This is a genomic window from Neisseria sp. Marseille-Q1983, from assembly GCF_018224585.1.
GTDB lineage: Bacteria > Pseudomonadota > Gammaproteobacteria > Burkholderiales > Neisseriaceae > Neisseria > Neisseria polysaccharea.
The window spans coordinates 1-47,328 of sequence record NZ_JAGTUI010000017.1 but is presented as its reverse complement, the minus strand read 5'-3'; the positions used below and the strand labels follow the sequence as shown (position 1 = coordinate 47,328).

47 protein-coding genes are annotated in these 47,328 nt (G+C 53.6%); 25 read left to right on the top strand and 22 right to left on the bottom strand.

Features of this window, described 5'->3' with window-relative positions:
* Window positions 1–309 precede the first annotated feature (309 nt).
* On the bottom strand, window positions 310–513 hold the full coding sequence (locus tag KEM39_RS05750; protein WP_002217533.1) for a cold-shock protein: 204 nt from the start codon (window positions 511–513) through the stop codon (window positions 310–312).
* Between the two features lie 249 nt (window positions 514–762).
* Here KEM39_RS05750 and clpS point away from each other — a divergent pair, with 249 nt between their 5' ends.
* Window positions 763–1,065, top strand: coding sequence for an ATP-dependent Clp protease adapter ClpS (clpS, locus tag KEM39_RS05745; RefSeq protein WP_003754853.1), 303 nt, complete (start codon window positions 763–765; stop codon window positions 1,063–1,065).
* A gap of 1 nt (window position 1,066) precedes the next feature.
* Window positions 1,067–3,358: an ATP-dependent Clp protease ATP-binding subunit ClpA gene (clpA, locus tag KEM39_RS05740; protein WP_118997447.1), complete on the top strand. Its 2,292-nt coding sequence runs from the start codon at window positions 1,067–1,069 to the stop codon at window positions 3,356–3,358.
* 64 nt (window positions 3,359–3,422) lie between these two features.
* Here the strand turns inward: clpA and rfaD are convergent, their stop codons facing one another.
* From rfaD to adk, 5 genes are all read right to left on the bottom strand, one after another.
* Entirely contained in the window at window positions 3,423–4,427 is a 1,005-nt protein-coding gene (gene rfaD / locus KEM39_RS05735) for an ADP-glyceromanno-heptose 6-epimerase (RefSeq protein ID WP_096123192.1), read from the bottom strand.
* A gap of 63 nt (window positions 4,428–4,490) precedes the next feature.
* Complete coding sequence (hldA, locus tag KEM39_RS05730; protein ID WP_118997448.1) at window positions 4,491–5,453, bottom strand: ADP-heptose synthase; 963 nt, start codon at window positions 5,451–5,453, stop codon at window positions 4,491–4,493.
* Window positions 5,454–5,557: 104 nt separating this feature from the next.
* Complete coding sequence (locus KEM39_RS05725) at window positions 5,558–5,950, bottom strand: immunity protein Imm33 domain-containing protein (RefSeq protein WP_118997449.1); 393 nt, start codon at window positions 5,948–5,950, stop codon at window positions 5,558–5,560.
* 96 nt (window positions 5,951–6,046) lie between these two features.
* Window positions 6,047–6,778: an orotidine-5'-phosphate decarboxylase gene (gene pyrF, locus KEM39_RS05720; protein WP_118997450.1), complete on the bottom strand. Its 732-nt coding sequence runs from the start codon at window positions 6,776–6,778 to the stop codon at window positions 6,047–6,049.
* Between the two features lie 367 nt (window positions 6,779–7,145).
* Window positions 7,146–7,793, bottom strand: coding sequence for an adenylate kinase (gene adk, locus KEM39_RS05715; protein ID WP_118997554.1), 648 nt, complete (start codon window positions 7,791–7,793; stop codon window positions 7,146–7,148).
* A 218-nt stretch (window positions 7,794–8,011) separates the two neighbouring features.
* Between adk and htpX the strand changes: the two genes are divergently transcribed.
* Window positions 8,012–8,851 (top strand): protease HtpX, encoded by an 840-nt coding sequence (gene htpX / locus KEM39_RS05710; protein WP_118997451.1) that lies wholly within the window; start codon window positions 8,012–8,014, stop codon window positions 8,849–8,851.
* A 236-nt stretch (window positions 8,852–9,087) separates the two neighbouring features.
* Here the strand turns inward: htpX and KEM39_RS05705 are convergent, their stop codons facing one another.
* A complete protein-coding gene (locus KEM39_RS05705) occupies window positions 9,088–10,386 on the bottom strand; it encodes an adenylosuccinate synthase (RefSeq protein ID WP_192886314.1) in 1,299 nt (432 codons plus the stop codon).
* A gap of 104 nt (window positions 10,387–10,490) precedes the next feature.
* Window positions 10,491–11,642, bottom strand: a complete 1,152-nt coding sequence (locus KEM39_RS05700) for an ATP phosphoribosyltransferase regulatory subunit (protein ID WP_025457213.1) — start codon at window positions 11,640–11,642, stop codon at window positions 10,491–10,493.
* A 335-nt stretch (window positions 11,643–11,977) separates the two neighbouring features.
* On the opposite strand from KEM39_RS05700, the gene norM reads away from it, so the two are divergent.
* The 7 genes from norM to KEM39_RS05665 all read left to right on the top strand — a co-directional run bounded on the left by norM (window position 11,978) and on the right by KEM39_RS05665 (window position 18,309).
* Window positions 11,978–13,357 (top strand): multidrug efflux MATE transporter NorM, encoded by a 1,380-nt coding sequence (norM, locus tag KEM39_RS05695; protein WP_025457214.1) that lies wholly within the window; start codon window positions 11,978–11,980, stop codon window positions 13,355–13,357.
* 76 nt (window positions 13,358–13,433) lie between these two features.
* Window positions 13,434–14,474: a UDP-N-acetylmuramate dehydrogenase gene (gene murB / locus KEM39_RS05690; protein ID WP_025457215.1), complete on the top strand. Its 1,041-nt coding sequence runs from the start codon at window positions 13,434–13,436 to the stop codon at window positions 14,472–14,474.
* Between the two features lie 11 nt (window positions 14,475–14,485).
* A complete protein-coding gene (locus tag KEM39_RS05685; protein WP_042508422.1) occupies window positions 14,486–15,136 on the top strand; it encodes a TetR/AcrR family transcriptional regulator in 651 nt (216 codons plus the stop codon).
* Between the two features lie 47 nt (window positions 15,137–15,183).
* The gene (locus KEM39_RS05680; RefSeq protein ID WP_025457217.1) at window positions 15,184–15,990 is read left to right on the top strand and encodes an SDR family oxidoreductase; all 807 of its coding nucleotides are present in this window, start codon (window positions 15,184–15,186) and stop codon (window positions 15,988–15,990) included.
* A gap of 53 nt (window positions 15,991–16,043) precedes the next feature.
* On the top strand, window positions 16,044–16,616 hold the full coding sequence (locus KEM39_RS05675; RefSeq protein WP_124215576.1) for a ubiquinone biosynthesis accessory factor UbiJ: 573 nt from the start codon (window positions 16,044–16,046) through the stop codon (window positions 16,614–16,616).
* A gap of 19 nt (window positions 16,617–16,635) precedes the next feature.
* Window positions 16,636–17,526 (top strand): NAD(+) kinase, encoded by an 891-nt coding sequence (locus KEM39_RS05670; protein WP_025457218.1) that lies wholly within the window; start codon window positions 16,636–16,638, stop codon window positions 17,524–17,526.
* Window positions 17,527–17,550: 24 nt separating this feature from the next.
* On the top strand, window positions 17,551–18,309 hold the full coding sequence (locus KEM39_RS05665) for a pseudouridine synthase (protein ID WP_124215577.1): 759 nt from the start codon (window positions 17,551–17,553) through the stop codon (window positions 18,307–18,309).
* A gap of 54 nt (window positions 18,310–18,363) precedes the next feature.
* Here KEM39_RS05665 and KEM39_RS05660 read toward each other — a convergent pair whose 3' ends face one another.
* On the bottom strand, window positions 18,364–19,029 hold the full coding sequence (locus KEM39_RS05660; RefSeq protein ID WP_025457220.1) for an NAD(P)H-dependent oxidoreductase: 666 nt from the start codon (window positions 19,027–19,029) through the stop codon (window positions 18,364–18,366).
* Window positions 19,030–19,141: 112 nt separating this feature from the next.
* A complete protein-coding gene (gene folE2, locus KEM39_RS05655) occupies window positions 19,142–19,915 on the bottom strand; it encodes a GTP cyclohydrolase FolE2 (protein WP_025457221.1) in 774 nt (257 codons plus the stop codon).
* A gap of 190 nt (window positions 19,916–20,105) precedes the next feature.
* Here folE2 and KEM39_RS05650 point away from each other — a divergent pair, with 190 nt between their 5' ends.
* Window positions 20,106–21,263: a trans-sulfuration enzyme family protein gene (locus KEM39_RS05650; RefSeq protein WP_025457222.1), complete on the top strand. Its 1,158-nt coding sequence runs from the start codon at window positions 20,106–20,108 to the stop codon at window positions 21,261–21,263.
* Between the two features lie 59 nt (window positions 21,264–21,322).
* Here KEM39_RS05650 and hemB read toward each other — a convergent pair whose 3' ends face one another.
* Both hemB and yhbY read right to left on the bottom strand, forming a co-directional pair.
* Window positions 21,323–22,324: a porphobilinogen synthase gene (gene hemB / locus KEM39_RS05645; RefSeq protein WP_211709689.1), complete on the bottom strand. Its 1,002-nt coding sequence runs from the start codon at window positions 22,322–22,324 to the stop codon at window positions 21,323–21,325.
* 144 nt (window positions 22,325–22,468) lie between these two features.
* The gene (gene yhbY, locus KEM39_RS05640) at window positions 22,469–22,753 is read right to left on the bottom strand and encodes a ribosome assembly RNA-binding protein YhbY (protein ID WP_118997462.1); all 285 of its coding nucleotides are present in this window, start codon (window positions 22,751–22,753) and stop codon (window positions 22,469–22,471) included.
* A gap of 109 nt (window positions 22,754–22,862) precedes the next feature.
* On the opposite strand from yhbY, the gene KEM39_RS05635 reads away from it, so the two are divergent.
* The 10 genes from KEM39_RS05635 to KEM39_RS05590 all read left to right on the top strand — a co-directional run bounded on the left by KEM39_RS05635 (window position 22,863) and on the right by KEM39_RS05590 (window position 31,499).
* Window positions 22,863–23,483 carry an RlmE family RNA methyltransferase gene (locus KEM39_RS05635; RefSeq protein WP_118997463.1) on the top strand — a complete coding sequence of 207 codons (621 nt, stop codon included), beginning with the start codon at window positions 22,863–22,865 and terminating at the stop codon, window positions 23,481–23,483.
* A gap of 63 nt (window positions 23,484–23,546) precedes the next feature.
* A complete protein-coding gene (gene ftsH / locus KEM39_RS05630) occupies window positions 23,547–25,514 on the top strand; it encodes an ATP-dependent zinc metalloprotease FtsH (protein ID WP_118997464.1) in 1,968 nt (655 codons plus the stop codon).
* 221 nt (window positions 25,515–25,735) lie between these two features.
* On the top strand, window positions 25,736–26,167 hold the full coding sequence (locus tag KEM39_RS05625) for a type II toxin-antitoxin system RatA family toxin (RefSeq protein WP_211709688.1): 432 nt from the start codon (window positions 25,736–25,738) through the stop codon (window positions 26,165–26,167).
* Window positions 26,160–26,438 (top strand): RnfH family protein, encoded by a 279-nt coding sequence (locus KEM39_RS05620; RefSeq protein ID WP_114935128.1) that lies wholly within the window; start codon window positions 26,160–26,162, stop codon window positions 26,436–26,438. Before KEM39_RS05625 ends, KEM39_RS05620 begins: the two co-directional genes overlap by 8 nt.
* A 52-nt stretch (window positions 26,439–26,490) precedes the next feature.
* A complete protein-coding gene (gene pth / locus KEM39_RS05615; protein ID WP_118997466.1) occupies window positions 26,491–27,069 on the top strand; it encodes an aminoacyl-tRNA hydrolase in 579 nt (192 codons plus the stop codon).
* 59 nt (window positions 27,070–27,128) lie between these two features.
* The gene (locus KEM39_RS05610) at window positions 27,129–27,335 is read left to right on the top strand and encodes a hypothetical protein (RefSeq protein ID WP_002237831.1); all 207 of its coding nucleotides are present in this window, start codon (window positions 27,129–27,131) and stop codon (window positions 27,333–27,335) included.
* Window positions 27,332–27,691, top strand: a complete 360-nt coding sequence (locus KEM39_RS05605) for a VanZ family protein (RefSeq protein WP_101122157.1) — start codon at window positions 27,332–27,334, stop codon at window positions 27,689–27,691. Before KEM39_RS05610 ends, KEM39_RS05605 begins: the two co-directional genes overlap by 4 nt.
* A 228-nt stretch (window positions 27,692–27,919) precedes the next feature.
* On the top strand, window positions 27,920–29,335 hold the full coding sequence (locus KEM39_RS05600) for a DASS family sodium-coupled anion symporter (RefSeq protein WP_118997467.1): 1,416 nt from the start codon (window positions 27,920–27,922) through the stop codon (window positions 29,333–29,335).
* Between the two features lie 105 nt (window positions 29,336–29,440).
* Complete coding sequence (locus KEM39_RS05595; RefSeq protein WP_118997468.1) at window positions 29,441–29,950, top strand: peptidylprolyl isomerase; 510 nt, start codon at window positions 29,441–29,443, stop codon at window positions 29,948–29,950.
* Between the two features lie 166 nt (window positions 29,951–30,116).
* On the top strand, window positions 30,117–31,499 hold the full coding sequence (locus KEM39_RS05590; protein WP_211709687.1) for a phosphomannomutase/phosphoglucomutase: 1,383 nt from the start codon (window positions 30,117–30,119) through the stop codon (window positions 31,497–31,499).
* Between the two features lie 55 nt (window positions 31,500–31,554).
* Here the strand turns inward: KEM39_RS05590 and KEM39_RS05585 are convergent, their stop codons facing one another.
* Genes KEM39_RS05585 through KEM39_RS05575 form a run of 3 tightly spaced genes read right to left on the bottom strand, consistent with a single transcriptional unit; the run spans window position 31,555 to window position 33,853 of the window.
* Window positions 31,555–32,310 (bottom strand): amino acid ABC transporter ATP-binding protein, encoded by a 756-nt coding sequence (locus KEM39_RS05585; protein WP_211709686.1) that lies wholly within the window; start codon window positions 32,308–32,310, stop codon window positions 31,555–31,557.
* Between the two features lie 9 nt (window positions 32,311–32,319).
* Entirely contained in the window at window positions 32,320–33,036 is a 717-nt protein-coding gene (locus tag KEM39_RS05580; RefSeq protein ID WP_192886315.1) for an amino acid ABC transporter permease, read from the bottom strand.
* Window positions 33,026–33,853 carry an amino acid ABC transporter substrate-binding protein gene (locus KEM39_RS05575; protein WP_118997471.1) on the bottom strand — a complete coding sequence of 276 codons (828 nt, stop codon included), beginning with the start codon at window positions 33,851–33,853 and terminating at the stop codon, window positions 33,026–33,028. The genes KEM39_RS05580 and KEM39_RS05575 overlap by 11 nt, the downstream gene beginning before the upstream one ends.
* A gap of 269 nt (window positions 33,854–34,122) precedes the next feature.
* Here KEM39_RS05575 and KEM39_RS05570 point away from each other — a divergent pair, with 269 nt between their 5' ends.
* The 4 genes from KEM39_RS05570 to KEM39_RS05555 all read left to right on the top strand — a co-directional run bounded on the left by KEM39_RS05570 (window position 34,123) and on the right by KEM39_RS05555 (window position 39,880).
* On the top strand, window positions 34,123–35,031 hold the full coding sequence (locus tag KEM39_RS05570) for a Dyp-type peroxidase (RefSeq protein WP_211709685.1): 909 nt from the start codon (window positions 34,123–34,125) through the stop codon (window positions 35,029–35,031).
* A 232-nt stretch (window positions 35,032–35,263) separates the two neighbouring features.
* Window positions 35,264–38,878 (top strand): exodeoxyribonuclease V subunit beta, encoded by a 3,615-nt coding sequence (gene recB, locus KEM39_RS05565; RefSeq protein ID WP_118997473.1) that lies wholly within the window; start codon window positions 35,264–35,266, stop codon window positions 38,876–38,878.
* 38 nt (window positions 38,879–38,916) lie between these two features.
* Window positions 38,917–39,276 (top strand): rhodanese-like domain-containing protein, encoded by a 360-nt coding sequence (locus tag KEM39_RS05560; protein WP_002244926.1) that lies wholly within the window; start codon window positions 38,917–38,919, stop codon window positions 39,274–39,276.
* Between the two features lie 124 nt (window positions 39,277–39,400).
* Window positions 39,401–39,880 carry a DUF302 domain-containing protein gene (locus KEM39_RS05555; protein ID WP_003680761.1) on the top strand — a complete coding sequence of 160 codons (480 nt, stop codon included), beginning with the start codon at window positions 39,401–39,403 and terminating at the stop codon, window positions 39,878–39,880.
* A 270-nt stretch (window positions 39,881–40,150) separates the two neighbouring features.
* Here KEM39_RS05555 and radA read toward each other — a convergent pair whose 3' ends face one another.
* From radA to KEM39_RS05520, 7 genes are all read right to left on the bottom strand, one after another.
* On the bottom strand, window positions 40,151–41,530 hold the full coding sequence (gene radA, locus KEM39_RS05550; protein ID WP_118997474.1) for a DNA repair protein RadA: 1,380 nt from the start codon (window positions 41,528–41,530) through the stop codon (window positions 40,151–40,153).
* 161 nt (window positions 41,531–41,691) lie between these two features.
* Window positions 41,692–42,756 carry a uroporphyrinogen decarboxylase gene (gene hemE, locus KEM39_RS05545; RefSeq protein ID WP_118997475.1) on the bottom strand — a complete coding sequence of 355 codons (1,065 nt, stop codon included), beginning with the start codon at window positions 42,754–42,756 and terminating at the stop codon, window positions 41,692–41,694.
* A gap of 153 nt (window positions 42,757–42,909) precedes the next feature.
* Window positions 42,910–43,350 carry a hypothetical protein gene (locus KEM39_RS05540; RefSeq protein WP_002241347.1) on the bottom strand — a complete coding sequence of 147 codons (441 nt, stop codon included), beginning with the start codon at window positions 43,348–43,350 and terminating at the stop codon, window positions 42,910–42,912.
* A gap of 32 nt (window positions 43,351–43,382) precedes the next feature.
* Window positions 43,383–44,606: a heme biosynthesis protein HemY gene (locus KEM39_RS05535; protein ID WP_118997476.1), complete on the bottom strand. Its 1,224-nt coding sequence runs from the start codon at window positions 44,604–44,606 to the stop codon at window positions 43,383–43,385.
* Window positions 44,603–45,937: a uroporphyrinogen-III C-methyltransferase gene (locus KEM39_RS05530; protein ID WP_192886316.1), complete on the bottom strand. Its 1,335-nt coding sequence runs from the start codon at window positions 45,935–45,937 to the stop codon at window positions 44,603–44,605. Before KEM39_RS05530 ends, KEM39_RS05535 begins: the two co-directional genes overlap by 4 nt.
* Complete coding sequence (locus KEM39_RS05525) at window positions 45,924–46,712, bottom strand: uroporphyrinogen-III synthase (protein ID WP_192886317.1); 789 nt, start codon at window positions 46,710–46,712, stop codon at window positions 45,924–45,926. The genes KEM39_RS05530 and KEM39_RS05525 overlap by 14 nt, the downstream gene beginning before the upstream one ends.
* A 17-nt stretch (window positions 46,713–46,729) precedes the next feature.
* Complete coding sequence (locus KEM39_RS05520; protein ID WP_118997477.1) at window positions 46,730–47,152, bottom strand: protein Gly1ORF1; 423 nt, start codon at window positions 47,150–47,152, stop codon at window positions 46,730–46,732.
* Window positions 47,153–47,328 lie beyond the last annotated feature (176 nt).

Here is a 47,328-nt window from a genome sequence, read left to right as displayed (position 1 = left end):
TGTACTGTCTGCGGCTTCGTCGCCTTGTCCTGATTTTTGTTAATCCACTATACATAATTTCTTTTAGATTTCCGCAAAAATCCCTGACAAACAATCTGCACATTTTTTAATCATATAAGATTTCCCCTTATTCCTCAGCATACTATCAAACATATCCACAACAGGATTCACACAGGCTAAGGATAAAGCAGATAAAAAGACACCTGTTCTTTTCAGACGGCATTCCCTGTTTCTGCAAACGGCAAAACAAAACGGCAGGACATCGTCTGTCCTGCCGTTTCACATATACGGTTTCCCGTACACTCGGGATTAAGCAGCCTGAATGTTAGCAGCTTGTTTGCCTTTAGGGCCGGTGGTTACGTCGAAAGACACGCGTTGGCCTTCTTTCAGGGTTTTGAAACCTTCCATATTGATCGCTGAGAAGTGAGCGAACAAATCTTCGCCGCCTTCGTCAGGAGTGATGAAACCAAAACCTTTAGCGTCGTTAAACCATTTTACGATACCGGTTGCCATTAGAAACTTCCTATACTTAAAAATTAACAAAATCAGCAAAATAAGGCATACAGCAAACTTAAACGTTCAGCGTTTCTCCCCAGCTTTATATACTTGGTCGAGTGCCGGCTTCTGCTTAACCGTCTTTTTACATTTGTTAAGCCGAAACGTCAAGCTATGTTTCCAAAAAAGTGAGAAAATAAGCGGAAAAACCGAAAATACAACAGAAATGCCGTCTGAAAACGGCTTCTTCCCGATAGAAAACAACTTATGACGACACACTGCCAATCCGATACGCTTTTAAGCGACCTGAAAACCCTGCCGCCAAAACGTTACGGCGTTTTCCTATTGAACGACGATTACACCACGATGGAATTTGTCGTTGAAATCCTGACCGAAATCTTTATGCTCGGGCAAGAACAGGCGGTAGCGGTAATGCTCTTGGTTCATCACGAAGGCAAAGGCCTGTGCGGCACTTACACGCGCGATATTGCCCAAACCAAACAGCAACAAGTCATGCAGCGGGCAAAAGCCGAAGGGCATCCGCTGCAATGTATTGTCGAGGAGATTTAATATGCTTGCCCCTGAATTAGAACAGATTTTGCAGCAGCTTTACCGCGAGGCGCGCAACGCCCATTATGAATTTATCAGCCTCGAGCATCTGCTTTTGGTACTCATCGAAGAAGATGCCGCCGTCCCCAACGTCCTCAAGCTCTGCGGCACGGATTTGAAAGTGGTGTCCGAACAGCTCGCCGCCAGCGTTGCCGAAAACACCCCCCTGATTCCCGAACACCTTTTAGACACGGTCGAAACCCGGCTCACGCTCGGCTTCCAACGCGTGATGCAACGGGCGATGGTACATACCCAATCCGCAGGCAAAGCCGCAGTCGAACCGTTGGACGTTTTGGTCGCGCTGATGAGCGAAACCGACAGCCACGCCGTTTATTTTTTGGGTTTGCAATCGGTTACGCGTTTTGAAGTTTTGCGCTGCATCGCCCACGGCTCTCCCGATGAAGATGAAGACGATGGCAACTATTCTTCAGATGGCATGGACGACGATAATGAGAACCGCGCCAACCCGGGCAAAAACCCTTTATCGGCGTACACCGTCAACCTCAACACCGAAGTCAAAGTCGGCCGTATCGACCCTTTGATTGGTCGCAAACACGAAATGGAACGGCTGGTGCAAATCCTGTGCCGCCGCCGCAAAAACAATCCGCTTTTGGTCGGCGAAACAGGCGTGGGCAAAACCGCGCTGGCGGAAGGTTTGGCACATCAAATCGTCAACGGCGACATTCCCGACGCGCTCAAAGATGCCGAAGTATACGCGCTGGATATGGGTTCGCTTTTGGCGGGCACAAAATACCGCGGCGATTTTGAAGCGCGGATCAAATCTATATTGAAACAGCTCGAAAAAATCCCGCGCGCCATTTTGTTTATCGACGAAATCCACACCATCATCGGCGCAGGCAGCACCAGCGGCGGCACGATGGACGCGTCCAATCTGCTCAAACCCGCATTGGCGAAAGGCTCGCTGCGCTGCATCGGTGCAACCACCTACGACGAATACCGCACCATTTTCGACAAAGACCACGCCTTAAGCCGCCGCTTCCAAAAAATCGATGTGGTCGAGCCTACCGTCGCCGAAACCGTACAAATCCTGCGCGGCTTGAAACCGATGTTTGAAGGCTTCCACCAAGTGCGCTACACGCAAGGCGCACTCGAAGCCGCCGCCGAACTTTCCGCACGCTACATCAACGAACGCTTCCTGCCCGACAAAGCCATCGACGTGATGGACGAAGCAGGCGCGGCGCAACGGATTCTGCCCAAATCCAAACAGAAAAAAGTCATCGGCAAAGCGCAAATCGAAACCGTCATCGCCAAAGTCGCGCGGATTCCTGAAAAAACCGTGTCGCACGACGACAAACAAGTGTTGCAATTCCTCGGCCGCGATTTGAACAATATGGTTTACGGGCAGGAAAACGCCATCGACGCACTGGTTGCCGCCGTCAAAATGTCGCGCTCGGGCTTGGGGCTGCCCGACAAACCGATAGGCAGCTTCCTCTTCTCCGGCCCGACCGGCGTGGGCAAAACCGAAGCCGCCAAACAGCTTGCCTACTCGATGGGCGTACCGCTGCAACGCTTCGACATGTCCGAATACATGGAACGCCACGCCGTATCGCGCCTCATCGGCGCACCACCGGGCTACGTCGGCTTTGAACAAGGCGGCCTTTTAACCGAAGCCGTCAACAAACAGCCGCATTGCGTGCTGCTCTTGGACGAAATCGAAAAAGCCCACCCCGACATTTTCAACGTCCTCCTGCAAGTCATGGACGCAGGCAAACTGACCGACAACAACGGCAAGAGTGCCGATTTCCGCAACGTCATCCTGATTATGACCACCAACGCAGGCGCGGAAAGCCTCAGCCGCCCCAGCCTCGGCTTTACCGCCAAGCGCGAGCGCGGCGACGAAATGCAGGCCATCAACAAACTCTTCACGCCCGAGTTCCGCAACCGCTTGGACGCGATTATCCCGTTTGCACCTTTGTCCGAACCCATCATCGTCAAAGTCGTGGACAAATTCCTGCTCCAGCTCGAACACCAGCTCCTCGACAAAAAAGTCGAAGCCGAATTCACACCGGCATTGCGCAAATATCTGGCGGAAAAAGGTTTCGACCCGCAAATGGGCGCGCGCCCGATGCACCGCCTGATTCAGGAAAAAATCCGCAAACCGCTCGCCGACGAACTCCTGTTCGGCAAACTATCCGACGGCGGCTTTGTGCGGATAGACTGGGATGCAGCAAAAGAAGAAGCCGTGTTGAAGTTTAAGAAAAGCAAGGTCAAAATAAAAACCGCCCCCGCATAAAATCAAAAATGCCGTCTGAAAGGTTCAGACGGCATTTTCTTTCAAACAAAATTACCAATCGTGTTTAAGCCAAATTTTCCAGCATCCATTTGACGTAGCGGTCAACGCCTGATTTGACATCGAAAAATTCTTCCTTATATCCGGCTTCGCGCAATTTGGTGATGTCGGCTTGGGTGAAGCTTTGGTATTTGCCTTTGAGCGCGTCGGGAAATGGAATGTAGCGGATAAGTTCTTCTTCTACCAGCTCTTTCAAGCTCATTTCAGGTTTGCCTTCGGCGGCGCGGCAGGCGTTGACGGTGGCGGCGGCGAGTTCGTTGAACTGTTGGCTGCGGCCGGTGCCGAGGTTGTAGATGCCGGAAAGTTCGGGATGGTCGAAGAAGTAAAGGTTGACTTTGGCAACGTCTTCGACGCTGACGAAGTCGCGGGTTTGTTCACCGTTGCCGTAGCCGTCGTTTGAACCGAACAGGTTGACGTAACCGTGTTCGCGGTATTGGTGAAAGTGGTGGAAGGCGACGGATGCCATGCGACCTTTGTGTTGTTCGTGTTGTCCGTAAACGTTGAAGTAGCGGAAGCCGACGACTTGGGCGGTGAGACCTTCTTTCATGCGGCGGCGCAATACTTGGTCAAACAGGAATTTGGAGTAGCCGTACACGTTGAGCGGTTTTTCCAATTCGCGCTCTTCGCGGAAGATTTCGCCTTTGCCGTAAACCGCCGCACTGGAGGCATAAAGGAAGGGAATGCGTTCGTCCTGACACCAGTCCAGCAAATCCAGCGTGTACTGGTAGTTGTTTTCCATCATATACAAACCGTCGTGGTTCATCGTATCGGAACACGCGCCTTGATGGAAAACGGCTTCGATGTTTTGATAAGGTAAAATGTGTTCCCTCACTTGGCGGATGAATTCGTGTTTATCGAGATAATGGGCGATTTCACACTCGGCAAGGTTTTTGAATTTTTCGCCTTTGCTCAAATTATCGACGGCAACAATGTCGGTAATACCGCGTTGATTAAGTGCTTTGACGATGTTGCTGCCGATAAAGCCGGCCGCGCCTGTTACGATGATGGTCATATTGGGTTTCCTTTGTTTTGAGGGTTTCAGACGGCATTGAATGGTCATGCCGTCTGAAAAGATTTATTGCCCGTCCAGTGCTTCAACCAACTCTGCAAACGAGCAAACCGCCGTACCGAGTTTCGCGACGACAACCCCAGCCGCAGTATTGGCAAGGTGCATGGCTTCGGGCATGGTGCAGCCTGCCGCCAGCCCCAAGCCCATTCCGGCAATGACGGTGTCGCCTGCGCCGGACACGTCGTAAACTTCTTGGGCGCGGGTGGGCTGGTAAATGGGTTCGCCTTCGCTGAACAGGGTCATGCCCTCTTCGCTTCGGGTCAATAAAACGGCGGTCAGATCGAGGTGGCGGCGCAGGTTTTGCGCTTTTTCGGTCAGCTCGCCTTCGTTTTTCCAACTGCCGACCACTTCTTTCAATTCGGCGCGGTTGGGCGTAATCAGGGTTGCGCCGGCGTATTTTTCGTAATCGTCGCCTTTGGGGTCGATTAATACGGTTTTGCCTTCGTGTTTCGCCCAATCAATCATATCGGAGATGTGCGACAGGCCACCTTTGCCATAGTCTGAAAAAATAATTGCGTCGTATTCGGGCAAGATTTCACGGTATTTCCGCTTGATTTGTTCCAATACTTCTCGGTTGGGATGTTCTTCAAAATCAAGGCGGATAAGCTGCTGGTTGCGGGCGACGACGCGCAGTTTGACGGTGGTGGCGATTTGTTTGTCGCGCATCAGATAGGAGGCGACGCCGTCCTGCACCATCAGCGCGTCGAGCGCGTTGGCGGCTTCGTCGTCGCCGGTTACCGACAACAGCCCTGCTTTGCCGCCCAGCGAAGCGATATTGCGCGCAACGTTCGCCGCACCGCCCGCGCGTTGGTCGATACGTCCGATTTTTGCTACCGGCACGGGGGCTTCGGGCGAAATTCGGGACACGTCGCCAAACCAATAGCGGTCGAGCATCACGTCGCCGACCACCAGGACTTTGGCTTGCGCGAAACGGGATTTGAGGGTTTCTTGTTGAAACTTGGCGGGCATTTTATGCACTCCAAAATAAGTTGTTTTTTGTGTGTGAAAACTTCACTGTATTCTCAGTAATTATCTGGCAAATTTACTGATTAATAATAAAATCCGGCTTTTTATTATTCTTCAAAATCGAAAGGAGACCAATCGGCAACAGGAGAAAAACAATCCTCTCCTTCTTTTTTCTCAAAAACGCTACCTATATCCGCCCAAAACAGCTCCCCAACATCTGCTTGATAATGAGTGAGCCGTGTCAAACTATGAAAGGAGAAGTTATCAGGGTTATTCGAGTATTCATCATCTTCTGTTCCAGAAAATACCCGCCATCCGCTATCAAATGGTAAATCCCCTTGATGTTCCCGATACATAAATTTAATAGGAAGCCCCTCTTCGACAATTTTATGCGACACGATTGCATACCATCCAACAGGGGTATCCTTTACAAGCAAATCATCTTCCGGAAATGCATCATAATCAAAAATATTGCTCACATCTGAACCACATTGAGACATCGGATAAATTCCTTTCTAAGCTGAAATTTTCCGGCTATTGATCTATCGTATCAAAGTAAGGCAGTTTTCTTTGAACAGCATCAAAATCGTTGATGCTTAAGTGTTTGCCACGCGGTTCACTTCGCGCAATACGGCGACCGGATCGGCGGCTTGGGTTACAGGGCGGCCCATTACCAAATAGGTTGAACCTGCCGCCAATGCTTCGGCAGGTGTCATAATACGGCGTTGGTCGTCGTTGTTGCCGGCAATGTCCAAGCGGATACCGGGCGTTACCAAGACAAAATCCTGCCCTAATTCGCGGCGCAGCGGCGCGGCTTCTTGGGCGGAACAGACCACGCCGTCCAAGCCTGAACTTTGCGCCAGTTTCGCCAAGCGAATGACTTGTTCTTCAGGGGCGATGTTCAAACCGATTTCCGCCAAATCGCTTTGTTCCATGCTGGTCAACACGGTTACGCCGATTAAGAGCGGCTTCGTGCCGTATCCGGCAACGGCTTCTGCTGCGGCTTCCATCATACGGCGGCCGCCTGAGGCATGCATATCGACCATCCAAACGCCCATATCGGCAGCGACTTTGCAGGCTTGCGCGACGGTGTGGGGAATGTCGTGGTATTTCAAATCGAGGAAAAGTTTGAAACCCTGATGAATCAGGCTTTCTGCCAAATTGCGGCCGGTTGCGGTAAACAGCTCTTTGCCGATTTTGATTTGACACAACGCCGGATCAAGGTTGCGGACGAATCCGAGCGTGTCTTTTTCGTTGGCAAAATCAAGGGCAACGATGACCGGGGTGCGTTGTTGCTGGGTTTGGAAGTCGGTAATTAAAGGATTCATGGTGTTTTCGTTTCGGTTTTCAGACGACCTTTATCGTCTTTTCGCAGTACAACGTAAATTTAAACCGTAGGTCGGGCATGATGTCCGACCTACGCGGACTCAAGCCCCCGACAAACTGTTTCGGATGAATTTGAACCGGTACATCAGCCGTCATTCCCGCGCAGGCGGGAATCCATTGATAAAACTCAGTTCATCAGATTTAAACAGCGATTGCCCAAATTCAGAAATGGATTCCCGCCTGCGCGGGAATGACGCCGAATGATTATTTTCCGGTTGCAACACGCTGTTTATCAAAAACAGGTCGTCTGAAAACCTGATTTTCTGTTTTCAGAGTGCGAAGCCTGCCCGTGGGTACGACCTTTTCGATTTATTTGCCCAAACCTTTCAATACTTCGGCTTTCACGGCTTCTACTGCTTGGGTGCCGTCAACTTTGATGTATTTAGGCGCATGTTCGCCTTCCAGCTTGCTGTAAAAATCGACCAGCACTTCGGTTTGCTCGTGGTAAACGGCAAGGCGTTTTTTGACGGTTTCTTCTTTATCGTCGTCGCGCTGAATCAAGTCTTCGCCGGTTACGTCATCTTTGCCTTCGGTTTTAGGCGGATTGTGGGTAACGTGGTAGGTACGGCCGGAAGCCAAATGCACGCGGCGGCCGCTCATGCGGTCGATAATCACGCTGTCGGGTACGTCGATTTCAACAACCGCGTCCAAATCCACACCGGCTTCAACCATCGCTTCGGCTTGTGCCAGCGTGCGCGGGAAACCGTCAAACAGGAAACCGTTTTTGCAGTCGTCTTGCGCGATACGTTCTTTGACCATGCCGATAATGATGTCGTCGCGCACCAAGCCGCCTTCCTCAATGATTTTTTTCGCTTCCAAACCCAGCGGCGTGCCTGCTTTAATCGCAGCGCGGAGCATATCGCCGGTGGAAATTTGCGGAATATCAAAAGCAGCGGTGATGAATTGCGCCTGAGTGCCTTTGCCCGCGCCCGGTGCGCCTAAAAGTAATGCTTTCATAAAGTCGTCCTTTCCAATATATTTAATGAAGCCGAACAGATTGTCCACAATTCTACACGGCTTGACGCAATAGTTCAAAAACCAACTGTATAAACTGCCATTTGCAAGCAAATGTTTTGCATACATTTGCCGAGCTTAATATTCACAAGGCTGCAACTTTTTGGGACAATTCCCCCTCAATTCAAAAAAACACAAAACCTTACCAAAAAGGAATATCCGTGAAACGCATTTTTCTGTTTCTCGCGACCAATATCGCTGTTTTGGTCGTAATCAACATTGTTTTGGCGGTTCTGGGCATCAACAGCCGGGGCGGTACGGGCAGCCTGTTGGCGTATTCCGCCGTCGTCGGCTTCACTGGTTCGATTATTTCGCTGCTGATGTCCAAATTCATCGCCAAACAATCGGTCGGCGCGGAAGTCATCGACACGCCGCGCACCGAAGAAGAAGCCTGGCTTCTGAACACTGTCGAAGCCCAAGCTCGGCAATGGAACCTGAAAACGCCCGAAGTCGCCATCTACCGCTCTCCCGAACCCAATGCCTTTGCCACGGGCGCATCGAGAAACAGCTCCCTGATTGCCGTCAGCACCGGTTTGCTCGACCATATGACGCGCGACGAAGTGGAAGCCGTATTGGCGCACGAAATGGCACACGTCGGCAACGGCGATATGGTTACGCTGACGCTGATTCAAGGTGTGGTCAATACCTTTGTCGTATTCCTGTCGCGCATTATTGCCAACCTGATTGCCCGAAACAACGACGGCAGCCAGTCGCAGGGGACTTACTTCCTCGTCAGCATCGTATTTCAAATCCTATTCGGCTTCCTTGCCAGCTTAATTGTCATGTGGTTCAGCCGCCAGCGCGAATACCGCGCCGATGCGGGGGCGGCAAAACTGGTCGGCGCGCCGAAAATGATTTCCGCCCTGCAAAGGCTTAAAGGCAATCCTGTCGACCTGCCCGAAGAAATGAACGCAATGGGCATCGCCGGAGATACGCGCGACTCCCTGCTCAGCACCCACCCTTCACTGGACAACCGCATCGCCCGCCTCAAATCGCTCTGATCCGATTTGAAACAACAAAAAAACCGTACGCACAAGCAGTACGGTTTTTTGTATATGCTGTCTGAAAACATCGGGTTCGCCATACCGGCATAAACCGCGTCCATTTCCGCACCGGATACGCCGCATTGATATACCCCCGACAAACCGTGTCCAAACAGAAAATATCAGATAAAACGACGGTAAAAATGCCGTCTGAAACCAATTAGGGCTTCAGACGGCATTTTTACTGCAAAACCTTATGCGAACGGATGATGCAGCACAATCGTTTCTTCGCGGTCGGGGCCGGTGGAGACGATGGCGACCGGCGCACCGCAGACTTCTTCAATCCGTTTCAAATATGCTTTGGCATTGGCAGGTAATGCGTCGTAGCTTTTCACGCCGAAAGTGGATTCGCTCCAACCGGGCATGGTTTCGTAAATCGGCTTGCAGGTTTCCACCGCATCGGAACCGCAAGGCAGGATGTCGGTTTTGCCGCCGTCGGGCAATTCATAGCCGACGCAGATATTGATGGTTTCAACGCCGTCCATTACATCGAGTTTAGTAATACACATACCGGAAATGCCGTTGATTTGGATGGAGCGTTTCAGGGCGGCGGCATCAAACCAGCCGCAGCGACGTGCGCGACCGGTTACAGAACCGAATTCGTGTCCGCGTTCTGCCAAACCTGCGCCTACTTCGTCGAACAATTCGGTCGGGAACGGGCCCGAACCGACGCGCGTGGTATAGGCTTTGACGATGCCCAAAACATAATCCAGCATTTGAGGACCTACGCCCGCGCCTGCGGAAGCGGCTCCCGCCAGACAGTTGGACGAGGTAACGAAGGGATAAGTGCCGTAGTCGATGTCCAACAACGCACCTTGCGCGCCTTCAAACAGCAGTTTTTCGCCGTTTTTGTTTTTTTCGTTCAACACGCGAGATACGTCGGTAATCATCGGCGTAATGCGCGGCGCGACTTTTTCGATAACCGCCATCACGTCTTCCGCTTTCACCGACTCGGCATTGTGCAGATGTTGCAGTTGGACGTTGTAATAGGCAAGGACGGCATCCAGTTTTTCATGCAGTTTTTCAGGATGCAGCAAATCGACGGCGCGAATGGCGCGGCGTGCCACTTTGTCTTCGTAGGCAGGGCCGATGCCGCGGCCGGTCGTGCCGATTTTGCCTTTGCCGCGCGATGCTTCTCGGGCTTGGTCGAGCGCGATGTGATAAGGCAGGATCAGCGGGCAGGTCGGCGCGATTTTCAGACGGCCTTCGACGTTTTTCACGCCTGCCGCGTTCAACTCGTCGATTTCACCCAACAGGGCTTCGGGGGAGACGACAACGCCCGAACCGATGAAGCAGTCCAGACTTTCATGCAGGATGCCGCTCGGAATCAGGCGCAAAATGGTTTTTTTGCCGCCGACAACCAAGGTATGACCCGCATTGTGGCCGCCTTGGAAGCGCACCACGCCTCCGGCTTCTTCCGCCAGCCAGTCAACGATTTTACCTTTACCCTCGTCGCCCCACTGTGCGCCGATTACTACAACATTTTTAGCCATAGCCATATAACCTATCAATAGTGAAAATTATTGCGGAAAATCCCCAAACCGGCGCGGCTTTGCGCCCCGCAGCGATTTACCTTTCATCCGCCATGAACGAGTATTTAGCGTTTCACGACCTGCCAAACGCCGTCTGTCTTTTTCAGACGGCCTGCAAGCTCTTCCGAAACATTGTGTCCGATACCGTAATCGATCACGACACACTGCCCTTGTTCACGCAAGGCCTCGACCGCTTCGCACGCCGCTTCGGCATCTTCCGCATCGACCAACACGGCGGGCTGCCGTTCGATGGCGGGCAAACGCCCGATAAAGCTGCGCAAGTCGAAACTGAATCCCGTTGCCGGGCGCGCCCTGCCGAAATATCCGCCCAATCCGTCATAACGCCCGCCGCGCGCGACCGCGTCGTGGAAATCGGCGGCATAGGCGGCATACAGCAAGCCCGTGTGGTAATTGTCGACGCGCAGCTCGGACAAGTCGATATGGATTTCATTATCGGGAAATGCGTCGCACACCGCCTGCAATTCGTCCAACGCGCTGCCGACCGCCGACAAATCCGGCAACCGTCCGCGCGCGTCGGACAACACTTCACGCCTGCCGTACAGGCGCGGCAGCAGCGAGAATGCTTTTGCCCACATACCGTCCAGCTTCCAAGCCTTGACCTGCGCTTCGACCGCCCCGGTATCTTTATCCTGCATCAAGGCAAGCAGCGTTGCGGACTGCCCCGCATCTAAATGTGCCGCATCGGACAAGGCGCGAAATATGCCGATATGCCCCAGCGAAAGCAGCACTTTGCCCATATCGGCAATTTTCATGCTTTTCAGCATCAGGTCTATCAGCTCGATGTCGCCACGGATGTCAGCAAAACCGTACATTTCTGCCCCTGCCTGCAAGGGTTCGCGCATATTCAGCAGACCGTCGGGCTGCGCGTGCAACACCGGACCGGCATAACACAACCGGTTAATCCCTTGGTTGGCGGACAAAAGATGGGCATCGATACGCGCCACCTGCGGCGTGATGTCGGCGCGTATGCCCAACTGCCTACCGCTGAGCCTGTCCGTTACCAAAATGGTTTTCAGGGAAAGCCCCGCATCGATATGCGTCAGCAGGGAATGTGCGTACTCCATCAGCGGAGGCTGTACCAGTTCATAACCGTGTACGCGGAACAGTGCCAACAACTGCTCCCTCGCGCTTTCAAGCTGCCGCGCGTTCGTGGGCAGTACGTCGGCGATATGTTCCGGAAGCTGCCATGTCTGCATGAGAATCTGCCTTCTATTTTATCCTGTAAATACAAAAGGCTGCCCGATCCGCAATCAGACGGCATCTTTGCCGCAACGCATCACGCCGCTGTCAAAACGGCGATGCTTCCTTCCGATTCAGAATCCGAACAGCCCCTGTCCGACGGCTCAATGCCGTCAAGTCGTTAAAACCAAACTTTACCATAAAATACACACAATCTGAATATACTTTTATACCCTGTATCCGCCGTCTGACGGCACGGCATTTTTTTACGATATAATGTGCGCCATTATTTCTCATCACTCCCCGCTGCCGTTTTTTTGTTTCAGACGGCATTTTTGTTGATTGAACACTTATGCTGCTCGACCTCAACCGCTTTTCCTTTCCCGTCTTCCTGAAAGAAATCCGCCTGCTGACCGCCCTTGCCCTGCCCATGTTGTTGGCACAGGTTGCGCAGGTGGGCATCGGTTTTGTCGATACCGTGATGGCGGGCGGTGCGGGTAAGGAAGATTTGGCGGCGGTGGCTTTGGGCAGCAGCGCGTTTGCCACGGTTTATATTACCTTTATGGGCATTATGGCGGCACTGAACCCGATGATTGCCCAGCTTTACGGCGCGGGTAAAACCGGTGAAGTGGGCGAAACGGGGCGGCAGGGGATTTGGTTCGGGCTGTTTTTGGGCGTGTTCGGCATGGTCTTGATGTGGGCGGCGATTACGCCGTTCCGCAACTGGCTGACCTTGAGCGATTATGTGGAAGGCACGATGGCACAGTATATGTTGTTCACCAGCATAGCGATGCCGGCGGCAATGGTACACCGCGCCCTGCACGCCTACGCTTCCAGCCTGAACCGCCCGCGCCTGATTATGTTGGTCAGCTTCGCGGCGTTTGTGTTGAACGTGCCGCTGAACTATATTTTCGTTTACGGCAAATTCGGTATGCCCGCTTTGGGCGGCGCAGGCTGCGGACTGGCGACGATGGCGGTGTTTTGGTTCAGCGCGCTGGCGTTGTGGATTTATATCGCTAAGGAAAAATTCTTCCGCCCGTTCGGACTGACGGTGAAATTCGGCAAACCGGATTTGGCGGTGTTCAAACAGATTTGGAAAATCGGCGCACCCATCGGGCTGTCTTATTTTTTGGAAGCCAGCGCGTTTTCATTTATCGTGTTTTTGATTGCGCCTTTCGGCGAGGATTATGTGGCGGCGCAGCAAGTCGGCATCAGTTTGTCGGGGATTCTCTATATGATTCCGCAAAGCGTCGGCTCGGCGGGGACGGTGCGCATCGGTTTTTCATTAGGACGGCGCGAATTTTCGCGGGCGCGTTATATTTCGGGCGTGTCGCTGGTGTTGGGTTGGATGCTCGCCGTGATTACCGTGCTTTCTTTGGTATTATTCCGTTCGCCGCTGGTAAGTATGTACAACAATGATCCGGCGGTTTTAAGCATCGCTGCCACCGTCCTGCTGTTCGCCGGCTTGTTCCAACCGGCAGACTTCACCCAATGCATCGCGTCCTACGCCCTACGCGGCTACAAAGTCACCAAGGTACCGATGTTCATCCACGCCGCCGCCTTCTGGGGCTGCGGCCTGCTGCCGGGCTACCTACTCGCCTACCGTTTCGATATGGGCATTTACGGCTTCTGGACGGCATTGATTGCCTCGCTCACCATCGCAGCCGTCGCTTTGGTGTGGTGTTTGGAATTGTGCAGCAGGGAGATGGTCAGATCGCATAAGGTCGTCTGAAAACTCCGCCGATTAAAATATCGAAACAATGAACTGAAGCCCGCCACTGACAATACCCATTTTAAAGTTTAAACCCATGCAACCTACCCAATACCAAACCGACCTCACCCCCTACAACACTTTCGGTCTTCGCGCCCAAGCCCAAGCCTTTATCGCGCTCGAACACGCCGACGAGTTGCGCGACATCGTCCGACTGCCCGAGTTCGACCGCAATACCGTTTTATGGCTCGGCGGCGGCAGCAACATCATTTTGATGCAGGATTACGCCGGACTGGTCGTACACATGGAAAACAAAGGCATACGCGAGATTGCACGTTCAGACGGCCTTGTGTACATCGAAGCGCAGGCGGGCGAAATCTGGCACGATTTTGTCCTGCACACCGTCGCGCTGGGCTTGAACGGTCTGGAAAACCTGAGCCTGATTCCGGGTACGGTCGGCGCGTCGCCCGTGCAGAACATCGGTGCATACGGCGTGGAAGCGAAAGACGTGATTCACAGCGTGCGCTGCTTCGATTTGGATACGGAAACCTTTGTCGAGCTTGCCAATGCCGATTGCCGCTTCGCCTACCGAGAAAGCCTGTTCAAGCAGGAAGGCAAAGGGCGTTATGTGATTGTTTCGGTCGTGTTCGCCCTGAAAGAGCGTTTCGAGCCGAATTTGGGTTACGGCGATTTGGCGGCCGCCGTTGCCGAACGGAGCGCGGGCAGAGCTCCGATGGCGAAAGATGTTTCCGATGCAGTGTGTGCAATCCGCAACAGTAAACTGCCTAATCCTAACGTACTTGGTAATGTTGGCAGTTTTTTTAAAAACCCCGTCGTCAGCGCGGAAAAAGCCGCTTCCCTGTTGCAGCAGCATCCCGATATGCCGCGCTATCCGCAGCCAGACGGTTCGGTCAAACTCGCCGCCGGCTGGCTGATCGACCAATGCCGTCTGAAAGGCTTCCAAATTGGCGGCGCGGCAGTACACGACCGGCAGGCTCTGGTTTTGGTGAACAAAAACAATGCCTCTTCAGACGATATCTGGAAGCTGGCGCAACACGTCTGCAATACAGTATTTACTCGATTTCAGGTAGAATTACACGCCGAACCCAATTGGCTGCCCGCTTCGTTCAGCCTGTAAATCCAAGGAGTATGCCCGTGACCCGCATTACAAAAACCAATACTTACACCCGCATCATCGACGCCAGCCTTGCGCTCTTCAACGAGGAAGGCGAGCGCAACATCAGCACCAACCATATCGCGGCGCATTTGGGCATCAGTCCGGGCAACCTCTATTACCACTTCCGCAACAAAGACGAAATCATCGTCCAACTGTTCAAACGTTACAGCGAAGCCCTGCTTGCCTACCTGAATGAAGCCGTGTTGCCGTCCGATGTGGAAGACTCCATTAACTATATGGCAGGCATTTACGACGTGATGTGGGAATACCGCTTCCTCTTTAGCGACGTGAACACCCTGCTTGCACGCAGTGCCGAACTATTGGGCGAACACAATACCTTCACCCAAGCCAAAGTCTCCCCGCTCTTGGTCAACCTGCTCACCCAGCTCAACGGTCTGAACATCATCCAAGCCGACCAAACCGCCATGAACGATCTCGCCGTCAATATGTGGATGGTCACGAAATACTGGTTCGACTTCGACAGCTCCCTGCGCGGCCGTACCAAGCTGACCGAAGACTCCAAAGCACGCGGCATCCGCCGCACCTTAAGCCTCCTGCGCCCCTATCTCTTGCCGAAACATCGCGAGGAATACGACCGGAAAATTGGCGGTACGCATTCATAATCTCCATGCCGTCTGAGCTTATTTTCAGACGACATTCATCTATAAACATGATACATACACCCCCTTCCGCCTCCCCCGACGCATCTATCTTAGGCTTAGGCTACCTCGGCCGTCCTTTGGCGCAGAAACTCTACGAAAACGGCAGCCGCGTTGCCGCCGTCAAGCGCAACCTGACTTCGGATGATATCAATCTGCCCATACGCCTCGACACTCTCGACCTCGATCAAGACAGCGTGTTTCAAAACGCGAACCTTGCCCGCGATACAAGCTTTTGGCAGCACCACGCCGACAAACCCGTTTGGTTCTGCCTCTTGCCGCCATCCTCGCTGACGCATTACGCCGATACCGTCAAACAATGGGCAGAACTTGCCCGAGTGTGTAACGTGCAACATCTGATTTTCACGAGCAGCACCAGCGTTTACGGCGATAAAGCGCGCGAATGCGACGAAACTGCCACACCCGATCCGCAAACCGAGTCCACCCGCCAAATCCTTGCCGCCGAGCAATACCTGCTCGACAGCGGCGTGCCGAACATCGACATCCTGCGGCTGGGCGGGCTTTATTGCGCCGAACGCCATCCCGTCAGCCGCCTTGTTCAAAAGCAAAACATCCCGGGCGGCAACCGGCCTGTCAATATCATCCACCGCGATATCGCCGTCGAAACCCTGTTTCAGACGGCATTAAAACCCAACGGCAAAAGACTGAAAAACATTATCGAACCGCGTCACCCGACACGACGCGAATTCTATACGGAAGAAGCTGCCAAACTCGGCTTGCCGGCTCCCGATTTCTCACCCGACGACAGCAGGGGCAAAATCATCATTACCGTTTGCGATAACGGGTTAAGCCTGTAAAATAAGCGGCAACAGCAACAAACCGGCATTCTGCCCGCAGTCAGGAAATAAACATGTCCGCCCTATTCCCCATCATCAACCACCTGATTCAGCAAAACCCCGACAGCCGCTCGGAGCTTGCCGCATTTGCCGACAAAACACTGGCACTGAACATTGCCGGATTGAAACTGACCGGACGTATCACAGAAGAAGGATTTCTATCGGCAAGCAACGGTTTTGCAGACACAGAAATCACCTTCCGCAGCAGTGCGGTACAAAAAATCCTGCAAGGAGGCGAGCCGGGGGTGGGAGACATCAGCCTTGAAGGAGACCTCATACTCGGCATGGCGGTACTGCCCCTGCTCGGCAGCCTGCGTTACCGTGCATCAGACGACTTGGCACGGATTTTCGGCACACAGCTCGGCAACAGCATCGGCAGCCGCGCCGCCGATATCGGACACGGCATCAAACAAATCGGCAGAAGCATAGCCGAACAAATCGGCGAATTTTCACGCGAACCCGAATCCCCCGTTATCGACGCCGCTACCCTGTCCGCCTGGATGGAAGAAGTGGACAAACTGCGCGATGACGTTGCCCGCCTCAACGAACGCCTCGACAGGCTCGAACGCGACATTTGGATAGACTAACCTTCAGACGGCATCCGACATGAACAGCCCTTTTCACAACATCGGCATCGTAACCCGCCCCAACACACCCGATATCCAAGACACTGCACACACACTGATTACCTTTTTGAAGCAGCACGGCTTTACCGTCTATCTCGACGAAGTCGGCATAAGGGAATGCTGCATCTATACCCAAGACACCGTCGGCTGCCACATCGTCAACAAGACCGAACTGGGGCAATACTGCGACCTGGTCGCCGTCTTAGGCGGAGACGGCACCTTTCTCTCTGCCGCCCGCGAAATCGCCCCGCGCGCCGTTCCGATTATCGGCATCAACCAAGGTCATTTGGGCTTTCTTACCCAAATTCCCCGCGAATATATGACGGACAAGCTATTGCCCGTTTTAGAAGGGAAATACCTTGCCGAAGAGCGCATCCTGATTGAAGCCGCACTGATCCGAAAAGGCAAAACCGCCGAACGCGCCCTCGCCCTCAACGATGCCGTCCTCTCCCGCGGCGGTGCCGGACAGATGATTGAATTTGAAGTCTTCGTCAATCAGGAATTCGTCTATACACAACGTTCGGACGGGCTGATTGTCTCCACCCCCACCGGATCGACCGCCTATTCGCTTGCCGCCGGCGGCCCCATCATGCAGGCAGGATTACACGCCTTCACACTCGTACCCATCTGTCCGCAATCCATGACCAACCGCCCCATCGCCATTTCCGACGCATCTGAAATCGAAATCCTCGTTACCCAAAGCGGCGACGCCCGCGTTCATTTCGACGGACAATCCTTCATCGACGTGCAAAACCTCGACCGCATCATCATCCGCCGCTACCACAATCCCTTACGCATCCTACACCCGACCGACTACCAATATTTCAAAACCCTGCGCCAAAAACTGCACTGGGGCGAGCAATTAGTCTGAGCCGGCCTTTACCCGAAAGTATCCATGAATCCCAAAATTTCCTCCGACCATACAGAAGATACCATACGCCTCTCCAAACGCATGGCGCAACTCGGGCTTTGTTCGCGCCGCGAAGCCGACGGCTATATCGAACAGGGCTGGGTAACGGTCAACGGCAAAACCGCCGTACTCGGTCAGAAAGTTTTACCGGCAGACCGTATCGAACTGAACAAGAAAGCCCACGAACAGCAGGCGGCACACATTACCATCCTGCTGAACAAACCCGTCGGCTATGTCAGCGCACAAGCGGAAAAAGGCTATAAATCCGCCGCCGAACTGATTACCTCTGAAAATCGCTGGGAAGGCGACACCAGCCGCATCCGTTTCGATCCGAAACACAAAATCGGTCTTGCCCCCGCCGGCAGACTCGATATCGATTCAGTCGGATTGCTGGTGTTGACGCAAGATGGCCGTATCGCTAAGCAGCTTATCGGCGAATACAGCGGCAGTGAAAAAGAATATTTGGTGCGCGTGCGCGGCAAATTGGACGAAAAAGGACTTGCCTTACTGAATCACGGATTGAGTTTGGACGGTGAGAAACTGCGTCCCGCCAAAGTAGAATGGCAAAACGAAGACCAACTGCGTTTCGTATTGAAACAAGGTAAAAAGCGGCAAATTCGCCGTATGTGCGAACTGGTCGGGCTGCGCGTCGTCGGGCTGAAACGCATCCGCATGGGCAAGGTCAAACTCGGCAGGCTGCCGACCGGCAAATGGCGTTATCTCGCTCCCGGTGAATCGTTTTAAATAAGCATTAAAAAATGCCGTCTGAAAATCCTTGCGTTTTCAGACGGCATTGCCTTATGCCCAAATAACGGTTTCTTCCAAGGGCCTGCGCGCTTTAGTGGCGATTTCCTGAACGCGGTAGCCGAATGTCGCGGCAACGGACACGCCCCATTCTGCCGCATCGAACAAACCGAACTGCCCGGACAATACGCGTTCCATATCGGCATAGTTGAAACCTTCCACCGGGCAGGAATCGATACCTGCCATAGCGGCACCCGTCATCATGTTGGCTAACGCGATATAGGTCTGGCGGCAACACCAGTCAAACAAGGCGCGCGAATCGTCCAAAATCTTGATGTCGTCGGCTTGAAACGCCTGATACCTCGCCAAAGATTTTTCTACGGCATCCGGTTCGGTAACGCCGCGCCGTTTGAGGCTTTCCAACATAAACGGGCTGTCGAAGCGGGCATTTTTCTTCGCCAAAAACACCACCAAATGACTGGCGGTATCCAAAGCATCCGCCATACCCCAAGAAAACGGCTTGACGGCCTGTCGGATTTCAGGGTTTTGAACCACAATAAACTGCCAAGGCTCCGAACCGACCGAACTGGGCGACAAACGCCCAAGTTCTAAAATAAACTGAAAATCCTCGGCACTGATTTTGCGTGCCGCATCGTAATGCCGGCATGATTTGCGGTTTTTAAATGCGGATAGAACCTGCTCTTTGCTTAATACTGTCATCGTGCATCCTTTATTACTTTTATTGCAAATTGATTTCAAACCGATACGGCGGCAGATTCGACAATAACGCCCAAACGCCTTTCAGACGGCATTTGGTTCATCGCAAACACGCCTACGGATACGCGATATAGGCATAAGCCGAATGGTTGTGGATAGATTCGAAATTCTCGCTCTCGACAATGAAACTCTTGATGCGTTTGTCGGCAATCAGCGAAGTAGCGACATCACGCACCATATCTTCCACGAATTTCGGGTTTTCGTAGGCTTTTTCGGTAACATATTTTTCATCGGGGCGTTTGAGCAAACCGTAGAGTTGGCAGCTTGCCTGCGCCTCCACATAATCGATGACTTCCTCGATACCGACTTCGGCATCGGCAGTCAGGCTGACGGTAACGTGCGAACGCTGGTTGTGCGCGCCGTATTGGGAAATTTCTTTGGAACACGGGCAAAGCGAGGTTACGGGAATCATGACCTTCATACTGTGGCCGTATGCCCCGTCTTTGATTTCGCCCGTGAGACAGACATCATAATCCAGTAAGGACCGGATACCGGAAACCGGCGCGGTTTTCTTGCGGAAAAATGGGAAAGAAACGCTGATTTTACCAGAGTGGGAGTCCAAAAGAGCGACCATTTCGGCAGTCAGCCTATGCAATTGTGCAAAATCCAAGGCTTCGGCATGTTGCTCCATCAATGCGACAAAGCGCGACATATGCGTACCCTTCTGCTCGGCGGGCAGGTAAACCGTCATGGTCAGGCGGGCAACCGTGGATTGCGTTCCTTCGGCGGTTTTCAGGGTAATCGGGAAGCGCAGGTCTTTAATGCCGACCTGATTGATCGGCAGGTTGCGTAAATCTCTGCTGGATTGCACGTCTGCAATGGCGTTCATGCGTTGTTTTTCCTTAATATTCATGTAATTGTTGAGATGTGTGCATGGTATGGCGTTTCCGCCGGGGAATATACCGTCAATCTGCAAATGCGAGATTATATCACTTGCTTTTGGCGGCTGCATTGATTGTTTCTATTTTCGGGATAGTGATAAAATCCCGACTTATTCATATCTTACAAGGCAGAAACAGATGAAATTCGCCACCCAAGCCATCCATTCCGGCTACGATTGCGACGAACACAACCGCGCGCTGATGCCGCCGATTTATCAAAACAGTATGTTTGCGCTGCACGAAATCGGCGAAAATGTGCCTTACCGTTATTCGCGCCTGAGCAACCCGACCCGTCAGATTTTAGAAGACACCGTTGCCGATTTGGAACACGGTGTGGCAGGTTTTGCGTTTTCCAGCGGTATGGCGGGAATTGATGCCGTGTGGCGTACTTTCCTGCGCCCTGGCGATACCATTGTCGCCGTCGCCGATATTTACGGCGGCGCTTATGACTTATTGGTCGATGTTTATCAAAAATTGGGGGTGAACGTTGTTTTTGCCGATTTGGGCAATCCGGATAATTTGGACGAATTGCTTAAAGCACACAAGGTCAAACTGGTTTGGCTGGAAACGCCGTCCAATCCGCTTTTGCGCTTGGTAGACATCAAAGCACTTGCCGCAAAAGCCAAAGCGGCCGGTGCGCTGGTCGGCATCGATAACACCTTTGCCACGCCGTATCTGCAACAGCCCTTGGATATGGGCTGTGATTTTGTGTTCCATTCCGCTACCAAATATTTGTGCGGCCATTCCGACGTATTGATGGGCATCGTCGTTGCCAAAACCAAAGAGCTGGCGCAGCCTTTGCACGATATGATGGTGCATACCGGCGCGGTTGCAGGCCCGATGGACTGTTGGCTGGTGTTGCGCGGCATCAAAACACTGGCTCTGCGCATGAACGCCCATTGCCAAAACGCACTCGAAATCGCGCGCCGTTTGGAAGCTCATCCTGCCATTGAAAAAATATTCTATCCCGGCCTGCCGTCGCACGAACATTACGAACTTGCCAAAGCGCAAATGCCCAAAGGCACCGGCGGCGTGGTTACGGTTTATCTCAAAAACGACACGCGTGAAGCGGCCAATAGCGTGATTAAAAACATGAAACTGGTCAAAATGGCTTCCAGCCTCGGCGGCGTGGAAAGTTTGGTCAACCATTGCTATTCCCAGTCCCACAGCGGCGTGCCGCATGATGTGAAAATGGAAATGGGCATCAAAGTCGGTCTGCTGCGTTTCTCCATCGGTATTGAAGACGTAGATGATATTTGGAACGATATTTCCGCCGCACTGGATACGACTGTATAATCCACGCAAAATGCCGTCTGAAACCATGGTTTCAGACGGCATTTCAATCAAACCGAAAATCAACGCTTCAACATCTTTGCCGCCTCAATGGCGTAATAGGTCAAAATCCCGTCCGCGCCCGCGCGTTTGAATGCCAGCAGGCTTTCCAAAACCACTTTGCTGCCGTCCAGCCAACCGTTGGCAATCGCTGCCTGCAGCATCGCATATTCGCCCGAAACCTGATAGGCATAAGTCGGCACGCCGAACTCGTCCTTCACGCGGCGGACAACGTCCAAATACGGCAAACCGGGCTTGACCATCACCATATCCGCACCTTCCTGAATGTCCAACGCCACTTCGTGCAACGCCTCATCGGTATTTGCCGGATCCATCTGGTAGGTCTTTTTATCCGCCTTGCCCAAATTGCCCGAACTGCCTACCGCATCACGGAAAGGGCCGTAGAATGCAGAAGCATATTTGGCGGAATACGCCATAATCCGCGTATGGATATGCCCGGCATCCTCTAAAGCCTCGCGAATCGCACCAATACGCCCGTCCATCATATCGGAAGGAGCAACGACCTGCGCGCCCGCCTCTGCATGACATAAAGCCTGTTTCACCAAGACTTCTACGGTTTCATCATTCATCACGTAACCGTTTTCGTCCGTCAGTCCGTCCTGACCGTGAACCGTATAAGGATCGAGCGCGACATCCGTCATAATGCCCAGTTCGGGAAACCTCTCGCGCAAGGCGCGGACGGTCGTCGGCACCAGTCCTTCAGGGTTATACGCCTCCTGCGCACATTCTGTCTTATTTGCCGTAACGACAGGGAACAGTGCCAGCATGGGTATTCCCAAATTTGACGCTTCCTCCGCCGTAAACAGCAACCTGTCCAAACTTTGACGCTTCACGCCCGGCATAGAAGGCACATCCTCCTCGCGCGCCGACCCCTCCAATACGAACACCGGATAAATCAAATCATCGGCAGTCAGCGTATGCTCGCGCATCAGGCGGCGTGAAAAATCATCCCTGCGCATACGGCGCATACGCGAAGCCGGAACATTGCGATAAGGAAACTGCATAACATCCCTCCAATCATCCTGCAAATAACTCAAACCATTGAAACTTGTAACACAAAAACACTTACAGACGGCATTGGGCAGATATCCGGACAACCGTTTCCGCAACACCGAAAAAACGGCTGTTTCAGCATACCGCCCCTAAAATCAGGCTTCGATATTCTTACGCCACAATACCAAAAGTTTCCCGATATGCTGAACAGGTTGCGCGTCAACCGCCTCACACAAGGCATTGCAGATTTCGATACGCTCGGCACGGTCATCGCCGAGCACGCGCACCTTAATCAACTCGTGCGCCGTCAGCGCGGCATCGGTTTCCTTGATGACCGCGTCCGTCAGACCCTGTTGACCGACCATCACGACGGGATTCAAATGATGCGCGCGCGCTTTCAGTTCCAAAATTTCTTTGGTATTTAATTTTGTATCAGTCATTTTCCTACTACTTGAATAAAAAGAATAATGCGGCATTGTACGCGATTTGGCACGACATCGGCAAAATTAACGTACAATACGCGATTTACATTCCGACTCGCGAACCACTATGGCTGTACGTTCCAAATCCTCAAAAGCGTGGCTGCACGAACACATCAACGATCATTACGTCCATATGGCGCAAAAAGACGGCTACCGCGCCCGTGCCGCATACAAACTATTGGAAATTAACGAAAAAGATAAACTAATCAAACCCGGAACCATATTGGCGGATTTAGGCAGCGCACCAGGAAGCTGGTCGCAGGTTGCCGCCAAGCTAACGGGTACTTCCGGAGCAGTTTTCGCCTTGGACATCCTGCCTATGGAAGCCATAGGGGGCGTGTCCTTCATTCAGGGCGACTTCCGCGAGAACGACGTACTGGCACAATTCGAAACCTTGTTGGACAACCGCCCGCTCGACCTTGTAATTTGCGATATGGCGCCCAATATGTCGGGAAACGCCGTAAGCGATCAGGCACGCAGCTTTTATCTGTGCGAACTGGCTTTGGACTTCGCCTCGCAACACCTGAAAACCGGCGGCAGCTTTTTGGTCAAAGTCTTTCAGGGTGCAGGCTATCAGGAATACATGGCAGCCATGCGCAAAATTTTCGGCACGGTGCAGACGCGCAAACCCGAAGCCTCGCGCAATCGCTCCAGTGAGATTTATTTATTGGGCAAAAATAAACGCTGACAATACAGACAGCGTGTTTTACAATCATTTCCGTTTTACACCTCAATTATGGAGCCTTGCTAAGTGGGGAACACCTTTAAATCAATCCTTGTCTGGGTCGCCTTGGGTATCGGCCTGATGGCTGCGTTCAACGCTTTAGACGGCAAAAAAGAAGACAACGGGCAAATCGAATATTCTCAGTTCATCCAACAGGTCAACAACGGCGAAGTATCCGGCGTCAACATCGAAGGATCCGTCGTCAGCGGCTACCTGATTAAGGGCGAGCGCACCGACAAAAGCACCTTCTTTACCAACGCGCCTTTGGACGACAACCTAATTAAAACACTGCTCGACAAAAACGTCCGTGTAAAAGTAACGCCGGAAGAAAAACCGAGCGCGCTGGCTGCCCTGTTTTACAGCCTGCTGCCCGTCCTGCTGCTGATTGGCGCATGGTTCTACTTTATGCGTATGCAGACGGGCGGCGGCGGAAAAGGCGGCGCATTCTCATTCGGCAAAAGCCGCGCACGCCTGCTGGACAAAGATGCCAACAAAGTGACCTTTGCCGATGTCGCCGGCTGCGACGAAGCCAAAGAAGAAGTGCAGGAAATCGTCGATTACCTGAAAGCGCCGAACCGCTATCAAAGCCTGGGCGGGCGCGTGCCGCGCGGTATCCTGCTGGCAGGCAGCCCGGGAACGGGTAAGACGCTTTTGGCAAAAGCCATTGCAGGCGAAGCCGGCGTGCCGTTCTTCAGCATTTCCGGTTCCGATTTTGTCGAAATGTTCGTCGGTGTCGGTGCGAGCCGCGTCCGCGATATGTTCGAGCAGGCGAAGAAAAACGCTCCCTGTATCATCTTTATTGATGAAATCGACGCAGTCGGCCGCCAACGCGGTGCAGGTTTGGGCGGCGGCAACGACGAGCGCGAGCAAACATTAAACCAATTATTGGTTGAAATGGACGGTTTTGAGAGCAATCAGACTGTGATTGTGATTGCGGCAACCAACCGTCCCGACGTACTCGATCCGGCATTGCAGCGGCCCGGCCGCTTCGACCGCCAAGTCGTCGTCCCCCTGCCGGACATCCGGGGGCGCGAACAGATTTTGAACGTCCATTCTAAAAAAGTGCCTTTGGACGAATCGGTGGATTTATTGTCCCTCGCGCGCGGCACGCCCGGTTTTTCCGGCGCGGATTTGGCGAACCTGGTCAACGAAGCCGCCTTGTTTGCCGGCCGCCGCAACAAAGTCAAAGTCGATCAGAGCGATTTTGAAGATGCCAAAGACAAAATCTATATGGGCCCGGAACGCCGCAGTATGGTGATGCACGAAGACGAAAAACGTGCGACGGCGTATCATGAGTCCGGACATGCGATTGTTGCCGAAAGCCTGCCATTTACCGATCCTGTACATAAAGTAACCATTATGCCGCGTGGACGGGCACTGGGCCTGACCTGGCAGCTTCCCGAACGCGACCGCATCAGTATGTATAAAGATCAGTTGTTGAGCCAGCTCTCCATCCTGTTCGGCGGACGGATTGCCGAAGACATCTTCGTCGGACGCATCTCCACCGGCGCATCAAACGACTTTGAACGCGCAACCCAAATGGCGCGCGAAATGGTAACGCGCTACGGTATGAGCGACAAAATGGGCGTGATGGTTTATGCGGAAAACGAAGGCGAAGTCTTCTTGGGGCGCAGCGTAACCCGTTCGCAAAACATTTCCGAGAAAACCCAACAGGACATCGACGCGGAAATCCGCCGGATTTTGGACGAGCAGTATCAGGTTGCCTACAAAATCCTCGATGAAAACCGCGACAAGATGGAAACGATGTGCAAAGCCCTGATGGAATGGGAAACCATCGACCGCAATCAGGTACTGGAAATTATGGCGGGCAAACAACCCAGCCCGCCCAAGGATTACAGCCACAACCTGCGCGAGAATGCGGACGCGGCGGAAGATAACGCGCCGCACGCTCCGGCTCGGGAAGAAACCGAAGCACCCGCCCCGGCAGACACCGCTTCGACAGAGTCCGAACAGCAGCCTGAAAACAAGGCTTAACTTCCCGAACAAACGGCAGCCCGCAAGCTGCCGTTTTCCCATCCCGTTTTCAGACGGCATTTTCCGCTCAATGCCGTCTGAAACGCAAAGGCCGTATCGGTTTTTGCGAATCTGCGATATGGCGGTTTAAATCGAAATCAGAACGGGGCAAGGCTATCCCAGTTTAAAATTAAACCGCTATAATACCGCCTTTCGAATACACGCCCGCATTGGTGATGCCCGTGAAAAAAGTTGAAAAAAACATCTTGGTGCTGCACAGCGCGGACAAAATGTTCGAGCTGGTCGATAAGGTTGAGGATTACCCGCACTTTCTGCCGTGGTATAGCAAAACCGAGGTCATCGGGCGTAGCGGCAACGAACTGAAGGCGCGGCTGTTTATGGATTATATGCACGTTCGCCAATCGTTTGCCACGCACAACCGCAACATCCCCGGCAGGGAAATCCGTATGGAACTGCTCGAAGGCCCGTTCAAAACCTTACGTGGAACGTGGAAATTTATCGATTTGGGCGACGATATGTGCAAAATCGAATTCAACCTTGAATACGATTTTTCTAATGCCGTCTTATCCGCCTTAATTTCCCCCGTATTCAGCCACCTTTCCGCCACATTGGTCGAAGCGTTCGTCAAAGAGGCAGACCGCCGTTATGCTTGAAATTGAAATTGTGTACGGGCTGCCCGACAGGCAGGTTTTAAAAACGATGCGGGTTGAGGAAGGGACGCATATCCGCGCCGCTGCACTGCAAAGCGGTTTGGACGGCATATTTGAAGATTTAAACCTGCATTCCGCGCCTTTGGGCATTTTCGGCAAAGCCGTCAAAGACGACACGCCGCTGCGCGACGGCGACCGCATCGAAGTGTACCGCCCGCTGTTGATCGATCCCAAAGAAGCGCGCCGCAAACGCGTTCAAAATCAAGAAGAATAACCATGCCGTCTGAAGCCTTCAGACGGCATTCGACAGAAACACGGAAAATATCATGTCAAACACAATCAAAATGGTTGTCGGCTTGGGCAACCCGGGCAAAGAATACGAACAGACCCGCCACAATGCGGGTTTTTGGTTCCTCGACGAACTGGCGTGGAAATGGAAGGCTTCGTTTAAAGAAGAAAAAAAATTCTTCGGCGAAGTCGCCCGTGCCGCCCTGCCCGACGGCGATGTCTGGCTGCTCAAGCCGACCACGTTCATGAACCGTTCCGGACAGGCGGTTGCCGCGCTTGCGCAGTTCTACAAAATCAAACCCGAAGAAATTCTCGTCGTCCACGACGAACTCGACATTCCCTGCGGCAGGATTAAGTTCAAACTCGGCGGCGGCAACGGCGGACACAATGGGTTGAAAGACATTCAGGCAAAACTCGGCACGGCAGACTATTACCGCCTGCGCCTCGGTATCGACCACCCGGGCGACCGCAACCTCGTCGTCGGCTATGTCCTAAACAAGCCCAGTGCGGAACACCGCCAACAGATTGACGATGCCATTGCCAAATCCCTGCAGGCCATACCCGACATCATTTCCGGCAAATGGGAAGAAGCAACACGTTTCCTGCACAGCAAATGACCCAATGCCGTCTGAAGCCCTTTCAGACGGCATTCCCGCCATCAGCGAGAACCCGCACTATGTCCGAACTCAACCGGCTCATCCAAACCGAATCCGTTGCCGTCATTGAAGAAACTTTAAATTTCCTGCTCTACGAATGCAGCATAGACGATGCCCCCTCCGCCGAAGAAATTGCCGTTTGGCGCGATATGCTGGCCGCACGCGGCGGAAAATTCCTGCGCCTATCCAAACTATGCCGGACATGGCTTGAAGAGGAACAAGCATGAATCTGCCGCGCAACCGCTTTGCCATGCTTTCCGCATTGTGGTTTGCCGGCAGCATCTATGCGCTGCTCAGACCCGCCGAAACTGCGCCGCCGCCTTTTCCGCATTTCGACAAAGCAGCACACCTCGCCCTGTTTTTCGCACAAATCTGGCTTTTGACCAAAGCATTCAGAACAGGAAAACTTCCCATCCCCTACCGCAGCCTGATTGCGTTCGCCTTCTGTTTTGCCGTAGTCAGCGAATGCGCTCAGGCATGGTTTACCGCAACGCGAACCGGCAGTTTGGGCGATGTTCTTGCCGACCTGACGGGCGCAGCCCTTGCCCTCTTTACCGCGCGAGCTGCCGACCGCATGGACTGAATCGGTTTATTTCTCCCAAACAGGATAAATCCCCCTGATGCATCCTGTTTTTCTCCTTACATATCAATCCCATCTCATAAACAAAACCAACAAATCGTTTACAATATATTTACACTACATCGGATTACAAATATACTCGAACCAGTTGCAGAACCGGCGGTTTCACAAACCGTTTCGGATTGCACGACACAAAAGAAAAACCGATTTTGTTGCCTTAAAGGAGCATTCATGAACCTGCATGCAAAGGACAAAACCCAGCATCCCGAAAACGTCGAGCTGCTCAGTGCGCAGAAGCCGATTACCGACTTTAAGGGTCTGCTGACCACTATTATTTCCGCCGTCATCTGTTTCGGCATTTACCACATCCTGCCTTACAGTCCCGATGCCAATAAAGGTATCGCGCTGCTGATTTTCGTTGCCGCACTTTGGTTTACCGAAGCCGTCCACATTACCGTAACCGCACTGATGGTGCCGGTTCTCGCCGTCGTACTCGGTTTCCCCGATATGGACATCAAAAAGGCAATGGCAGGTTTCGCCGACCCGACAATTTATATCTTCTTCGGCGGTTTCGCACTCGCCACCGCCCTGCATATGCAGCGTCTCGACCGCAAAATCGCCGTCAGCCTGCTGCACCTGTCGCGCGGCAATATGAAAGTGGCGGTTTTGATGTTGTTCCTCGTTACCGCCTTTCTGTCCATGTGGATCAGCAACACCGCGACCGCCGCGATGATGCTGCCTTTGGCAATGGGTATGATGAGCCACCTCGACCAGGAAAAAGAACGCAAAACCTATGTCTTCGTTTTGCTCGGCATTGCCTATTGCGCCAGTATCGGCGGCTTGGGAACAGTCGTTGGTTCGCCGCCGAACATGATTGCCGCCAAAGCCCTGAATCTCGATTTCGTCAGCTGGATGAAACTCGGTCTGCCCATGATGCTGCTGATTCTGCCGCTGATGCTGTTCTCCATGTACGTCATCCTCAAACCTAATTTGAACGAGCGCGTGGAAGTTAAAGCCGAATCGATTCCGTGGACTTTGCACCGCGTCATCGCATTGCTGATTTTCCTTGCCGCTGCCGTCTCTTGGGTATTCAGTGCCAAAATCAAAGCCGCATTCGGTATTTCCAACCCCGATACCGTTATCGCCCTGATTGCCGCCGTCGCCGTCGTCGTCTTCGGCGTGGCGCAATGGAAGGAAGTCGCCCGCAACACCGACTGGGGCGTATTGATGCTCTTCGGCGGCGGTATCAGCTTGAGCGCGCTGCTGCAATCTTCCGGCGCATCTGAAGCACTGGGCCAGCAAGTTGCTTCCACATTCTCCCATTCTCCTGCATTGCTGGTGATTTTCGTGGTTGCCGCCTTTATCATCTTCCTGACCGAGTTCACCAGTAACACGGCTTCTGCCGCCCTGCTTGTGCCCATTTTCGCCAGCATCGCCGCGCAAATGGGCCTGCCCGAACAAGTCTTGGTATTCGTCATCGGTGTTGGCGCGTCTTGCGCCTTCATGCTGCCGGTTGCCACACCGCCTAACGCGATTGTGTTCGGCACGGGCTTAATCAAACAACGCGAAATGATGAATGTCGGCATACTGCTGAACATCCTCTGCGTAGTATTGGTTGCTCTGTGGGCATACTTCTTCCTGATGTAAATCCGATTCCCTAAAACGATGCCGTCTGACATAATCCGTTCAGACGGCATTGGATTTTCCGCAAGCCTCCCAATTTTGCCTGTGATTTTCAACGAAAGGAAACATATGATTATCCTGCACACCAACAAAGGCGACATCAAAATCGAACTCGATTTCGACAAAGCCCCCGTTACCGCCGAAAACTTCGAGCAATACGTCAAAGACGGCTTCTACGACGGCGTAATCTTCCACCGCGTCATCAAAGGCTTCATGATTCAAGGCGGCGGCATGGATGAAAACATGAACGAAAAAGAAACCCGCGATCCGATTCAAAACGAAGCGTCCAACGGCCTGCCCAACGATAAATACACCATCGCCATGGCGCGTACTTCCGATCCGCATTCCGCCAGCGCGCAATTCTTCATCAACACTGCCGACAACGCCTTCCTGAACTTCCGTTCTAAAGAGCTGTACGGCAAAACCGTCGTCCAAGACTGGGGCTATGCAGTATTCGGTAAAGTCGTTGACGGTTTTGACGTTGTCGATGCCATCGAAGGCGTATCCACCAAACGCCACGGCTACCATGACGACGTACCGACCGAACCTGTCGTCATCATTAAAGCCGAAGCGGTATAAACCGGCAATCCGAAAGCAGCCTGCACAAAGGCTGCTTTTATTTCAGACGGCATGTTATTTGATGTAACCGGGCTATGCCGTCTGAAAACCGGACGCAAGCCTTCAGACGGCATACCGCTATGTTAAAATACGCCCGTTTTTCCTAAACGGACACAAAGGAAACCTTATGGCAAGCATCGCCCGCGACATCTTCAAAGCCTACGATATCCGAGGCATTGTCGGCAAAACCCTGACCAACGAAGCCGCCTACCTTATCGGCAAAGCCATCGCCACCAGAGCCACCGAAAAAGGCATTACCCGCATCGCACTCGGCCGCGACGGACGCTTGAGCGGTCCCGAACTGATGGAGCACATCCAACACGGCTTTACCGACAGCGGCATCGACGTCCTCAACGTCGGCATGGTCGCCACCCCCATGCTGTATTTCGCCGCCATCAACGAATGCGGCGGCAGCGGCGTAATGATTACCGGCAGCCACAATCCGCCCGATTACAACGGTTTCAAAATGATGCTCGGCGGCGACACGCTTGCCGGCGAAGCCATCCAAGAACTTTTGTCCATCATTGAAAAAGACGGTTTTGCTGCCGCCGGCAAACAAGGCAGCGTCACCGAAAAAGACATCTCCGGCGAATACCTCAAACACATTACCGGACACATCAGGCTCAAACGCCCGATGAACATCGCCATTGACGCGGGCAACGGCGTGGGCGGCGCGTTTGCCGGCAAACTCTATAAAGGCTTGGGCAACGAAGTTACCGAACTTTTCTGCGACGTGGACGGCACTTTCCCCAACCACCATCCCGACCCATCCAAACCGAAAAACCTGCAAGATTTGATTGCCGCGCTGAAAAACGGTGATGCCGAAATCGGCCTGGCGTTTGACGGCGATGCCGACCGCTTGGGCGTGGTTACCAAAGACGGCAACATTATTTATCCCGACCGCCAACTGATGCTGTTCGCGCAAGACGTGTTGAGCCGCAACCCCGGCGCGAAAGTCATTTTCGATGTCAAATCCACACGCCTGCTTGCCCCGTGGATTAAAGAACACAGCGGTGAACCTGTAATGGAAAAAACCGGCCACAGCTTTATCAAATCCGCCATGAAAAAAACCGGCGCGCTGGTTGCCGGTGAAATGAGCGGCCACGTTTTCTTTAAAGAACGCTGGCTCGGCTTCGACGACGGTCTGTACGCCGGCGCGCGCCTCTTGGAAATCCTGTCTGCCTCCGACAATCCGTCCGAAGTGTTGGACAAGCTGCCGCAAAGCATTTCCACGCCCGAACTCAACATCGCCCTGCCCGAAGGCGGCAACGGGCATAAAGTGATTGAAGAACTTGCCACCAAAGCCGAATTTGAAGGCGCAACCGAAATCATTACCATCGACGGCTTGCGCGTTGAATTCCCCGACGGTTTCGGACTGATGCGCGCTTCCAACACCACGCCGATTTTAGTATTGCGTTTTGAAGCGGATACGCAAGAAGCGATTGAGCGTATTCAAAACCAATTCAAAGCAGTCATTGAAAGCAATCCGAATCTAATCTGGCCGCTGTAAACATCGAAAAAATGCCGTCTGAAGGCTTCAGACGGCATTTTTCACAAATGGCCAATCAAATCTTGGCAGATTGGATTTGGCTTAAAAATTTCCGCGTCCGTTCGTGTTGGGGGTGGTCGAACAACTCTTTCGGGCTGCCTTGTTCGACAATAACGCCGCCGTCCATCACGACGACGGTGGTTGCCACTTCTAAGGCAAACTTGATTTCGTGGGTCACGACAACCATCGTCCAACCTTCCCGCGCCAATTCCTTCATAGCGTTCAACACGTCTTGCACCAATTCGGGGTCGAGTGCGGAAGTGGGTTCGTCAAACAGCATCAATTCAGGCTGAATCGCCAATGCGCGGGCAATGCCGACGCGCTGCTGCTGACCGCCGGAAAGCTGGTAGGGATACAAATCCACTTTATCGCCCAAACCGACTTTTTCAAGCAATTTCAAAGCTTCTTCGCGCGCTTGGGCGGCAGGTTTGCCTTGTACGGCAACCGGTCCTTCCATCACGTTTTCCAAGGCGGTTTTGTGCGGGAAAAGGTTGTATTGTTGGAACACCATGCCGGATTTTCGGCGCAGCGCCAAGATGTCGTGCTTTGTCGTTTTTTTGGAAAAATCGATTTTCAGCGGTCGCTCGTTGTTGAACTCGATTTGTCCGTCTTCGGGCATTTCCAGCGCGTTTAAACAGCGCAGAAACGTCGTTTTGCCCGAGCCGGAAGGCCCAAGGATGACGACCACCTGCCCTTTGCCCACATCCAAATCGATGCCGCGCAAAATAGTGTTTTCGCCAAAGGTTTTGCGGATATTGCGGATTTTAATCATGGCTTTCCCTTATTTGGCGACATAGCGGTCGAAGCGTTTTTCCAAGCGCGCCTGAATTAAAAACAGCACTTTGCAGAAGCACCAATAAACCAACGCGGCTTCGATATAAACCGGCAAAAAGTCATAAGTGCGGTTTGCCGTTTCCTGCGCGACGCGGAACAATTCCGTTACCGTTACCACCGCTGCGAGCGAGGTGTTTTTAAACAAGCCGATAAACTCGTTGCTCAAAGGCGGTACGGCAACGCGGAATGCCTGTGGCGCGACAATGCGGCGGAACGTCTGCATATAGGTCATGCCGATGGAGAAACCTGCTTCCCATTGGCCTTTAGGTACGGACAAAATTGCCGCGCGTATGGTTTCGGAAGCGTATGCGCCGACATTGAGCGAAAAGCCGATGATGGCTGCAGGAATCGGGTCAATATAGATGCCGACGGAAGGCAAACCATAGAATACGATGACCAACTGCACCAACAGCGGCGTACCGCGAATGACGGAAATATAAAATTCCACCAGCTTCAGCAAGCATCTTTGGAAAATGCCGCCGGAGGGCATGATTCGCACCAAAGCAACGGCTACGGCAATAATCATGCCGATAACGAAAGAAGCGATCGCTAAAGGCAAAGATACTGCGAAGCCGGCTTTGACCATAGGCCAAAACGCGCTGATGAGCATATCAGCGCGTGTTTCCGTCATAAACGGCAGGGAGGCAAGGAAATTATTTAACACTGATGTCTTTTCCGAAGAATTGTTCGCCCAGTTTTTTCAGCGTGCCGTCGGCTTTCAGCTCATTGATTGCCGTACTGAATTTTGCCACGACTTCGTCATTGCCTTTATTGACAATCAAGCCGGAACCGACTTTTTCATCGGCAGGCGCGGACCAAACGATTTTCACGCCGGCATTCGGGTTTTTCTTCAGGTAGTCCAATACCGCCAATTCGTCGTTCAGGGTTGCATCAGCACGTTTTTGTTCAATCAGAGTCAGCGATTGCGCCAAACCATCAACAGCCACCAAATCTGCGCCTGCAGCTTTGGCTTTTTCGCCGTAGTTGCTGGTCAGGGATTGTGCGGTTTTCACACCTTTGATGTCGTCGATAGATTTGATGTTGCTGTCTTTACGGGCAACCAAAACCGCACCGCTCCAGCTGTAAGGCTCGGATTTGTCAAAAGTCGCTTGACGCTCAGGGCTGGTCAGGCCGACTTGGTTTGCCACCACGTCAAAACGGCCGGCTTTCAAGCCTGCCATCATCGAATCCCATTGCGTTTCTTTAAATTCAACTTTGATGCCCAGTTTTTCCGCCACGGCGCGGGTTACTTCCACATCGTAACCGGTCAGTTTGCCGTCTTTGTCGTGGTAGGTAAATGGTGCGTAAGTGCCTTCCGTGCCGACGGTAACCGTGCCTTTATTGTTGATGCGCTCGATTAAAGAACCGGAAACTGCCGATTGTGCAGGCGCGGAAGATGCTCCGCTGCCGCCTTCCGAACCGCCGCAGGCCGCCAAAACCAATGCGGTCATACCGCCGAGTATGAATTTTTTCAACATCATCCTCTCCTGTAAAAAGTGTGCAAGTGCGGCATTCTAAGTGAAATTGCGGCAAACACAAAGAATACTTTTTTATATGGCTATTCCAAACCGGAATGGAAAAGATATGCCGAAGCCGCCGGAAGCGGGAATAAAGGCGGCAGGCGGCACGAAACCGAAAAGCAGCATCAGGTACGCAAACGGCGGATTCACGCACGCTGTTCCGGCAAAAATCCGCCTGCCGATTCGGTGCTATAATCCACCCGAAACAGATGACACCAAAAAGGAACATCATGAACACACCCCAATCCGCCATCATTCCCGACCACGCCCAAGCCGGTATCTTTATCGAAGCCGACTTCGCCGCCAACCGCCTCAACGATATTAAAGCCGCCTGCCGCGCTTCGCTTGACGCGTTAACTGCCTTGAAAGCCCGCTTTCCAGACGATATTTTGGGTCTGACCATCGCCTTCGGCAGCGAAGCCTGGAAAACATTCGGACACACGGACGAAGGCAGTGAAATTAAACCCTTCCCCAAAATGGGCAATGGGCTTGCACCATCCACGCAGCACGATATGTACATCCACATCCAATCCTTCCGCCAAAACGCCGCCTACGCGCTTGCCCAATCTGTTTTGAGCGCATTCGGCGACAGCATATGCGTCGCGTCCGAAGAACACGGTTTGCGTCTGTATCAGGATCGTGGGCTGGACGGTTTCGTCGACGGCACGGAAAACCCGCAGGGCGATGAAAAAATCCGCGAAGTCGCCATCATCCCCGAAAGAAAACCCGATGCGGGCGGCAGCTATGTCCTGCTGCAAAAATACCTGCACGATTTGAAAAAATGGGATGCCGTCCCCGTCGCCGAACAGGAAGCCTCGGTCGGACGCAGCAAGGAAACCAACGATGAATTCAGCCGCGATGTCCGCCTGCTCGATTCGCACCTCGGCCGCGTCAACCTGAAAGAAAACGGCATTGGTCTGAAAATCGTCCGCCGCAGCCTGCCCTTCGGCAAAATCAGCGGCGAACACGGTTTGATGTTTACCGCATACTGCCGCACGCTGCACAATATCGAAGCGCAATTATTGAGTATGTTCGGCGATACGGACGGCAAAACCGACCTGCTGCTCCGGCACCTCTCCGCCGCCGTCTCGGGCGGATACTACTACGCGCCGTCTGTCGAACGCCTGCAAAACCTCTAAGCCAGACGATGCCGTCTGAAACCCTTTTTCAGACGGCATTTTCCCGTTTTATAGTGGATTAACAAAAACCAGTACGGCGTTGCCTCGCCTTAGCTCAAAGAGAACGATTCTCTAAGGTGCTGAAGCACCAAGTGAATCGGTTCCGTACTATTTGCACTGTCTGCGGCTTCGTCGCCTTGTCCTGATTTTTGTTAATCCACTATACCGTCCAACCGTTTTCCGAGCGCGCACTATGTCTGCAAGCATCCAAGCATTCGACCCGCTGACCGTCCCCATTTCCGGCACCAACCTGATTGAGGCCTCTGCCGGCACCGGCAAAACCTACGGCATCGCCGCCCTGTTTACACGTTTGATCGTATTAGAACAAAAAAACGTCGAGCGCGTATTGGTCGTTACCTTCACCAAAGCCGCCACCGCCGAGCTGAAAACACGCCTGCACGCGCGTTTGGACGATGTGTTGCAGGTTTTAGAAAGCAAAGAAATTGCCAAACTTGGAGACGACACGCTTTCAGACGGCATTGCCGCCTACTGCGCCGAACACCACGAAGGCGACACCTTCCTGCCCGAACTCTTAAAACAGGCTTTGCAAAAAGAGGGCCGGACGCGTCTGATTGTCCGCCTCAAAGCCGCCATCGGGCAATTCGACAACGCCGCCATCTATACCATCCACGGCTTCTGCCAGCGTATCCTGCGCGACTACGCCTTCCTGTGCCAAGCCCCATTCGATGTCGAACTGACCGAAGAAGACGGCGACCGCCTGCTTGTCCCAGCGCAAGATTTTTGGCGGGAACGCGTCAGCAATGATCCAGTGCTTGCCGAATTGGTTTTCAAACGCAAAGCTGTGCCGCAAACCGTCCTTGCCCAAATCCGCGCCTACCTGTCCCGCCCGTACCTGAATTTCCGCCGTCCGCAAACCGATTTGCCGCAAGCTCGGGGCTCCGCTTTGGCAAGCTGGCAAAACATTTGCGGAAATCTGACTGAATTAAAAGAAACTTTTTGGCGCATCCACCCCCTTTTAAACGGCAATTCGTATCGGAAAAACAGTTTTATCGAACTGTTCGACGCATTGGAACAAAAAGCCCTGTCGCCGGATTTGCCCTTTTTGGAGGCAAAGCTGCACGAACGGCTCTTGAAACTCTCATCCGACAAACTCGAAGCCGGACTGAAAAAAGGTAAAACGCCCGATGCGGCAACATTTGCCGAATTGCAGAAACTGGCAGACTTCGGGCGCGATTTGGACGCACTCGAAGAAGCGGAAGAAGCAACAATGATCCGGCTGCAACTGGATTTCATCGAATATCTCAACCGCAGCCTTGCCGAGATGAAAAAATCGCGCCGCGAACGCGGTTTCGACGACCTGCTTCTCGATGTCCACACCGCGCTGACCGACAATCCGCACGCCGAAACCCTCGCCCGCGCCGTTGCCGAAAACTGGGAAACCGCGCTGATCGACGAGTTCCAAGACACCGACCCGCTGCAATACGAAATCTTCCAAAAAATCTTCATCACCCAAAACCGCCCGCTGTTTCTGGTCGGCGATCCCAAACAGGCGATTTACAGCTTTCGCGGTGCGGACATTTACGCCTACCTTCAGGCGGCGGAAGACGCGCGGCACCGCTACACGCTCGCCACCAACTACCGCAGCCACGCCGCGCTTATCGGCAGCATAGGCGCGTTGTTCCGCCTTAAAGAACGCCCGTTCGTTTTGGAAAACATCGGCTATTCGGAAGTCGGTGCGGCGCGTGCCGAAAGCAGGTTGTCCCCCGAACGTCCTGCCGTACAGGTTCGTTGGCTGCACGAAAACGACAATGAAAAAGCCAACAAAGACGTTTTGCGTCGGCGCGCCGCCGACTATTGCGCCGACGAAATCGCCCACGCACTCAACGAAGCCGCCGAATGCCGTCTGAATTTCAAAGACCGTCCGCTGCAGTCCGGCGATATTGCCGTGCTGGTCCGCACGCACAACGAGGCGGTGATGATTTCCGCCGCCCTGAAAAAACGGCAGGTGCAAAGCGTTCTGCTCTCGCGCGAATCCGTGTTCGCCTCGCCCGAAGCTGCCGCCCTTTCCGCACTCATCAGCTTCTGGCTCGAACCGCGCCGCGCCGGAACGCTGCGCTTTGTCCTGACAAGCAGCATATTCGGTTATGACGCGCAGCAATTGCACGACTTCAACCAAAACGAAAGCGAGATTTTGCATTGGGCGGAATCTGCCCGAACCGCGCTCGACAACTGGAATCAATACGGCATTTTCGCCGCTATGCAGCAGTTTTCCCAAACACACGGCATCGAAACGCGCCTCTTAAGCCGGAACAACGGGCGCAGCCTAACCAATTATTTCCAACTGCTCGAACTGCTTGCCGCCGAAGACGCGCAAAACCGCAACCCCGCCGCGCTGCACAAATGGCTGCGCGATCAGATCAGCCTGGCCGGCAACAACGGCGGCGACAACCGATCCATCCGTCTGGAAAGCGACGAAGATTTGGTCAAAATCGTTACTATGCACGCCTCGAAAGGTTTGCAGTATCCGCTGGTGTACTGCCCGTTTGCGTGGGACGCGCAAGATACCGGACCGTCCGACTGGCAAATCCTCCACCAAAGCGCAAACCGAACCGAACTGTTGGCAAAGGCGCAACTGTCGGAAGACGAACAGAAGCAATACGCCGATGAGGAAATGGCGGAACGCCTGCGCCTGCTTTATGTCGCGCTGACGCGTGCCGAGGAACAGCTCAACATCTACGCCGCATACTCCACCAATACTGCCGACAACCCCCTCGCCTACCTGATTGAAAGCTTGCCGCAAGACAGCCGCGAAACCGTCCGCCAAACCTATGACCGGGAAAAAGACGGCATCGCGATGCTCAAACGCAACTGGCGGCGCGTGGCGGACAACGCCCCAGCCGGCACGGATTTCGCCTTCACAGAAGATGCGCCGCCCCCTGCCGCCTATCGCGGCAACGCCGGTCAAACCGCCGAATTTGCCGCAAACAGCATTCCCGAACGCAGATTCCGATTTGTCCGCCACACCAGCTTTACCGCCTTAAGCCGCCAAAGCCAAACGCCCGACGGCGGCGAAGAAGATGCCTGCCCGTCCTTGGATGCCGCCGAAACCTCGGTAGCGGCGATGCCGTCTGAAACGCCGACGGCTTCAGACGGCATATCGATACACGACTTTCCGAAAGGCACGCAGGCGGGGCTGTGCCTGCACGAAATTCTTGAAGATTTCAAATTCGGACAAGCAGCCGCCGGACAGGAAACCCTCATCACCGACAAGCTGAAAAAATACGGATTTGAAGAAATATGGCTGCCTGCCGTTGCCGAAATGGCGGAAGCCTGCCAGAAAACGCCGCTGACGGGGGCATACTGCCTGTCCGACATCCCGCCCGAGTGCCGCTGTCCCGAAATGGGCTTTACCCTCCACACCGAAGACTTCGGCCTCAAACGGCTGCGCGACTGGTTTGCCCGCGACGACATCAGGCTGCCCGAAGTCTGCCGTGCCGCTGCCGAAACGCTCGACTTCCACACCGTCAACGGCTTTTTAAACGGCTTTGTCGATATGGTCTGCCAAGACCCCGACGGCAATATCTGCGTCATCGACTACAAGTCGAACCACCTCGGCACGGACGCATCCGCCTACACGCAACAGGCAATGGACGAAGCCGTCGCGCACCACCACTATTACCTTCAGGCACTGATTTACGCCGTTGCCGCCGCACGCTACTTCAAGCTGCGCGGACAACCGCCCGCCGCCGTTTCCGTCCGCTACCTGTTTTTGCGCGGATTGGATGGCAAAGGCGGCGGCGTTTGGCGTTGGGACATAGATGCCGACACTTTGGAACAGATAAAATAACTTCCCGTCCCTTAAGACGACAACCGCAGGAGAACCCTATGAATATCAAACACCTGATTACCGCCGCACTCATTGCCTCAGCCGCCTTTGCCGCGCAGGCAGCCCCGCAAAAACCCGTATCCGCCGCCCAAACCGCGCAACATTCAGCCGTTTGGATCGATGTCCGCAGCGAACAGGAATTTAGCGAAGGGCATTTGCACAACGCGGTCAACATCCCCGTCGACCAAATCGTCCGCCGCATACACGAAGCCGCGCCCGACAAAGACACGCCGGTCAACCTCTACTGCCGCAGCGGACGGCGTGCCGAAGCCGCCCTTCAAGAGCTGAAAAAAGCAGGTTATACAAATGTTGCCAATCACGGCGGTTATGAAGACCTGCTCAAAAAAGGGATGAAATAACGCAATGCCGTCTGAAAGGACAGGCTTTCAGACGGCATACGGCACTCCGGCACGCGGCGCAACATCAGGCGCGGCGCGTGCCGCCCCGTCCGAAGCCTGATAAACAAACCGATAAGGAAATACGATGAAACACATACTCCCCCTGATTGCCGCATCCGCACTCTGCATTTCAACCGCTTCGGCACATCCTACCGGCGAACCGTCCACCCAAAACGAAACCGCTATGACCACGCATACCCTCACCTCAAAATACAGCTTTGACGAAACCGTCAGCCGCCTTGAAACCGCCATAAAAAGCAAAGGAATGGACATTTTTGCCGTCATTGACCATCAGGAAGCCGCCCGCCGAAACGGCTTAACGATGCAGCCGGCAAAAGTCATCGTCTTCGGCACGCCCAAAGCCGGCACGCCGCTGATGGTCAAAGACCCCGCCTTCGCCCTGCAACTTCCACTGCGCGTCCTCGTTACCGAAACAGACGGCAAAGTACGCGCCGCCTATACCGATACGCGCGCCCTCATCGCCGGCAGCCGCATCGGTTTTGACGAAGTGGCAAACACTTTGGCAAACGCCGAAAAACTGATACAAAAAACCGTAGGCGAATAAGCCCGTCGCCGACATATGTCGGATGGAAACCAAACGCACACGCCCCTCATTCCCCCGAAGTCGGGAATCCAAGCGGTTGGGTTGCCGTGATTTCCAATCATTGCCGAAACGGACGATTCCGGATTCCCGCCCTCGCGGGGATGACGGGCGTGTGTGTTTTTGCCACATCACAGGCAACTTTGCCGCAAATCTTATCTGTCGCCGGTATGCCTTCTTGTTTCAATCCGCCACAAACCAAATGCCGTCTGAACCTTCAGACGGTATTTCCTTTTAATCCCTATCTTCCCGACAAATATCGATGGCTTCCTGCAAACTCGAAACGCCATAAATTTTCAGGTTCGGAAACTCTTTGGCGTTGCGCGGCATATTGGCTTTTGGGACGATGGCGCGTTTGAAGCCGAGCTTTTCCGCTTCTTTGAGCCGCTCTTGTCCGCGCGCGACGGGGCGGACTTCGCCGCTTAGTCCGATTTCGCCGAAAACCACGGTTTTTTCGGGCATAGGGCGGTTGCGGAAGCTGGAAAGCATCGCGAGGATAACCGCCAAATCCGCCGCCGGTTCGCCGATTTTCACGCCGCCGACGGCGTTTAAAAACACATCCTGATCGAAACAGGCGATGCCGCCGTGGCGGTTTAACACGGCAAGCAGCATCGCAAGGCGGTTTTGTTCCAGTCCGACGGTGAGGCGTTTGGGCGTGAAGCCGTGCGCGTCATCGACCAATGCCTGAATTTCGACCAAAAGCGGGCGGCTGCCTTCCTGTGTAACCAAAACGCACGAGCCGGGCGTATCGTCGCGGTAGCTGGCGAGGAAGATGGCGGACGGGTTGGACACGCCTTTCAAGCCGTTTTCGGTCATGGCGAACACGCCCAGTTCGTTTGCCGCGCCGAAGCGGTTTTTGATGGCGCGTATCATGCGGTAGTTGGAATGTTGGTCGCCCTCGAAATACAGCACGGTATCGACCATATGCTCCAATACGCGCGGGCCGGCAATCGCGCCGTCTTTGGTCACGTGTCCGACCAGTATCATAGCGGTGCCCATCTGTTTCGCCATACGCGTCAGTTGGGCGGCACATTCGCGCACCTGCGACACGGAGCCGGGGGCGGAAGTGATTTGGTCGGAATACATGGTTTGGATGGAGTCGATGACGACGACCTCGGGCTGATGCTGTTTCAAGGCCGTCTGAATCGCCTCCATGCGGATTTCGGCAAGCAGGTTCACGCCTTCGGTGGGCAGTTCCAAACGTTGCGCGCGCAGGGCGACCTGTTGGGCGGATTCCTCGCCGGAAACGTACAGCACTTTGCGGCTTTGCGCCATTTTGGCGATGGTTTGCAACAACAGCGTGGATTTACCGATGCCGGGGTCGCCACCGAGCAGGATGACCGCGCCGTCAACCAAACCGCCGCCCAATACGCGGTCGAGTTCGCTCATGCCGGTCGGATTGCGCGGCACTTCGGTCGCGGTAACGGCGGAGAGGGATTGGACGGTCGAGGTGTCCGCCGCCCAAGATTGGAAGCGGGCGTTTTTCGGCTCGGGCGCGGCTAAGCTTTCCTGAAGTGTGTTCCACTCGCCGCAATGCGGGCATTTGCCTTGCCATTTCGGGGAAGTGCCGCCGCATTCGGTGCATTGGTAAAGGGTTTTAAGCGTTTTTGCCATCGGTTTTCCCTGCATCTGAAAACAAAAATGCCGTCTGAAAATAGGGACGGTTAGGATTGCGCCAATATGGCAACGCCGCTATCCGTACATGGAGGGCTGGCGCATTGCCTTATTTTCCATCTCTCGGCTTCAGACGGCATATCGGGCAGTTTCCTGCCGGCTTACCCGCCGTGATACTGCCGCGACAACTCGTGTACGGTGTCGACTAAGATTTTGGCGTGTTCGGGGTCGGCGTGTTGGTTGATGCCGTGTCCGAGATTAAAGACATGACCGCTGCCGTGTCCGTAGTCGGCCAGGATGCGTGCGACTTCGGTGCGGATGGATTCGGGCGTACCGAAGAGGGCGAACGGATCGAAGTTGCCTTGCAGGGCGACTTGCTTGCCGACGCGGCGGCGTGCTTCGCCGATGTTGCACGTCCAGTCCAAGCCCAATGCGTCTGCGCCGATTTCCGCCATGCTTTCCAGCCACAGTCCGCCGCCTTTGGCAAACACGATGATGGGAACGCGTCTGCCTTCGCTTTCGCGTTTCAATCCGGCAACGATTTGGCGGATGTATTTGAGGCTGAATTCTTTAAACGCCGCATCGCTCAACACGCCGCCCCAAGTGTCGAAAATCTGCACAGCCTGCGCGCCCGCGTCGATTTGGGCGTTGAGGTAGGCGGTAACGGCTTGGGCGTTGGTATCGAGGATTTTGTGCAGCAAATCGGGGCGCGAGTACATCATGGTTTTGATGGTGCGGAATTCTTTGCTGCTGCCGCCTTCAACCATGTAGCAGGCGAGCGTAAACGGGCTGCCGGAGAAGCCGATAAGTGGTACGCGGCCGTCCAATGCTTTACGGATGGAAGTTACCGCGTCGAAAACGTATTGCAGTTTTTCCATATCGGGAACGTGCAGCTTGGCGATATCGGCTTCGTGTTGCAAGGCGAGTTCGAATTTCGGACCTTCGCCTTCGGCAAAATACAGCCCCAAGCCCATTGCGTCGGGAACGGTCAGGATGTCGGAAAACAAAATCGCCGCGTCCAAATCGAAGCGTTCCAAAGGTTGGATAGTAACTTCGGTCGCCAATTCGGTGTTTTTGCACAAATCGAGGAAGCTGCCCGCTTTCGCGCGCGTGGCTTTGTATTCGGGCAGATAACGCCCCGCCTGGCGCATCATCCAAATCGGCGTGTATTCGACAGGCTGTTTGAGCAGGGCGCGGAGGAAAGTATCGTTTTTCAAAGAAATCATGTGGGGCTTTCGGTTTGTTTGTAAAACGGGGAAGGAAAACGGTTTTCAGACAACCTTTGCAGCGGTTTCCGCAATGAAAGGGCGTCTGAAAAGGAAGAGACGGGCACATTTGCCTAGGTAATCATCAGTAGATGATTAAACGGCAGCAGGTTTTCATGGGGTTTCAATGGTGCGTTTATCTTCGATATGGATAACTTTGGGTTCTTCAGCATCACAATCGCGATGAGAGCGCCCTTCGATACCGATTTTGAAATCTTCATCCAATCCTTCTTCTTTTAGGATTAGCGTAAAAATTTCAGGATGATGGCATGAAACGGCATATCCATCGCCACTATCTAAAGTGATAATGCCAAAATCTGCAGATGGTGTTCCTATTTGAACCTTGCCCCATTTGCTTAATATCTCTTTAGCTTGTTTCTCCAGATCTTTTTCTGGTTCAAGTAAAATGACGCAAGTCCCATTTTCAAAGAGCACCCAAGATTTTTCGTTTCCATTAATGCTCTTTTTCCAAACATCAATTAACTTTTGGCGATAAGCAGGCGTTCCAATTTCAAATATTTCTTTCTTTTCCTTAAAGGAATCTGAAGGTTCCATCAAATTCTCCCAGATAAAGATATTTCCCAAAATCAGCTATGCTGCTCTAACGCTGCGTGGCGTTCGTCATCGGAGACGGCTTCCAAAACCAATTTGCGCTGTGCTTCGGCTTTTTGCGGCTGTTCGGTTTCGTCAAAGACTTTCGCCAACACCAGACGCGCCGAAACGCTCGGTTGCAGGGCGATACTGGCTTCCAAATAACCTTTCGCCTTGCCCCATAGCCGACGGCCGTAGGCGAGCCGGCCGAGATACATCAGCAGAAGCGCGTTATCGGGCTGTTCTTTCAGCCAAGAATCGGCAAAATCGATGGCTTTCTGCTGTTCGCGCTCGCCCAAAAAGCGCACGCTTTCGACAAAGGCTTCCAAAAGCTCGGGGCGGCGGTTGTGCGGATAATGCTGTTTGACCCATTTGACCGCATCGGCATACAGTCCCAAACGTTCGTACTTTTCCGCAACCGATACGCTCAATTCCCCGTTTTTGAGGCTGTCGGGAATCCGCTTCAGGCAGGTTTTCAAAGCGGCGGCATCGGCAGCATCCGCCAGCAGGCGGCGGTATGCCCAATTTTGATACCGTTCCATTTCCGATTTGCCCAACGCGCCCGCCTTGGAAAGTTTTTCGGTTTTTGCCAGAACCTGCAACGCGTCGCCCCTGTCGAAAGCGTAACGAAGTTGCAGACGCACGAGGCGCGTAAGGTTGGCATTCATCTTCGTCGCCGCATGAAGATTGGCTTCCGCCGCTTCGTAATCGCGCCGGTTCAACGCCGATTCCGCCAACAAAAGATAACGGGAAAGCTGCTGTTTTTCAGGCAGCTTTGCAATTTCGGCAAGGTAGCGGTCGCGCAGCTCGATGTTTTCCATCTGCCCGGCGGCGTGCGCGCCCAGCATCAATGCCAAAGTCCGGTTGTCTCCGGCCTCTTTGTTGCCCAACACGCGCGAAGCTTCGAGTTCCGCCTTTTCAAAACGCCCTTCAAAATACGCCAAACCCGCTTTGTTCAAGGCAAGCGCGGCTTTGCGTCCTTTGCGTGCCGAACCGAAACGCTGCATCTTTTCGGGGATATTGAGTACGCCGATAATGAATTTGAACAGGAAATACCACACCACGACGGCAATCAGCAAACCTAACACAAAGGCGTGCAGGTTGATTCTGAGCATGGTCTGTCCGAGTACGATATACACGTCGCCGGTGTAAATGCCCGAAGCCAGCGCCAGTCCGACGGCGGCGGCAAACAGGACGACAATCCAGACTACCGTTTTCATGCGCGTTCTCCTTTAGCGGACGGCGAACGCCCTGCCTTTTCCGGTACGGGCTGTTTTTTTGCAGGCTGTTCCGGTTTGCGTTCCGAAGGCAGGGACGGTGCTTCTATGGTCTTCACATCCGATGCGGCAGCCGGTTCGGAAGCCGCCTGTTCCGCTTCTTGATTTTCCGCCGCCGTCATGCGCGTACCGTCGCGATAGGCGCGGACGGCATTTAGGCTGTTTTTCAAACCGTCATCCGCAGTCATACGCACATCCAACGCCTTCAATTCCGCCAGTTCTTTCAGCCACGACTGCGTGGCGGGAGACTTGGCATCGAAATACTGTCTGACGGCGGCTTCGGCATTGTTCAAATCGCCCTGATAGACTTCGCTGTTGCGCTGCATTAATGCAGTCCGCGCATCCAAAAGACGGAGGCGCAGGTTTTCACGCACAAAATATGCCTGTTCCGGTGAAATCAGCATGGAATCGTTGTTTTCCAAACGGCGGATTTCGACCAGCCCCTTCAATGTGCCGAGGGATTTTTCCCATACGTTCTGCCACCATGAAGCGGAAGCGGCTTCGTTCTTCACCTGTACGCCCGGTTTCAATACGCCATCCAAAATCAGCGGCAGTCCGAATACGGCGGTTTCCAGCCTGTCGAGGCGCAATGCCGTGCCGGAAATATCGACATAGGGACGGTTTTTCAGTTCCGCCAAGTCGCTGCTGACCGCCTGTTTGATCGGCAGAAGCTCCGCCTGATCGAAACGGGACAGTCGGCTGTCGATATGCTCCAACACGCCGACGGCTGCCTGTATGTTGCCCGTCAGCACCAACTGCTGCGCCGCCATATCGAGCATCGCCTCGGCTTCGTCCGCCAGCCAGTCGGCGCGTCCTTTGGTCAGTTCGCGGTAGGCTTTTTGCGCCGTCGAAATCTGTTCGGCGTTGGTTTTGACATTGTCCCCCAAACGGTCGAGTTCGGACTGCATCGCCGCTTGGCGGTTGATGCCGTCTTTCAGCAGCGCGGCGTTTTCCGACTCGCCCAAGGCGGCTTTGTCGATTTTCTGGTTGAACGCCAATTCTTGGTTTTTCAGGACATTCTGCCCTTGTACGAACAAAAATCCGCCCGCGCCCAAACCCAAGGCCGCCAATACCAGGGCGCAGATTGCCAGGGCGTTGCCGCCGGCCTGTTTGACGACGAAGTGGCAGGTGTCCTCCTCGCAACCCGTACGCACATTGCCGGTTTGCACCTCGGATTCGGACTTTTTGTCCGGTAAAGAGGTTTCAGACGGCATTTCTTTTTGCACCGCCGCCCCGCTGACGGGTTCGGATGATTTGTTTTCAGGTTCGCCCACCGTTTTGCTCCTTATCGATTGGGTGTTTGGGGAAAGTCATACCGTCTGAAACGGAAATGGGGAAATAGGACAGCGCGGCTTCCAGCGAAGGGACGGTTTCGACCGAACACACGCCTTCGCGCTTCAATGCCTCCGCAATGCGCGGATGATGGGTAAAGTATAGCAAGGATTTGAAGAATCGGGAAAATTGCGGCGGAAGCTGCCCGAACAGCAAGCGCACCAGCTCGGTCGACGTAATATAGGCGGCGGCAATATTTTCGGTTTGGAAATTTTGAAAGTTCAAAGGTTTATGCCGTCTGAAATAGACTTCTGCCATCTCCGTCCGAAAACCTTTCTCCTGCAAGGCATTCATCAGAAAATCCCGCCCGCCGTGTCCGCGCACAAACAATACGCGCGCACCTTCGGGCAGACTGTTCCAAACCGTCAGGCGCAAAACCGCCTCGCTGTCGTTGCCGTCTTCAGGCGCGATGACCGTTCTGCCCAAACAGCGTTCCAATGCACGGCGGCTGCCCTGCCCTACGGAAATGTGCATCTTTATGCCGTCTGAAAGGTTAAGGTACGGGACGGCGGTTTCAACGGCGGTCGGACTGACCCAAAACACGGCATCCGCACGGGCATATTGTTCGGACAAAAGTTCCAGTCCGGCAGCATCTGCTTCGATTTCAATCGGGCTCAACACTTCCGCCTGCCATCCGGCACGACGGCAGGTTTCCACATCGTCCTTCGCCCTACCCGACGGACGGACAATCAGCATGATGGGGTTCACTGTTTCCATCGCCTTATCCGCCCCGATTACCAGGCAAAATCGTCATCGTCGAAATTCGCCTGCGCGGTTTTCGGCGTACAGTCGAACCGTGCGATTTCCTTGCCCCTACGCTCCACAAGGACACCGCTGCCTACTGCATGGGTCACGGAATCGAAGCCTGCATCTACGGTGTACATAAATTCGCCGTTTTGGAATTTCATCGTCGCCCAACGGCCTCTGCCCCAGCCTTGCCACCTGTCGGAACGCCCCAACAGATCAGCTTTGCTGTTGCGTATGGCAATTTCTTTTTTTGCCGCACTGCCGAACGAATATTCGTAAAGATTGCGGTTAATTTTTTGAACTTCTATATATTTGTTGTTGTCCGTTTTACAGGAAAACACCGTATCTGCCCACACAGTTTGGGCGGCAGCTGACAGAAGCAATACGGCAGAAAGGAACGTTTTTTTCATCGTATTTCCTTAATGGTTAAACCCCCGCCACTTGGACATCCGTCCTTCGTGGCAGCAGCATCAGATTTTATTTGAGAGGGGTGTAACCCCTTCCAAATTAGGGCAACACATAGGGCGGCACATATAGTGGATTAACAAAAACCAGTACGGCGTTGCCTCGCCTTAGCTCAAAGAGA

Excerpts from the sequence above, each read along its gene's own strand:
- KEM39_RS05750 (WP_002217533.1), bottom strand. The coding sequence starts at position 513 with ATGGCAACCGGTATCGTAAAATGGTTTAACGACGCTAAAGGTTTTGGT.
- clpS (WP_003754853.1), top strand. The coding sequence starts at position 763 with ATGACGACACACTGCCAATCCGATACGCTTTTAAGCGACCTGAAAACC.
- clpA (WP_118997447.1), top strand. The coding sequence starts at position 1,067 with ATGCTTGCCCCTGAATTAGAACAGATTTTGCAGCAGCTTTACCGCGAG.
- rfaD (WP_096123192.1), bottom strand. The coding sequence starts at position 4,427 with ATGACCATCATCGTAACAGGCGCGGCCGGCTTTATCGGCAGCAACATC.
- hldA (WP_118997448.1), bottom strand. The coding sequence starts at position 5,453 with ATGCCCGCCAAGTTTCAACAAGAAACCCTCAAATCCCGTTTCGCGCAA.
- KEM39_RS05725 (WP_118997449.1), bottom strand. The coding sequence starts at position 5,950 with ATGTCTCAATGTGGTTCAGATGTGAGCAATATTTTTGATTATGATGCA.
- pyrF (WP_118997450.1), bottom strand. The coding sequence starts at position 6,778 with ATGAATCCTTTAATTACCGACTTCCAAACCCAGCAACAACGCACCCCG.
- adk (WP_118997554.1), bottom strand. The coding sequence starts at position 7,793 with ATGAAAGCATTACTTTTAGGCGCACCGGGCGCGGGCAAAGGCACTCAG.
- KEM39_RS05705 (WP_192886314.1), bottom strand. The coding sequence starts at position 10,386 with ATGGCTAAAAATGTTGTAGTAATCGGCGCACAGTGGGGCGACGAGGGT.
- KEM39_RS05700 (WP_025457213.1), bottom strand. The coding sequence starts at position 11,642 with ATGCAGACATGGCAGCTTCCGGAACATATCGCCGACGTACTGCCCACG.
- norM (WP_025457214.1), top strand. The coding sequence starts at position 11,978 with ATGCTGCTCGACCTCAACCGCTTTTCCTTTCCCGTCTTCCTGAAAGAA.
- murB (WP_025457215.1), top strand. The coding sequence starts at position 13,434 with ATGCAACCTACCCAATACCAAACCGACCTCACCCCCTACAACACTTTC.
- KEM39_RS05685 (WP_042508422.1), top strand. The coding sequence starts at position 14,486 with ATGCCCGTGACCCGCATTACAAAAACCAATACTTACACCCGCATCATC.
- KEM39_RS05680 (WP_025457217.1), top strand. The coding sequence starts at position 15,184 with ATGATACATACACCCCCTTCCGCCTCCCCCGACGCATCTATCTTAGGC.
- KEM39_RS05675 (WP_124215576.1), top strand. The coding sequence starts at position 16,044 with ATGTCCGCCCTATTCCCCATCATCAACCACCTGATTCAGCAAAACCCC.
- KEM39_RS05670 (WP_025457218.1), top strand. The coding sequence starts at position 16,636 with ATGAACAGCCCTTTTCACAACATCGGCATCGTAACCCGCCCCAACACA.
- KEM39_RS05665 (WP_124215577.1), top strand. The coding sequence starts at position 17,551 with ATGAATCCCAAAATTTCCTCCGACCATACAGAAGATACCATACGCCTC.
- KEM39_RS05660 (WP_025457220.1), bottom strand. The coding sequence starts at position 19,029 with ATGACAGTATTAAGCAAAGAGCAGGTTCTATCCGCATTTAAAAACCGC.
- folE2 (WP_025457221.1), bottom strand. The coding sequence starts at position 19,915 with ATGAACGCCATTGCAGACGTGCAATCCAGCAGAGATTTACGCAACCTG.
- KEM39_RS05650 (WP_025457222.1), top strand. The coding sequence starts at position 20,106 with ATGAAATTCGCCACCCAAGCCATCCATTCCGGCTACGATTGCGACGAA.
- hemB (WP_211709689.1), bottom strand. The coding sequence starts at position 22,324 with ATGCAGTTTCCTTATCGCAATGTTCCGGCTTCGCGTATGCGCCGTATG.
- yhbY (WP_118997462.1), bottom strand. The coding sequence starts at position 22,753 with ATGACTGATACAAAATTAAATACCAAAGAAATTTTGGAACTGAAAGCG.
- KEM39_RS05635 (WP_118997463.1), top strand. The coding sequence starts at position 22,863 with ATGGCTGTACGTTCCAAATCCTCAAAAGCGTGGCTGCACGAACACATC.
- KEM39_RS05620 (WP_114935128.1), top strand. The coding sequence starts at position 26,160 with ATGCTTGAAATTGAAATTGTGTACGGGCTGCCCGACAGGCAGGTTTTA.
- pth (WP_118997466.1), top strand. The coding sequence starts at position 26,491 with ATGTCAAACACAATCAAAATGGTTGTCGGCTTGGGCAACCCGGGCAAA.
- KEM39_RS05610 (WP_002237831.1), top strand. The coding sequence starts at position 27,129 with ATGTCCGAACTCAACCGGCTCATCCAAACCGAATCCGTTGCCGTCATT.
- KEM39_RS05605 (WP_101122157.1), top strand. The coding sequence starts at position 27,332 with ATGAATCTGCCGCGCAACCGCTTTGCCATGCTTTCCGCATTGTGGTTT.
- KEM39_RS05600 (WP_118997467.1), top strand. The coding sequence starts at position 27,920 with ATGAACCTGCATGCAAAGGACAAAACCCAGCATCCCGAAAACGTCGAG.
- KEM39_RS05595 (WP_118997468.1), top strand. The coding sequence starts at position 29,441 with ATGATTATCCTGCACACCAACAAAGGCGACATCAAAATCGAACTCGAT.
- KEM39_RS05590 (WP_211709687.1), top strand. The coding sequence starts at position 30,117 with ATGGCAAGCATCGCCCGCGACATCTTCAAAGCCTACGATATCCGAGGC.
- KEM39_RS05585 (WP_211709686.1), bottom strand. The coding sequence starts at position 32,310 with ATGATTAAAATCCGCAATATCCGCAAAACCTTTGGCGAAAACACTATT.
- KEM39_RS05575 (WP_118997471.1), bottom strand. The coding sequence starts at position 33,853 with ATGATGTTGAAAAAATTCATACTCGGCGGTATGACCGCATTGGTTTTG.
- KEM39_RS05570 (WP_211709685.1), top strand. The coding sequence starts at position 34,123 with ATGAACACACCCCAATCCGCCATCATTCCCGACCACGCCCAAGCCGGT.
- recB (WP_118997473.1), top strand. The coding sequence starts at position 35,264 with ATGTCTGCAAGCATCCAAGCATTCGACCCGCTGACCGTCCCCATTTCC.
- KEM39_RS05560 (WP_002244926.1), top strand. The coding sequence starts at position 38,917 with ATGAATATCAAACACCTGATTACCGCCGCACTCATTGCCTCAGCCGCC.
- KEM39_RS05555 (WP_003680761.1), top strand. The coding sequence starts at position 39,401 with ATGAAACACATACTCCCCCTGATTGCCGCATCCGCACTCTGCATTTCA.
- radA (WP_118997474.1), bottom strand. The coding sequence starts at position 41,530 with ATGGCAAAAACGCTTAAAACCCTTTACCAATGCACCGAATGCGGCGGC.
- hemE (WP_118997475.1), bottom strand. The coding sequence starts at position 42,756 with ATGATTTCTTTGAAAAACGATACTTTCCTCCGCGCCCTGCTCAAACAG.
- KEM39_RS05540 (WP_002241347.1), bottom strand. The coding sequence starts at position 43,350 with ATGGAACCTTCAGATTCCTTTAAGGAAAAGAAAGAAATATTTGAAATT.
- KEM39_RS05535 (WP_118997476.1), bottom strand. The coding sequence starts at position 44,606 with ATGAAAACGGTAGTCTGGATTGTCGTCCTGTTTGCCGCCGCCGTCGGA.
- KEM39_RS05525 (WP_192886317.1), bottom strand. The coding sequence starts at position 46,712 with ATGGAAACAGTGAACCCCATCATGCTGATTGTCCGTCCGTCGGGTAGG.
- KEM39_RS05520 (WP_118997477.1), bottom strand. The coding sequence starts at position 47,152 with ATGAAAAAAACGTTCCTTTCTGCCGTATTGCTTCTGTCAGCTGCCGCC.